46 protein-coding genes and 2 pseudogenes (1 of these 48 running past the window's edge) are annotated in these 57,671 nt (G+C 58.2%); 17 read left to right on the top strand and 31 right to left on the bottom strand.

What is annotated here, in order from left to right; translation table 11 throughout:
- Positions 1 to 747 precede the first annotated feature (747 nt).
- On the bottom strand, positions 748 to 1,647 hold the full coding sequence (locus BLT00_RS27985; protein WP_106215908.1) for a LysR family transcriptional regulator: 900 nt from the start codon (positions 1,645 to 1,647) through the stop codon (positions 748 to 750).
- Between the two features lie 163 nt (positions 1,648 to 1,810).
- On the opposite strand from BLT00_RS27985, the gene BLT00_RS27990 reads away from it, so the two are divergent.
- Positions 1,811 to 2,941, top strand: a complete 1,131-nt coding sequence (locus BLT00_RS27990; RefSeq protein WP_092147909.1) for an epoxide hydrolase family protein — start codon at positions 1,811 to 1,813, stop codon at positions 2,939 to 2,941.
- A gap of 84 nt (positions 2,942 to 3,025) precedes the next feature.
- Here the strand turns inward: BLT00_RS27990 and BLT00_RS32275 are convergent.
- The 8 genes and pseudogenes from BLT00_RS32275 to BLT00_RS28025 form a co-directional block, all read right to left on the bottom strand.
- A pseudogene (locus BLT00_RS32275) lies at positions 3,026 to 3,212 on the bottom strand (DSD1 family PLP-dependent enzyme); the annotation flags it as partial.
- Positions 3,213 to 3,272: 60 nt separating this feature from the next.
- On the bottom strand, positions 3,273 to 4,541 hold the full coding sequence (locus BLT00_RS27995) for a lipase family protein (protein ID WP_092147912.1): 1,269 nt from the start codon (positions 4,539 to 4,541) through the stop codon (positions 3,273 to 3,275).
- Complete coding sequence (locus BLT00_RS28000) at positions 4,538 to 5,518, bottom strand: alpha/beta hydrolase fold domain-containing protein (RefSeq protein ID WP_092147915.1); 981 nt, start codon at positions 5,516 to 5,518, stop codon at positions 4,538 to 4,540. Before BLT00_RS28000 ends, BLT00_RS27995 begins: the two co-directional genes overlap by 4 nt.
- On the bottom strand, positions 5,515 to 5,841 hold the full coding sequence (locus tag BLT00_RS28005) for a DUF4387 family protein (RefSeq protein WP_092147918.1): 327 nt from the start codon (positions 5,839 to 5,841) through the stop codon (positions 5,515 to 5,517). The genes BLT00_RS28000 and BLT00_RS28005 overlap by 4 nt, the downstream gene beginning before the upstream one ends.
- A gap of 1 nt (position 5,842) precedes the next feature.
- On the bottom strand, positions 5,843 to 7,210 hold the full coding sequence (locus tag BLT00_RS28010; RefSeq protein WP_092147921.1) for an acyclic terpene utilization AtuA family protein: 1,368 nt from the start codon (positions 7,208 to 7,210) through the stop codon (positions 5,843 to 5,845).
- Positions 7,207 to 8,235 carry a phosphoglycerate dehydrogenase gene (locus BLT00_RS28015; RefSeq protein WP_092147924.1) on the bottom strand — a complete coding sequence of 343 codons (1,029 nt, stop codon included), beginning with the start codon at positions 8,233 to 8,235 and terminating at the stop codon, positions 7,207 to 7,209. Before BLT00_RS28015 ends, BLT00_RS28010 begins: the two co-directional genes overlap by 4 nt.
- Before the next feature lie 30 nt (positions 8,236 to 8,265).
- Positions 8,266 to 9,663, bottom strand: coding sequence for an OprD family outer membrane porin (locus tag BLT00_RS28020; protein WP_092147927.1), 1,398 nt, complete (start codon positions 9,661 to 9,663; stop codon positions 8,266 to 8,268).
- A gap of 83 nt (positions 9,664 to 9,746) precedes the next feature.
- Positions 9,747 to 11,036 carry a CitMHS family transporter gene (locus BLT00_RS28025; protein WP_092147929.1) on the bottom strand — a complete coding sequence of 430 codons (1,290 nt, stop codon included), beginning with the start codon at positions 11,034 to 11,036 and terminating at the stop codon, positions 9,747 to 9,749.
- Between the two features lie 258 nt (positions 11,037 to 11,294).
- Between BLT00_RS28025 and BLT00_RS28030 the strand changes: the two genes are divergently transcribed.
- A complete protein-coding gene (locus BLT00_RS28030) occupies positions 11,295 to 12,500 on the top strand; it encodes a citrate synthase (protein WP_092147932.1) in 1,206 nt (401 codons plus the stop codon).
- A gap of 51 nt (positions 12,501 to 12,551) precedes the next feature.
- On the opposite strand, the gene BLT00_RS28035 is transcribed toward BLT00_RS28030, so the two are convergent.
- The 3 genes from BLT00_RS28035 to BLT00_RS28045 are packed head-to-tail and all read right to left on the bottom strand — an operon-like array spanning position 12,552 to position 15,725.
- Positions 12,552 to 14,000, bottom strand: a complete 1,449-nt coding sequence (locus BLT00_RS28035; protein WP_170867272.1) for an MmgE/PrpD family protein — start codon at positions 13,998 to 14,000, stop codon at positions 12,552 to 12,554.
- A gap of 4 nt (positions 14,001 to 14,004) precedes the next feature.
- A complete protein-coding gene (locus tag BLT00_RS28040; RefSeq protein ID WP_092147935.1) occupies positions 14,005 to 14,313 on the bottom strand; it encodes a DUF4387 domain-containing protein in 309 nt (102 codons plus the stop codon).
- Complete coding sequence (locus tag BLT00_RS28045) at positions 14,310 to 15,725, bottom strand: acyclic terpene utilization AtuA family protein (RefSeq protein WP_092148176.1); 1,416 nt, start codon at positions 15,723 to 15,725, stop codon at positions 14,310 to 14,312. The genes BLT00_RS28040 and BLT00_RS28045 overlap by 4 nt, the downstream gene beginning before the upstream one ends.
- A gap of 294 nt (positions 15,726 to 16,019) precedes the next feature.
- Here BLT00_RS28045 and BLT00_RS28050 point away from each other — a divergent pair, with 294 nt between their 5' ends.
- Positions 16,020 to 16,946, top strand: a complete 927-nt coding sequence (locus BLT00_RS28050; RefSeq protein WP_092147938.1) for a LysR substrate-binding domain-containing protein — start codon at positions 16,020 to 16,022, stop codon at positions 16,944 to 16,946.
- A gap of 38 nt (positions 16,947 to 16,984) precedes the next feature.
- On the opposite strand, the gene leuD is transcribed toward BLT00_RS28050, so the two are convergent.
- Complete coding sequence (gene leuD / locus BLT00_RS28055) at positions 16,985 to 17,593, bottom strand: 3-isopropylmalate dehydratase small subunit (protein ID WP_092147941.1); 609 nt, start codon at positions 17,591 to 17,593, stop codon at positions 16,985 to 16,987.
- A 3-nt stretch (positions 17,594 to 17,596) separates the two neighbouring features.
- The gene (gene leuC, locus BLT00_RS28060) at positions 17,597 to 19,018 is read right to left on the bottom strand and encodes a 3-isopropylmalate dehydratase large subunit (protein WP_092147944.1); all 1,422 of its coding nucleotides are present in this window, start codon (positions 19,016 to 19,018) and stop codon (positions 17,597 to 17,599) included.
- Positions 19,019 to 19,308: 290 nt separating this feature from the next.
- Between leuC and BLT00_RS28070 the strand changes: the two genes are divergently transcribed.
- Positions 19,309 to 19,701, top strand: coding sequence for an ester cyclase (locus tag BLT00_RS28070; RefSeq protein ID WP_092147950.1), 393 nt, complete (start codon positions 19,309 to 19,311; stop codon positions 19,699 to 19,701).
- Positions 19,702 to 20,076: 375 nt separating this feature from the next.
- Here BLT00_RS28070 and BLT00_RS28075 read toward each other — a convergent pair whose 3' ends face one another.
- The 4 genes from BLT00_RS28075 to BLT00_RS28090 form a co-directional block, all read right to left on the bottom strand.
- A complete protein-coding gene (locus BLT00_RS28075; protein ID WP_092147953.1) occupies positions 20,077 to 21,663 on the bottom strand; it encodes a GMC family oxidoreductase in 1,587 nt (528 codons plus the stop codon).
- A gap of 68 nt (positions 21,664 to 21,731) precedes the next feature.
- Positions 21,732 to 22,616, bottom strand: coding sequence for a sugar phosphate isomerase/epimerase family protein (locus BLT00_RS28080; RefSeq protein WP_092147956.1), 885 nt, complete (start codon positions 22,614 to 22,616; stop codon positions 21,732 to 21,734).
- A gap of 14 nt (positions 22,617 to 22,630) precedes the next feature.
- Positions 22,631 to 23,704: a glycoside hydrolase family 3 N-terminal domain-containing protein gene (locus tag BLT00_RS28085; protein WP_256572799.1), complete on the bottom strand. Its 1,074-nt coding sequence runs from the start codon at positions 23,702 to 23,704 to the stop codon at positions 22,631 to 22,633.
- Positions 23,640 to 24,632, bottom strand: a complete 993-nt coding sequence (locus tag BLT00_RS28090; protein WP_256572633.1) for a glycoside hydrolase family 3 N-terminal domain-containing protein — start codon at positions 24,630 to 24,632, stop codon at positions 23,640 to 23,642. The genes BLT00_RS28085 and BLT00_RS28090 overlap by 65 nt, the downstream gene beginning before the upstream one ends.
- A gap of 716 nt (positions 24,633 to 25,348) precedes the next feature.
- On the opposite strand from BLT00_RS28090, the gene BLT00_RS28095 reads away from it, so the two are divergent.
- Positions 25,349 to 26,215, top strand: coding sequence for a transcriptional regulator (locus tag BLT00_RS28095; protein ID WP_092147965.1), 867 nt, complete (start codon positions 25,349 to 25,351; stop codon positions 26,213 to 26,215).
- Positions 26,216 to 26,243: 28 nt separating this feature from the next.
- On the opposite strand, the gene BLT00_RS28100 is transcribed toward BLT00_RS28095, so the two are convergent.
- Together BLT00_RS28100 and BLT00_RS28105 are read right to left on the bottom strand one after the other, a co-directional pair.
- A complete protein-coding gene (locus tag BLT00_RS28100) occupies positions 26,244 to 26,465 on the bottom strand; it encodes a twin-arginine translocase TatA/TatE family subunit (protein WP_092148180.1) in 222 nt (73 codons plus the stop codon).
- A gap of 49 nt (positions 26,466 to 26,514) precedes the next feature.
- Complete coding sequence (locus BLT00_RS28105; protein WP_092147968.1) at positions 26,515 to 27,720, bottom strand: thiamine pyrophosphate-dependent enzyme; 1,206 nt, start codon at positions 27,718 to 27,720, stop codon at positions 26,515 to 26,517.
- A gap of 543 nt (positions 27,721 to 28,263) precedes the next feature.
- Here BLT00_RS28105 and BLT00_RS28110 point away from each other — a divergent pair.
- The 4 genes from BLT00_RS28110 to BLT00_RS28125 all read left to right on the top strand — a co-directional run bounded on the left by BLT00_RS28110 (position 28,264) and on the right by BLT00_RS28125 (position 32,524).
- On the top strand, positions 28,264 to 29,475 hold the full coding sequence (locus tag BLT00_RS28110; protein WP_256572632.1) for an ABC transporter substrate-binding protein: 1,212 nt from the start codon (positions 28,264 to 28,266) through the stop codon (positions 29,473 to 29,475).
- A gap of 205 nt (positions 29,476 to 29,680) precedes the next feature.
- A complete protein-coding gene (locus BLT00_RS28115) occupies positions 29,681 to 30,616 on the top strand; it encodes an ABC transporter permease (protein WP_092147974.1) in 936 nt (311 codons plus the stop codon).
- A gap of 31 nt (positions 30,617 to 30,647) precedes the next feature.
- A complete protein-coding gene (locus BLT00_RS28120) occupies positions 30,648 to 31,439 on the top strand; it encodes an ABC transporter permease (protein ID WP_092147976.1) in 792 nt (263 codons plus the stop codon).
- 5 nt (positions 31,440 to 31,444) lie between these two features.
- The gene (locus BLT00_RS28125; protein WP_092147979.1) at positions 31,445 to 32,524 is read left to right on the top strand and encodes an ABC transporter ATP-binding protein; all 1,080 of its coding nucleotides are present in this window, start codon (positions 31,445 to 31,447) and stop codon (positions 32,522 to 32,524) included.
- 141 nt (positions 32,525 to 32,665) lie between these two features.
- Here the strand turns inward: BLT00_RS28125 and BLT00_RS32660 are convergent, their stop codons facing one another.
- The 3 genes and pseudogenes from BLT00_RS32660 to hisD all read right to left on the bottom strand — a co-directional run bounded on the left by BLT00_RS32660 (position 32,666) and on the right by hisD (position 36,241).
- Positions 32,666 to 33,421, bottom strand: a complete 756-nt coding sequence (locus BLT00_RS32660; protein ID WP_371856970.1) for a methyl-accepting chemotaxis protein — start codon at positions 33,419 to 33,421, stop codon at positions 32,666 to 32,668.
- 102 nt (positions 33,422 to 33,523) lie between these two features.
- Positions 33,524 to 34,780 (bottom strand): annotated as a pseudogene (locus BLT00_RS32665) (HAMP domain-containing protein); the annotation flags it as partial.
- Between the two features lie 177 nt (positions 34,781 to 34,957).
- On the bottom strand, positions 34,958 to 36,241 hold the full coding sequence (hisD, locus tag BLT00_RS28135) for a histidinol dehydrogenase (RefSeq protein WP_092147986.1): 1,284 nt from the start codon (positions 36,239 to 36,241) through the stop codon (positions 34,958 to 34,960).
- A gap of 396 nt (positions 36,242 to 36,637) precedes the next feature.
- Here hisD and BLT00_RS28140 point away from each other — a divergent pair, with 396 nt between their 5' ends.
- From BLT00_RS28140 to BLT00_RS28150, 3 genes are read left to right on the top strand one after another with little or no spacing between them, the layout of a single operon-like run.
- Positions 36,638 to 37,363: a ThuA domain-containing protein gene (locus tag BLT00_RS28140; RefSeq protein WP_092147988.1), complete on the top strand. Its 726-nt coding sequence runs from the start codon at positions 36,638 to 36,640 to the stop codon at positions 37,361 to 37,363.
- On the top strand, positions 37,360 to 39,147 hold the full coding sequence (locus BLT00_RS28145) for a thiamine pyrophosphate-binding protein (RefSeq protein ID WP_092147990.1): 1,788 nt from the start codon (positions 37,360 to 37,362) through the stop codon (positions 39,145 to 39,147). Before BLT00_RS28140 ends, BLT00_RS28145 begins: the two co-directional genes overlap by 4 nt.
- 17 nt (positions 39,148 to 39,164) lie before the next feature.
- Positions 39,165 to 40,775 carry a GMC oxidoreductase gene (locus BLT00_RS28150; RefSeq protein ID WP_092147993.1) on the top strand — a complete coding sequence of 537 codons (1,611 nt, stop codon included), beginning with the start codon at positions 39,165 to 39,167 and terminating at the stop codon, positions 40,773 to 40,775.
- Between the two features lie 62 nt (positions 40,776 to 40,837).
- On the opposite strand, the gene BLT00_RS28155 is transcribed toward BLT00_RS28150, so the two are convergent.
- Together BLT00_RS28155 and BLT00_RS28160 are read right to left on the bottom strand one after the other, a co-directional pair.
- Positions 40,838 to 41,938 (bottom strand): LacI family DNA-binding transcriptional regulator, encoded by a 1,101-nt coding sequence (locus BLT00_RS28155; protein WP_092147996.1) that lies wholly within the window; start codon positions 41,936 to 41,938, stop codon positions 40,838 to 40,840.
- Between the two features lie 54 nt (positions 41,939 to 41,992).
- Positions 41,993 to 43,120, bottom strand: coding sequence for an MFS transporter (locus tag BLT00_RS28160; RefSeq protein ID WP_256572656.1), 1,128 nt, complete (start codon positions 43,118 to 43,120; stop codon positions 41,993 to 41,995).
- A gap of 303 nt (positions 43,121 to 43,423) precedes the next feature.
- Here BLT00_RS28160 and BLT00_RS28165 point away from each other — a divergent pair, with 303 nt between their 5' ends.
- Entirely contained in the window at positions 43,424 to 44,722 is a 1,299-nt protein-coding gene (locus BLT00_RS28165) for an MFS transporter (RefSeq protein WP_092148003.1), read from the top strand.
- 47 nt (positions 44,723 to 44,769) lie between these two features.
- Here BLT00_RS28165 and treS read toward each other — a convergent pair whose 3' ends face one another.
- The gene (treS, locus tag BLT00_RS28170; protein WP_092148183.1) at positions 44,770 to 46,836 is read right to left on the bottom strand and encodes a maltose alpha-D-glucosyltransferase; all 2,067 of its coding nucleotides are present in this window, start codon (positions 46,834 to 46,836) and stop codon (positions 44,770 to 44,772) included.
- Between the two features lie 447 nt (positions 46,837 to 47,283).
- Between treS and BLT00_RS28175 the strand changes: the two genes are divergently transcribed.
- Both BLT00_RS28175 and BLT00_RS28180 read left to right on the top strand, forming a co-directional pair.
- Positions 47,284 to 48,582 (top strand): MFS transporter, encoded by a 1,299-nt coding sequence (locus tag BLT00_RS28175; protein WP_092148006.1) that lies wholly within the window; start codon positions 47,284 to 47,286, stop codon positions 48,580 to 48,582.
- 30 nt (positions 48,583 to 48,612) lie between these two features.
- Positions 48,613 to 50,268: a N,N-dimethylformamidase beta subunit family domain-containing protein gene (locus BLT00_RS28180; RefSeq protein WP_092148009.1), complete on the top strand. Its 1,656-nt coding sequence runs from the start codon at positions 48,613 to 48,615 to the stop codon at positions 50,266 to 50,268.
- A gap of 57 nt (positions 50,269 to 50,325) precedes the next feature.
- Here the strand turns inward: BLT00_RS28180 and BLT00_RS28185 are convergent, their stop codons facing one another.
- Positions 50,326 to 51,339: an AraC family transcriptional regulator gene (locus BLT00_RS28185; protein WP_256572655.1), complete on the bottom strand. Its 1,014-nt coding sequence runs from the start codon at positions 51,337 to 51,339 to the stop codon at positions 50,326 to 50,328.
- A 64-nt stretch (positions 51,340 to 51,403) separates the two neighbouring features.
- Between BLT00_RS28185 and BLT00_RS28190 the strand changes: the two genes are divergently transcribed.
- The gene (locus tag BLT00_RS28190; RefSeq protein ID WP_092148015.1) at positions 51,404 to 52,651 is read left to right on the top strand and encodes an MFS transporter; all 1,248 of its coding nucleotides are present in this window, start codon (positions 51,404 to 51,406) and stop codon (positions 52,649 to 52,651) included.
- A gap of 307 nt (positions 52,652 to 52,958) precedes the next feature.
- On the opposite strand, the gene BLT00_RS28195 is transcribed toward BLT00_RS28190, so the two are convergent.
- From BLT00_RS28195 to BLT00_RS28205, 3 genes are all read right to left on the bottom strand, one after another.
- On the bottom strand, positions 52,959 to 54,215 hold the full coding sequence (locus BLT00_RS28195) for a hypothetical protein (protein ID WP_092148018.1): 1,257 nt from the start codon (positions 54,213 to 54,215) through the stop codon (positions 52,959 to 52,961).
- Between the two features lie 6 nt (positions 54,216 to 54,221).
- Entirely contained in the window at positions 54,222 to 54,668 is a 447-nt protein-coding gene (locus BLT00_RS28200) for a hypothetical protein (protein ID WP_092148021.1), read from the bottom strand.
- A 146-nt stretch (positions 54,669 to 54,814) separates the two neighbouring features.
- Positions 54,815 to 55,288, bottom strand: coding sequence for a hypothetical protein (locus BLT00_RS28205; protein WP_092148024.1), 474 nt, complete (start codon positions 55,286 to 55,288; stop codon positions 54,815 to 54,817).
- Between BLT00_RS28205 and BLT00_RS28210 the strand changes: the two genes are divergently transcribed.
- Positions 55,287 to 55,679 carry an ester cyclase gene (locus BLT00_RS28210; RefSeq protein ID WP_092148027.1) on the top strand — a complete coding sequence of 131 codons (393 nt, stop codon included), beginning with the start codon at positions 55,287 to 55,289 and terminating at the stop codon, positions 55,677 to 55,679. The two genes, BLT00_RS28205 and BLT00_RS28210, sit on opposite strands and share 2 nt — an antisense overlap.
- Positions 55,680 to 56,206: 527 nt before the next feature.
- Here BLT00_RS28210 and BLT00_RS28215 read toward each other — a convergent pair.
- A protein-coding gene (locus BLT00_RS28215; protein WP_256572630.1) for a tetratricopeptide repeat protein crosses the window boundary here: on the bottom strand, positions 56,207 to 57,671 show its 3' portion. Its footprint extends 797 nt past the window's final position; only the last 1,465 of its 2,262 coding nucleotides appear in the window; its start codon lies beyond the right edge, outside the window — the gene reads right to left on this strand; its stop codon occupies positions 56,207 to 56,209.

Below are 57,671 nucleotides of genomic sequence, written 5' to 3' on the forward strand. Positions count from 1 at the left end.
TAGCACACTGGCAAACGGGCAGATCTCCCAGGGTAATTCGCGCGACCTTCCTGCTTATGCCTGTCGGATCTACGTCACAGCGTTCCGTGCAAGTATTGGGCTTTGGCAATTTTGGCTACCTTACCCCGCTGCACCGCCTAATCCGCTTCCTGTTCGTCAGGCCAGCATTTTGCCTCGGGCTTCCTTCAGATTCGCAGTCACCCGCGACACCCTTGCCTCTGGCTAACACTTCCCCTTGCCGGGTGTGTAGAGGACTTTCACCTCCAAGTCACCAGCGTGACCACCACAGCCAAGCTGGTTGCGCTTGCGCGCAACGCGCCATGCCTGGCGCACCAAAAAAAAGCCACTCATCTGAGTGGCTTTTTTTTGAATCTTGGAGCGGGAAACGAGACTCGTATCTGGCGTCCGACTCCTTGAAATCTAAGGGTTTTGTTTTCTTGTCGGAGCAGGAAAAGACTCGGTTATGGACTTGTTACTGGGACGTTTCAACAGTAAAGAGACCGATTGCCAAGGGTGCGGTTTCGCCGACAGCTTGTCTAGGCTTCCGTATACCAGCGAAATACATTTGCCGAACCTAGAACATCAATGTTCATAGCGTCAGAAATGTTTGCCCATGCAGCTTGACTCGAGACGCGCGAGCGAGGGTTTGCCTCTATTAGAAATTAGAAAGCTCCGACTTAATCGGGCTTTTGCGTTGCGGCGAAAGCGAGAAAGGAGACTGCCCGAGTAGGCTTCTTAACTGATTCACTACACCCGCAAAAGCCCTTCGCCAAGGGACTTCACTAGGTAGTCAACGAAGCAGCGCACGCGGGCCGGCAGGTGCGGGCCGCCCATGAACACTACGTGTACCTCCTCGCCATCACCTGGATTGAACGCCTCCAGAAGTGGCACCAATTGCCCCGCCTCAATAGCCTGCTGAACGGTCTCGGCACACACGCGGGCTATGCCCAGGCCCTCAAGCGCCAGTTGGCCCTGAGTATCGCCATTGTTGGTTTCTATGCTGCCTTTGATCTTAAGGGCGTATTCATTGCCATCTTTGATAAAAGGCCAGCCTGGAGCGGCGCGCTTGAAGTTGAAGTCGATGCAATCGTGATCATGCAGGTCTTCAGGTACCTGAGGGGTTCCCCGCGCAGCCAAATAATCGCGTGACGCGACGATCACCTTGCGGGTTTTCCACAGTCTTCGTGCAACCAAGGGAGCATCAGCCAGAGGGCCGAGCCGCAAGGCGACATCGGCCTGGCCTGCGCTGATGTCGACGACAGTGTCCGTCAAATTTATATCGACCAGAATGTCCGGATACCGATGAGTAAACTCCTTTAGCAGCGGCAGCAGGAATGTTTTGCCATACAAGATCGATGCGCTGATCCGCAGGCGCCCACGCGGCGAGCTTCGATCAGCGATCAGTTGTTCGGTCTCTTTAAGGTCAGCAAGAATTCGTCGTGCCGAAGACAGGTAGGTCGCTCCCTCGGCCGTAAGAGTCAGCGCTCGAGTGGTTCGCAGTAGCAGCCGGACATTGAGGCGTGCCTCAAGGCGATCAACGACGCGCGACACAGACGAGGGGGCCAGGTTGAGCGATCGACCAGCGGCCGAAAAGCTGCGTGTGTCGGCTACAAGCGTGAAGACTTCAAGGTCGCCAATGATGTCCATGGACTCTCACTTTTGCGCAGGGCGCATAGGTATTTCGCTGACTGTTGGGCTTATCGGCGGTGCGTGAGAAGTCTAGCATTGCGTATAACAGGGCAATGTGAAATTCACGCGAACGGCCCATCGTTAAAAAGTAGCCACACATGAGGCTCGGGAGGATAGACCCATGGTTGCGCCTTACACGATCCACATTTCACAAGAACGCCTGAATGCCATCAGGACGAAGGTCAGTGCCTATGACTGGAGCCAAATGCCTGATACCGGCGGTTGGAAGTCTGGGGTGGGAATCGATGACCTCAAGCGACTCACTCGTTATTGGGAGCAAGTCTACGACTGGCGCAAGGTAGAGCGACTGCTTAATCAGCTTCCGCATTTCACCACGCATATTGAAGGTGAATGCATTCATTTCCTCCATGTTCGAGGCGACGGTTCCAAGCCCCCTGTCCTGCTACTGCATGGGTGGCCTGGATCGTTTATCGAATTCGAACATCTGCTCCAACCGTTGAGTGCAGATGGGCACGATGTAATCGTGCCCTCGTTACCGGGATTTGCATTTTCGACGCCCATCACCGGGGTCATCGGACCACGCCGAGCGGCTCAACTGATGAAGACCTTGATGGAGCGGTTGTTTGAACAATCGCGTTACATCGTTCAGGGCGCAGACTGGGGTTCGGGTATCGCCGGCTGGCTGGCTCACGATTTTGCTGAGTCGTTGTATGGTATTCACCTCAACATGGCCGACTTGCTCGCCGAAGGCACCCCGGCAAACACACCGGAAGAACTGGAGTTTGTTGCCAAGCGCGACGTGCTCCTGGACTGGGAAACGGGCTACAACCATGAGCAGGAAACCCGTCCCCAGACACTAGGCGTGGCCATGGCCGATAGTCCGGTGGGTGCCGCGGCGTGGATATTGGAGAAATTTGGACGGTGGGCCGACTTGCCGCGCAATGCCGACAGTGATCCCGATATCTGGAGTACGTTTAATGAAGAGCAGTTGCTGACCAACATCATGCTCTATGTGGCGACATCGTCGTTCGTCACGGCGACCTGGATGTACCACGGCAAGCGCTTGGAACGCTCCGGCAAATTTCCCGCAGGAACCCGGATTCAGGTGCCGACCGGCTTCGCAGCCTTTCGCGATCCTGTATTCATACCGCCGCCGCGGTCATTTGCCGAGAAAACCTTCAACATCGTGCATTGGACTGAAATGCCGAGTGGTGGCCACTTTGCTGCCTGGGAGCAGCCGAGTTTGATGCTGGAGGATCTACGACGCTTTATTGCAAAAGTTTTAGCGTGAAAGGATTCCCGGTAACAAGTGGCCGTTGAGGGAGAAACGGGATCGGCCGTCCGCTCATAGAAGGCCCGACAGGGGGCCGTCGTCATAGTGACCGACGCCCCCCGTGGGCAGGAACGTCTCCACCAGGCACAAGTGTCTACCGGCACGCTTTGACCGATTGCATGACCAAATTGATGTTGTGATCGAGCCGGTCGAGGTCAATCAGCGTTACGGGCCGCTTCGGCCCACGGACCTTCAGCTCCTGGCTCAGCGGCGAAAGTAATCATTGCATCGGACTGCCCTGGTCGCCTGGACGCAACAGCCCTGGCGAGCAGGCTCCCACAGGCGCATGTCAGTCGTCGTTGAATGGCGCTCCCGCATCCCGTTCACCCGGCGGACCGGGCGTTGTCAAGGCGGAGCAATTCGAGCCAGAACCCAGTCCGTGGATCTGGTCCGCGGCGAAGGCAAATACATCGTCCAATGAACCATGCATCACCCCGTCATGCCCCAGGCCTTCATAAGCCCGCCAAGTAACTAGATTGCCAGCAGCACACAACGCCGCAGCGACCGCATATTGGCGCACGGGCGTGATCGTTTGATCAGCCAGGCCGGTGGCAATGAATAACGGAAAGGCGATCGATGCCTGGGGCATGTCGGTCGTTGGGATACGTATAGCGTTCAACGCATCGGGGGTGATGGTCAAAAGCTCGGCAAACGAACCGATCTGCAACGCTTTGGATTTGAGCGCAATGTCACGGGTACAGCCCTGCCGGGCAACACTCAGTAGTTCAAGACCTTTGGCTGTCAGGATGTCTTCTATCCGTGGGCCGTCCTCGCGCAAGCCACCGGACGCCAGTGCCAGGAACACCATATTGGACTGGCGCGGCGCCAGCGCCATGGGGCCATGGGGAAACGTGCTGTTCGGAGCCGTGAGCACCGCGCCCTGGATAGTCACCTCCGGCGCGTAGCCACCGGCAAGAATCGCCGCGCCCAACGCAGCCCCTCCACCCTGGGATTGCCCGGCCAGGATCGTGTGATTGCCAATCAGGCCTGGCCTGATCGAACGGGCGGCGCGAATCGAGTCCAGGACAGAGCGCCCCTCGGCCTGCCAGAAGGTATAGGGATGCGGGCCTGGCCCTCCCAAGCCTTGATAATCAGTGGCGACAACAGCAAAGCCACGGGTCAGCCAGCGATTGATGTACGACGCATCACGGTCTCGCAAGCCGGTCCAGGACGGTGCGCAGGCATCGGCAATCCCCAGCGTCCCGTGGGCCCAGGCCAACAGCGGCCAGCCGTGCGGGGGTGGATTTCCAACCGGCAGGTACAACGCCCCGCTGACCGGAACGAGCCCGGAACGCCAGCGCTCGTCGACAGAGCTGTAGAGCAAGCGCAAAGCCTGCCCGGCCGCGGCCATCTGCGGCTGCACCGGAAACGCCTCGCTTCGCAGCAGCACACCGGGCAGCTCGGGCATTGCCTCAGGCCAGCGGTAAAACGCCGACGGCGCCCTGTCTCCAGCCTCAGGCCCAACGGGAAGCGTGCCAGCCGCCAGGGCGTTGGCCGCCATGAGGATGAACGGGCCGACACAGATTCGTGCAAAGCCCATGATACGGAACAGGCTCATGGGCGGTTCGCCTGAGCGCAAAGTGCCTTGCGCAAAGCACCGCCCTGCGCAGCAATGACATCGCGCACAACCGGTGCCACTTCATTGAATCGGACAAATCCGTGGGGCATGTTCGCGAGCACTTGCAGGTGTGTCGCCACGCCCGCGCTTTCCAAGCGTTGAGCCAGCTCACGATTTTCATCCAGCAACGGATCCAGTTCGCCAACCACCAATTGCATCGGTGGCAGCCCGGCCAAATCAGCGATAATCGGCTGCACCCGCCAATCCTCCTCGTCATTGGGCAGGTAGCTGGCCCAGTAGGCGCTCATGGTCTCAATCGACAGATTCTGCCCCCCGTATCCACCCAGCCGTTGCCATGAATCGGAGCTCATGTCGCGCGAGTAGCTGCCGTAGAACAGCAACAACTGCCGCAGCCCATCGAATCCCGCATCGCGTAGCGCAATCGCAGCTCCCAGGGCCAGGTTGGCGCCTGCCGAGTCGCCACCCAAGGCATAACCCCGTACGGGGCAATCCGTGATAGCCCCGAGCTTGATGACCCGGCTTACGATCGACACCACTTCGTTAAACGCCGTCGGAAAGCGATATTCCGGTGACAACGCATAGTCGATGGACAACACCGCCAAGCCACTGTCACGCACCAGCTGGCGCAGCGGCGCGTCCCAGCCAGCGAGCGAACCGTGGCGAAACCCTCCGCCATGACAGTAGAACATCAAGCAAGGTGTCTCATCGCCCTCCGGCCAATAGAGCTTGCAGGGCACCGTTCGGCCATCGACGGCAAACCCCAAGGTGCGCTCATAAGACAGCGGCACGCTACACTGTGCTGCCCAGGCATTGATCTGTTCCAGTTGCGCCCGGACACTTCGCAGGTCTCCGTGAACAACCGGCAGTAACCCTTGTTCACCCAGCGTCGTGGCTACGGCCACCAGCTCAGGGTGAACTGCAGGTGAGTCCGCCGACAAGCTTTCAACGCGACTCATGGCCGATCGTCCTCATCGGCTTCAAGCGCGTCCAAGAGGATGAACGCCCATTGAGCCCCGTGCATGTCCCGATCTTGCAAAGCGCCCTGCACCACCGGTCGCGGCAAGCTTATCTTGATCACGTTCAACGCCTCGATGGGGAAAACGCTGATCGACTCCGTGGGCCTGCGGAAAAGCTCTGCGATAGCCGGTTCTTGCAGCTTTGGCTCCACGGCCAGTTGCGCGAAGGTGACCGAGTCTTTGCAGAACACATCGATAGTCAGGGAGAACGGCCCGGCGTTCTTGGAACGGATTTCATAACCCAATGCTTGCAGAGTATTCATCTCACGCGCCCTCGACTGTTTTGAACGCAAACCGGAAAGGTGCCAACGGGTCCGCCACGACCATCACGTGACTGAGCACGAAATCATGCACCACGCCCCGATCCATCGAGGCCGGTGAGAAAGGGAACGCATGGGTGGGCAGGTCTTTGTCGCCGGGCAACGGAAAGTGCAGCAGGTAAGGGTTGAGCAACGCGACCATATCTTGGGTGCGCTCAGCGGTCGCCGACGTGGCGATCGCCATGACGCCGATCTCCACAGGTGTCCCCGTCCGTGACTCAAGCGCTCCCAAGGCTGAGTTCTTGCCGATGGCGCGGAACTGCAAGTCATAGTCATCGGCGCCGATGCCCAGGTGTTTTTCAATTCGCTGACGCATGACCGAATCCAGGTAGGCAAGCCACTCATCAAAGCGCTCGACGTATTCCGGATCACGGACAATGCTCATGACCACCGATTGGAAGCCGCACGGTGCTGCCCCTTCCAACTTGACGGTGTAGTCTTCGCTGGGCTTCCAGACCGAGCCCTCGACTCGCACGGTCTGTTCGTCCAACGCGGTGTAGACCGCCCCTTCCACGTGCAGTACGCCACCGGGCTCGACGAGTACATAAGGGTTGCTGTTTTCATACAGCATGTGGGCCATGACCGATCGTGGCGTGAGCCGTGCGCCCTCGCCGATGGCCTTGATGGTGAATCCTGTGTCGTCGATCGTTGCCATCACCACTGCGTTGGCGGGCGTCGTCGTGCATGATGCGCCGCACTCCAGAATCTTTCCGGCATGCCACGCCGCGCCCTGATGGGCCCCGCGCAGGATGGGCAGCGAAGCCATCACCGCCGTGTCCGTGGAGCGTCCTGCCAAGACGATATCCGCACCGGCTTCAAGCGCACGAATGAAGGGCTCCACGCCCATCAGCGCGACAATACGCGAGCAGCGCTCGACCAGTGCATCGTCGATATGATCCAGTTGCAAGGGCCTGATGCGCCCCTGCACCAGCGCTTGTTTCACGACGCTTGCCGGTTGCTCGCTGTAGAGGCTCGCGATGCGTACGACCTGACCGAGTTCGGCGGCGATTTCCTCGCACAGGCCCCGCATCAGATCGACCCCTGCGTCGGAACCACAGGTGCCGCAGCTGCCGATGATCAGCGGGATGCCCAGCGCTGCCCGCGCCTGCATGAACACGCGCAACTCGGCCCGCAGTATCGTGGCCGAAGCTTTGGTCGTGCCGGTGCCCAGGTAATGCGGACCGGAGTCGGTGGACCCCGCGTCCATTGCAATCACGTCCGGTCGTTCCAGCAACGCCTGATCAAACGCCGCCCGTGGAAAACCGGTGCCAATGGCGCCCGTGGGCGTCAGTACTTTGATCGAAATATTCATGGATTCTCCTTCAAGCCTGTAGAACGACGTCCGTCAGCGATGACGCAATGGCTCGGCGGATTACCCCCCTCCAGGACGGCCACCGCACATTGCGCGGCAATCAGATTCGTACGATTGAGCCCCTCGACCGTGGAAGCGCCAACATGAGGCGTCACGATCACGTTGGGGAGCTGGATGAGTTGTTCGGTCACGGCCGAAAGCAGCGGATCCGACTCGCTTTCGAAGACGTCGAGCCCTGCCCCGGCCAACCGGTTTTCCCGCAGAGCCCATAGCAGGTCCGCATCACGTACCAGCCCACCCCTCGCGGTATTGATCAGCATCGCGGACGGTTTCATCCGTTTCAGCGCACGGCTATCGATCAGGCCGTGGGTATGCGGGTTGAGCGGCGCATGCAGGGAGATAAAATCGCTTTCCTCGAGCAGCGTTTCCAGGTCGACAAAGCAACGTCGGGGGATTCCGTCGGCCTGTGCGCCGTCCGAATGAGGGGTGTGGATCAGCGGCGTGACTTCAAACCCGGACAAGCGCTGCAGCACGCCTCGACCAATACGGCCCAAGCCGACGATGCCGACGGTCTTGCGGTACAAATCGCCCCCAAGGGGAATCGACCAGTCACTGGCAGACAACCCCGACTGGCATCGCTTGAGCTGACGACACACGGCGAGCATCAACGCGACGGTGTGGTCAGCGACGCTGGCGTCGTTGCCGCCGACGGCGATGGTCGCCACCTTCCCCGCCGCCTCTACCGCGGCTGTATCGACCCGCTCGTAGCCCACGCCACGACGGGCAATGACTTGCAGGCGCGGGAGCGCTCCCAACAGGCTCGATGTGACGTTCGCGTGCCCAACGATCCAGCCATCGGCGTCTTCCAGGAGATCGATCAACTGGCGTTCGCTCAGGTCACCATCCCCTTGCCCCTGAGCCAGTTGCGCGACAACAACATCACAGCCATGGCTCTGCAGGAAGTGCACGGTTTCTGAATCGAAGAAGCGCTGTGTAACCACTATGGTATGGCGAGGTTTAGACATCACTGGCCTCCCGATAACTGTGCCCGGCAATCAAAATGCGTAGTCCACATACACCCGAGCTTCCGAACCGCTCACCACGTTGTCGGGTTGAGCGGACACAAGGGCAACAAAGTCCTGGTCGATTCGGTAATCGATATAAATCAAACCCACTGAAAGTCCGGCGTAATCCTTTTCGTCGAAGCGATAATAGAGACGATATTCATTCTGTCGTTCGTGTACGTCAGTACGCCGGCCGTTGAAAGGATCGGTGGCGTCGAATTTGCCTTGTTTGTAAATGGTCATGACTTTAAAGCCATCCAGCGAAGTCCCTAACAACGTATGCCCGCTCAAGTCATATTCAGCGCCTATTTGCCAGGTACGTTCACCGTGATTATTGAAGTCGTTACCGGAACGTGTCCAGGCGTCCATCTTGCCGTCGACATTGTCAGCGTGATCAAAATAGGCATAGCCGAGTTGCCCATTGCTCAGCTCGGCTTTTGTCTCGGAATATGAAAGGCCCAGGCGAAGTTTATCGAGCAACAAACCCAAGTTCATATTCAGCCACGTCGCGTCATCATCATAAGCGGCCTCGCCGGCCTGCCAATCTCGCTCCCAGATGCGCCCGGCTTTTTGAAACTCATAGTATTGAGTATCGAATACAATGCCGGCTTTATCGCCAAGAGGTGCTTTCAGCGTCAGTCCATAACGGGTGTTTTCATTGAAGTCCCGCGACACACCATGGTCGTACTCCAGCTCGATGGCCTTCAAATCGTATTTGACGCCATAGGTGTACAGGTCTTTTATTTCCTCGCCCGACTGGCTCAACAGGTGTTCGAAGTGCTCCCGGTCGCGAGGAGACGTGCGGTTGATGTAGGCGGTTTCAAACCCCAACGTACCGGGCAGCGGACCAATGCCCATCTCGGTAAAATTCAGGTGGGCGCGGCCTCCTTGATAAGAGCCTGGAACGATCCGAGTGTCGAGCGTGACCAGCGTCCCTGCATCGAACCGACCCCGGCCTATTTGCGAATCGGTATTCCAGCCGTCGCCCTCGTAACGCAACTTTAAATAGCTCTGGCCAACTTTGGCGAAGCCACCGTTAGTGCCATCGGTATCATCAAACAAATCCCGTCCATTATCTTTCGAATCAATCATCGCCACGCCATACAAAGAGGCATCAAACCCTGCAACGCCGGCCCAATAGCTGGAGTTATAGTCCAGGATCGCGCCAACCCCTGTCCCGCCCAATTCGGCACCATCCGGAAAACCACCAAACCGATCCTCGATCAAGTCGTTGGATATTCGTGTATTGATATACATGGATCGAAGATAGGCGTTCAACTTCCCTTCATGCTGGAACCTGTCCGGATTACTGATCGTTGCCGAAAGACAAACTTCAGACACAAACAATGTCGACAGCAACGTCATAGCGACGGCGTTAATCGATTTCATCGACCACCTCATCTATTATTTTTATTTTGACGTGAGCAGACGCGACTGGGCGTCATTCAAACTCGGCGCAGCGAACTAATGGATCAGATAATTGCCCGTGTAATAACAGCTGTCACAATCAGCACAAGACTGCTGCCGATGGCCCAGAGCAGGCAGTAGCGTTGCATGTCCCCCATGTCGCGCTTGATGATCCCGCTGATGAGATAAACCGCGGCTACCAACGGACTGAGTGCATGGACAGGTTGCCCCAGTACCGCCGCGCGGCCTATGTGCATCGGGTCGATACCGTACTCGGCACCTGCCGCTCCCAGTACTGGCAAGATCCCGAAGAAAAACGCGTCGTTGGACAACAGGAAATTCAGCGGCAAGGCGACCAGTGCGGTAATGATGCCGAAGTACTGTCCGCCGCCGTCGGGAATCAGTTGGACGATTTTCGCCGACATGCCATCGATCATTCCGGTGCCTGACAAGATCCCGGTAAACGCACCTGAAGCGAAGATCAGGGCGATGACCATCAGGACACTTTCAGAATGGGCCGCGACCCGCGCCTTCTGTTCCGACAAACGCGGGTAGTTGATCAGCAAGGCCAGGGAAAACCCCACCATCATCAACATCGGCAGAGGTGCCAACCCAGTCGCCATGGCGTACATGAGCCCTGCGGTGAGCGCCAGATTTACCCAGAAAAGCTTCGGCCGCTGTGTGTCGGATTGCACGGTCGGCAAGGCGACCTCCCGCGGGGCAACGTCCTGGGTGCCGGGCGTCCAACCCAAGCGGCGCCGCTCCTTGTGGCCGATCCAGAACGCCACGGCGAATGCGTAGGCAAGACCCGCGAACATGGCCGGTACCAATCCCAGGAACATTGGCGCCACATCAAGGTGAAGGGCACTGGCGGCGCGGGCGACTGGCCCCCCCCAGGGAATCAGGTTCACCACGGTATTGGTCAAAAGGAGCATCAACGCCAGGATGAGCGGATTCATCCCCAGACGCAGGTACAGCGGCAGGAAAGCGGTGGTGACAATCAAGACCGTCGTCGCGCCGTCCCCATCGAACGAAATAACGGCAGCCAACAAGGCCGTGCCCAGCACAACTCGAAGCGGATCATTGCCGACATACCGCAAAATCCGCCGCACGGCGGGCTCAAAGAGTCCAGCGTCGAACATGATCGCGAAATACAGGATTGCAAACATCAACATCAGTGCCGTGGGCGCCACTTGCTTGACGCCGCTCATCACCATCCCACCCAGCTCCGGCCCCACCCCACTGGCCAGCCCGAAAGCAACCGGAATGAGGATGAGTGCCGTCACTGCAGAAAGTCGCTTGCTTATGATCAATGCCATAAACGTGGCGACCATTGCGAAACCTAACCAAGCCATGCGTTTCACCTTCTCGTTTTTATTGTTATCGAGTCATCGAAAATCAATGTGAACAACTTCTGCTCACCCGAAATCTATATAGGGGGTGAAAGCCTGTAAATCTTGATTTTTTTCGTCAATATCCGCCGTCAATCGTACTATTTTGGAGAAACGACGCAGGACAGGGTTGAACGAAAACCGCCCTCTTGCAGACATTGACGAAATGACGCTATATCTAATAAACATGTACGTCTTTCAATCAACCTGACCGGACCCACCATGCCAGAACAAGAAGACCTCTATCTTTCGGCAGAAGAGGCGGCAGCCATGCTCGGGATCAGCCTGCCGACGCTGTATGCCTACGTCAGCCGCAAAAATATCCGTTCCCTCAAGATCCCGGGTTCGCCCAAGCGCCGCTATTGGGCCGAAGACATCCAGCGCCTGGTCAAGCGCCCGGCGGGAGAGAAGCAGGTGTCCAGGCGCTCGTCACCGTCGGATAGCGCGATTACGCTGATCACCGATGATGGCCTATTTTATCGGGGCCATGACGTCGTCGAGCTTGCTGACCGCGCAACGGTTGAAGAAGTCGCCGAATTGATCTGGCAAGTGCCGTCGGCGTTCGGCGCGTCGCTGCCCCGTGTACCGAGAGACAGCATCAAGCTGCTGAAGATCTACGAACACATGTCCGCTCCGGAAAAAGCCATCGCGCTTTTCCCACTGGTGCAAAGAGAAAATCCCAAGGCCTTCGACCTTTCCACGGACAGCTACGCGCGCACGGGCGCAGATGTCGTGAGATGGTTTGCCGCCTTGGTGGTGGGAGCGACCGAGCCGAGTGCGCAACCCTTGCACGAGTTCATCGCCCAGGCCTGCGGCGCTCCACCGGAGTACGCCGACCTGATCCGGCGCCTGCTGATCCTCAGTATCGACCACGAGTTGGATCACACCACCCACAGCGTCCGTGTCGCCGCCACGACCGGGGCCACCCCCTACTACGCGGTCATTGCCGGACTTGCCGCAGCCCGGGGTCACAAAATCGCCTATGGCAGAAATGAAGCCGCCAGCCGGATGATCGAGGAAATCTGCTCGGCCGCTGACCCTGCGCGACCTATCTTGCAGCGCTACAGCCAAGACGGACACATTGTCGGCTTCGGCCCCCACGTCCATGCCATCAACGACCCGCGAGCCAGCAATCTCATGGCGGCGTTGACGGCGACGTTCGAGGGCGACAGCGACTTCGCAAAACTGCAGAAAGCATTTTCGGTGGCCTCGGAACTCGTAGCATACCCACCGGAATTCATCCTTCTGGTGAGCTTCATCGGCCAAAAGTTGGGGCTGCATGGACAGGAAATCTCATTGGCGGGCGTCGGTCGCATGATCGGTTGGATAGCCCATGCCAGCGAGCAATACAACCAGCACCATGATTCCCGCGCTCGCGCCCATTATGTAGGGACTTTGCCTAGGGCCACCGAGACTGCCCGCCGTTAAGCCCCCGCTCGGTCGCGCCTTTGGCGGGTACGCTTTGAAGCGACAGACCGGCTACGAGACAGCCATCGCCGAAAACAGCGGCTGGAACTCGGTTTGCCTTTCAAGGCCAGCCACGAACTCCAACACTTCGGCCTGTGCCGATGCGTCGATATGCGGCATCGCCATGCGCCGGAATTTACGTTCGAAATCGTGATCGGTCATCGGCGTTTCGACTGACCCGGGCCCGGTGATCCTCTCGCTCACGATGCGCTCGCCGGAAACCAAGGTCACGCTGACACGATTGGCCAGGTGCCGTGGGAACAGAGCGGTCAACGCCGGGTCCTCGACGACACTGACCTTGTTCATCAAGGCAATCGCCGCAGGGTCGGCAATCTTCTCAGGGCGATAGGAGCCCACCGTGATATCGCCATCGAGCAAAGCCCGGACCACGTTATAAGGCAGGCTGTGATCTGCTGTTTCCCTGGTGCTCGGCAACCATTTCTCGGGGCTATCGGCCAGCACCCGACGGTTGAATTCGGACGTTTCGATCGTAATGGCGGCGATATCCTGTACCCCCTCGATCCGCTTGCGGATGTCCAGCGCCGCCCAGACAGCAGTGTGCAACTCGCCATTGGTGGGGAACGTCTTGGTCAGGGAGCGTCGTATGGCGTAATCACCTGTGGCGGGTGTACCAAAATGATTCGTATCCAGTTCGAACGGTCCCGAAACCAGCTTGAAGAAGCCCATCTCACCTTCAAAGACCGGCGATGGCCCTGTCATGCCATGGCGCGCCAACTGGGCGGCGAAGATGGCATTACGCGCCGCGTTGGCGGCAGAGCAGCCCTTCCAGTCGGACAACGCCCCACTGCGCACCTGACGCATGGCCAAGTGACCACTCACGGCGATGTTGATCGCTTGCTCCGTCTGCGCCACGTTCAGTTTCATCAGGTTGGAGGCCGCAGCTGCCATCGCGACGTTGATGTAATTGACGTGGTCCCAGCCACGCTTGTTCAAGCTTGCCGCATCCTGCAGACGCATCTGGATTTCATAGGCCAGGACGATGGCCGAAATCAGTTCGACGCCGGTTGCGTTTTCGGCTTGCGCCACGGCGAGGCAAGCTGGAATGTTGTCACTGGGATGACCCGGCTCCAGGCCCATATAGCCGTCGTTATAGTCCAGGAAACGAACCATCAGGCCATTGGTGAAGGCCGCGATTTCCGGCGTTGTTTGCAGGTTGGTACCAAATACGCTGGATGATTTCGCGGTATTGGCGGCGGCATAACGCACGGCGGCCTTTACCGGATCAGCCTCATAGGCACCCAGCACGCACGCCAGGCTGTCGATGAAGCGCTGGCGTACGAGGTGGATGATCGCTTCAGGCAAGTGCTGTTTTCTGAATGCGTGGGCATAGCGTGCAAGCCGCATCGCAACGGTCGAGTCCGTCATAACTACCTCGGGTTGAACAGGTGGGTCAGTCCTCGTCCATGAGGCGAACAGGTCAAGGCGCGACGTGGCGCCCACCGTCTCAGTCGATGACTACATCAAGCAAGCGGACGTATTGCTGGCCGGCGTGCATGTCACGCTCGACCATGCCGCCTTGTGGCGTCGCACGGGGATAGGAAATCTTGACCATTTCCAGGTTCGGCACCGTAATGCACTTGACCCGTTCGGGGTCGGTGCCGTAGAGCCTGGCAAATTGCGCCGGGGACAATGCCGCACAATCACAATAACGCTCGAAATTCTCGCGCCCGTTGAAAAACACATCGAACGTAATCCAGAACGGCCCCGCTTGTTTGGATCGAACATGCCGGCAAACATCACGCAACTTAGTCATTGTGCAAGCTCCTTCATCGCTATCGACCTGTCCGACAGCTCAATCCATTCAAGACGGACCAACTCCATGGGATTCTCAAGTTGCACCACGTGATTCAATTTGAACTCATAAATCTGTCCTCTGGGTATATCCGCAGGTGTAAATGCGAATCCGTACGAAGGTAATTCCTTGCCCATGACACTGGGATAATGAAAGAAGTAGGGATTACAGGCGTGAGCAATTGTATTGGCCATGTCCTGAGTGGCGGCAGTCGCTACAAACAACATACCTATTTCAGGCGGCGGTAATGTTCCAGCAGGCGGCGTTACACCGGTGACGCCATTCCACCCATACATACGCAGGGAAATATGAAACTCGCCCAACTCTTCGGCAGGAATAGACTGGCGGGTTCTTGCGTAAAGCGCTTCCAGCAAACGATCGTGAAACCCATCGATATCATTGAGTACATCCGGGTCCTGAATGCCCACCAACATGATCGTTTGATATAAACCGGCGGAGGCCCCTTCCAACTTCATCGTGTAGGGCATTGTTTCCCAGCGCGAACCCTCTACCCGCACGGCTCGTCCATTCAAGTCGGCATATCGCGCCTGGGCAACATCCAGGATGCCGCCGGGCTCTACCAACCGGAATGGATCACTGTTTTCGTAGAGCATATGGGCCGAGACGCTATGGGGCGTGCACTGGTTGTCCTGGCTCAACGGCTCGACTTCGAAGCCGTTCGCATCAACACTCAGCAAGATTCCCGATCCTAGCGTGGGATTTACGGCGCATTGCACGCCGCATTCGCCCGTCTTGCCGGCATGCCAGGACGGGCCCCACGGTGCGCCTTTCCAGATGGGATAACAGGCAATGACGGCGGTATCGGTCGCCCGGCCGGCCAATATGATATCAGCACCGCCGTCCAGGGCGGCGATAAAGGGTTCCACTCCCAGAGCCGCGACAATGTGTTCACAACTGTCCACCGTCGCGTCTTCCAGCTTGCCATGAGGCGGGAGCGGCGTGATACGACCTTCTGCGTTCAGCTTCTTGATGGTGCCCTTGTCTTGCTCGCAATAGATGAGTGCAATCTTCGGTGTCACCCCTAATTCTTTTGCGATTTCCAAGGCAATATCGCGCGTCCACTCCAGATTGAGATTACCGCCCGCCTGTCCTGCGGTACCCACAATGATCGGCACACCGGATCGTGACTGCGCTTTCATCAATATCGTCAGGTCACGTTTTACCGCGCCTCGGTTGTTCTTGGATTTGCCCAGTGCAAGATAGGCCGCGCCGCTGTCCGTTGAACCTGCATCCGTGGCGATTACTTGCGCACCCGCCGCCAACCCATAAGCGATTTCGTCTTCTCGAACACCCGCCCCTAATGAACCACAGGGCACGATCACTTTTACGCAACCTTCAAATAACTGCGCCATGACAACCTCTTCTAGAGTACTCAGTGCGCCAATCATAAAGACTCAAATTACGCTGACAAGTGGACAGAATTTATCCATATATCTTTAACCAATGACACTACAAATCGGCCATTCCAGGCCATATCCAATCAATATCGTGCCAAGGCTCCGGCGTTAATTTTCATTTCCAGGCGGGCGTGCTAAAAGCTTGTCTCCGGAATATGCTCGATAAGCATTTACAGGCAACGGGTTGCATGAACTTTTAGCGCATCATTGCAAACTGACTCCGATAACATGATTGGAATAATCCAGGCCATGAGACGCAAACCTACCCATCGAGAACAATCCTTGCTGCCTGAGGACCTGCGCGTGTTCCTCACCGTCATCCGCAAAAACGGCTTTGGTAATGCCGCCGAGGCGCTGGGATTTTCGCCAGCGTATGTCAGCAAGCGAATCTCCGTCCTTGAGGCCGCGTTGGGCGCGAAGCTGTTGCACCGCACAACCCGACGTGTCGCATTGACCGACGACGGCGAACGTGTCCGCGTCTTCGCGACTCGACTGCTGGGGGATATGGATGACTTCATCAGCGAGCTGACCGACGCCCGCCAGCAATTGCAGGGAAGCCTGCATATTTGCAGCTCTTTCGGTTTTGGCCGCAACCATGTCGCGCCCGCGGTCGCCGCGCTTTCGCAGCGGTACCCTCGACTGGAGATTCGCCTGGACGTGTTTGATCGCATGGTCGATATCGTCAATGAAGGCTTCGATCTCGAAATCAGGGTGGGCTACGACCTCCCCCAACACCTTTTGGGAAAGAAACTCGTGAGTAACCGCAGGGTGCTCTGTGCAACCCCTGGGTACCTGGAAAAGCATGGCGTCCCGACGTCCCTGGATGATCTGGCCCGGCATGATTGCCTGGTGCTCAAGGAGCGTAACAACGCGTTTGGCATCTGGAATCTGACGAAAGACGGCATTGAAGAGTCGATCCGCGTCAGTGGTCCGCTTTCATCGAACAACGGCGAGATTGTGTTGCGTTGGGCGCTGAGTGGCGTAGGCATCATCCTGCGCTCCTTGTGGGACGTGAAGCCCCTGCTTGAAAGCGGACATCTGGTCCACGTGCTGCCTGACTATGCCCAGAGCGCCGATGTCTGGGCCATCTACCCGACGCGGGTCAGCCAGTCAGCCAAGCTAAGGGCCTGCATCGAGTTCTTCGAGGCGCATTTCAAAATGCTCTCCCTCGCTTGAGCGCTCGATGGCCGCGGTCGGCAAGCGCTTCTGTGGACTCAGTTCAACCACGGGGTTTCTGAGTAGTGTCGCGCTTCAAAATCACGAATCTGCGCGGCTCGCTGCAAGGTGGCGCCGATAGCGTCCAGCCCCGATAACAACGATTGCTTGCGCAGCGCGTCGAGGGTGAACTCGATGATCGAACCCTCACTTAGCCAAATCCGCTGATTCGGCAGATCGACGCTAATCGTCGCGGTGGCCCCATTGTTCACGACGCGAACCAACCTCTGTAGCTGCGCTTCGCAAAGCTGTATGACGAGCACGCCGTTGCGCTGACAGTTGTCGTAGAAAATGCCGGCAAAGCTGGTTCCGATCAGTGCACGAATCCCCCATTGCTTGAGTCCCCATACCGCGTGCTCACGGCTGGAACCACAACCAAAGTTCGACCCTGTCACCAGGAAACTGGCCCCGCTCCATGCCGGTTGATTGAGGATGAAGTCGGGATTTGGCTCGCCAGACTCAAGGAAACGCAGGTCGAAGAACACCCCTCTATCCAGACCGCTCCGATCGATCCCCTTAAGAAACTGCTTGGGCATGATGAGGTCGGTATCGATGTTAGGCGCGAGCAATGGCGCGGCTTTCCCAGTCACGATCTCAAAAGGTTCCATGGTTCAAGCCTCCTCGGCCAACAGGCGTACGTCCGTCAGGCGGCCACGGATGGCCGCAGCGGCAACCATCGCCGGGCTCATGAGGTGGGTCCGTGCGCCCGCCCCCTGACGACCTTCAAAATTTCGATTGGTGCTGGATGCGCAACGATCACCCGGGGCGAGTACGTCATCGTTCATGGCCAGGCACATTGAGCATCCGGATTGGCGCCATTCAAAACCGGCATCGAGGAAGATCCTGGCCAGGCCTTCCTCCTCCGCCTGGGCACGCACCAACGTTGATCCGGGGACGATCATCGCCCGCACCGTCGAGGCGACTTTCCTGCCTTTCACCACCCGTGCGACATCACGCAAATCTTCGATGCGCGCGTTGGTGCAGGAACCAATGAAGGCATGGCTGATCTGCACGTCGCTCAACGCCATGCCGGCTTCCAGCCCCATGTAGGTCAAGGCGCGCTGCATGCTTTGGCGCAAGATCGGATCGTCGACGGACGTCGGATCTGGAACACTGCCACCAACAAACGATGCCTGGTCCGGGCTGGTTCCCCAGGTCACCATAGGTTCCAGAGCATCCACATCCAACAGGATTTCGCGGTCGAACACCGCGCCTTCGTCGGTGAACAGCTCGCGCCACTTTCTTTCAGCAACTTTCCAATATTCGCCTTGGGGGGCTCGGGGTTTGGATTTGACGTAGGCAAACACTTTTTCATCGGGCGCCATGAATGCACCCCGTGCGCCGGCCTCCACAGCCATGTTGCAGATGGTCATCCGCGCCTCAACGCTCAACGCGTTGATGACAGGACCGGCGAATTCAATGGCGTAGCCGGTCGCTCCCGACGCGCCGATCTTTTCGATCAAGGCCATGATGATGTCCTTTGCGGTAACACCCATGCCCAGTTTGCCAGTGACCGTGACACGCATGGTTTTCAGACGCTTGTAGACCAGCGTCTGGGTCGCCAGGAGATGCTCGATTTCGGAGGTACCAATACCAAAACCAAGCGCCCCCAGGGCCCCGTAGGTCGTGGTGTGACTGTCGCCCGCGGCCACCACCATACCCGGCAGGATGAAACCCTGCTCCGGCGCGACCACATGTTCGATCCCCTGACGCTTGTCCAGCAAATCCAAAAGCTCGATACCGAAGTCCCGGCAGTTCTCTTCGAAGTACGAGACCTGCAAGGCCCCATCGGCATCGGGCATGGCCGCAATACGGTTCGCACTGGTCGGGTTGACATGGTCGACGACCGCCAGCGTCGCGCGAGGACGCCAGACACCCCGCTTCGCTTCGCGAAGCCCGCTGAAAGCTTGGGGACTGGTGTATTCGTTGGCCACCTGGCGGTCGATGTAGAGCAATACATGCCCCTGATCGTCCAGAGTAGCGACGGTGTGACTATCGATGTGTTTCTGGTAGAGAGTACGAGGGCTGTTCATTACGATGCGCTCTGTTGTGCCGGGTCACGGATGCACGAAGGATATTCTCAATGAAAAGCCCATCAATAGCCTTCAGGCGATGGCATGGAACACGATTGGTGAACAATCAGTGCGCCTTGGGGCTCCTCCAGTGCGCAAGCCAACTCGACCGGCGCCTCTTCAGCGACGTGATGACCATTGTCAATGCCTGCGCCGGTGACTTTCTGTTCTGCTCACTGCCTTGATGAGACATGACAACAGGACCTAGGATCGCAAAAGCAAGAACAGACATGATGAGGAGAATCAGCCCCATGAGCCCGAACCTTGCCGATTTTTATAGCGACTACATCGCCTGCCTGAATGCACAGGACTGGGAAAACCTGGGCCATCTTGTGCACCCGGATGTGGTTCACAACGCGAAACCATTAGGGTTGCACGGCTATCGAAGCATGCTGGAAGCGGATTATCGGGCCATTCCCGACTTGCGCTTCGCCATTGAATTTCTGGTGATCGACCCACCTAAATTGGCGGCTCGCCTGGCGTTCAATTGCACGCCGATTGGGGAATTCCTGGGCCTGGCGGTGAATGGGACACGCATCTCCTTCGCCGAAAACGTCTTCTACGCGTTCGAGGACGGCAGGATCCGCGAGGTCTGGTCGGTCATCGATAAGACTGCGATCGAAGCTCAGCTCCGATCAGCGTAGCGGATGTCCCCACTCCGACGAGCCCGCTCCAACGATGGCATGCAGATTGCTCCCATCCCAAAAGAGGCACTGGTCCGCCTCCACTTGAGCAGAAACGACTCACAAGGGGTACATGCCATGCACAGCGTGTTTTATGCGACAGGCCAGCTAACGAGACTCCGCTTGAAGCCTTTTGATCCCAGGGCCAAGCCCATTGAAACGAAGCCTTCACTTGGACTCAAAGCAAAAATGCTCAGCGGAATTTTGCTATTGGCGTTAAGTACTTGTTGCACGTTGTGGTTGATCGGCAACTACGCATGAACCAAAAAGGCACGGCCATGACAGTATGCACTTATCACGGCCGCGCCTCGATGAAGTGTCCTATTGAGTATCGACCTATTGGCCGTTCCTGATCATGTCGGCCGCTCTTTCGCCAATCATGATGCACACCGAATTAGGGTTCCCTGAGATCAATGTGGGCATGATTGACGCATCCGCTACCCGCAGCCCTTCAATGCCATGCACCTTGAGATCTGGAGCGACAACGGATTGTTCATCCACCCCCATGCGGCAGGTCCCGGAAGGATGCAGCGCTGCATGGGCCTCTTCCTGGCAGAATTTCTTCATCGCTTCTCGAGACTTCACAGCCTCGTCCGGAACATGACGCCTTGCAAGGTAGGGCTTGAAAGCGGCTTGGGACATGATCTCTTCACCCACCAGGCAACCATCAACCAGGCTGTCAATGTCATAGGGGTCAGAAAAATAGTTGGGCACGATGCGTGGGGGCGCCAGTGGATCCGCTGAAAACAGTTCGACGTACCCTCTGGACCTGGGACGGATCTGGCCCAGGTTCAAGGTACAACCATTGCCCCCTGGAACAGAATCCACCCCCTCTTCGATGCCCGCGCCGACGACCATGAAGTATTGGATGTCTGGGTTGATTGCCGCTTTGTCTGCCCACCAGAAAGCGCCGCCTTCAATCAAGTTGGAGGCCGCTGGGCCTTGCCTGAACAGGGCGTACTGCAAGCCCGCCATCATTTTCCAATGCCACTTTTTGTACTTGTCGTAGCTGTGGGGTCCTGTCAGTTCATAGACGAGCGACACTTCGATATGGTCCTGAAGGTTCTGACCCACGCCGGGCAAATCTTTGACGACCTTGATGCCATGTTTGCCAAGCTGCGCGGCAGGACCGATACCTGACAACATCAATAATCGGGGCGAGTTGATGGCGCCAGCCGATAACACGATCTCTTTTTCGGCGTGCAGGGTGTGGCTCACGTCATTCTCGATGTATTCAACGCCAATGGCTTTGTTGCCCTCGGTCAGAATCCGGATGACGCGACAACCGGTCTTCACCTGCAGGTTTTTGCGTGACTTGGCAGGGGCCAGATAGGCCACTGCCGCACTGCTTCGAAAACCGTTTTTGGCGGTGATTTGATAAAGTCCACAGCCCTCTGGTTTGCCGGAGTTGAAATCCTCGTTGTACGGCAGCCCGTATTGCTGGCAAGCGCGCAGCCACACTTTGGTCAGCGGGTGGATGTTGATGGGGTCGGAAACACCCAGTGGTCCGCCGACACCATGGACGTCGTTACAAAAGCGTTCGTTATCCTCGGCTTTTTTGAAGTACGGCAATACGTCTTCATAAGACCATCCTGCGGCCCCCTGCTCGACCCAGCCGTCGTAATCGGCGGGGACGCCGCGTATGTAAATCATCGCATTGACCGAACTCCCGCCTCCCAACACGCTGGCTTGGACCATGGTCGGTGTTTCGACACGGCGTTGCTCTTCGGTGGGCTCCCACGCGTACCGCTTGAGCAGCGGACCTTGCGCGGTTTTGTAGTAGGCCCCGGGAATATGAATGTAGGGGTTGCGGTCGCGTGGCCCTTCTTCGAAAAGAACCACTGACGCACAGGCATCTTCACTGAGTCGCGATGCCACTGTGCAGCCTGTCGAACCACCTCCGATTACGATGAAATCCACCATGACGACTTAAGACCTTTAAGAGGGTGCACATTGAAAAAGAGGAGTTTTGGATTCGAATGAGCAGCGCATTACAGCCCAACGAGTCGGGTCAGAAGCGTCTTCAAATCTTTCGCGACCTCATAACTGTTTTGCTGCTGCTGTTTTTTGCAGAACAGCTCACAGCTCCACCATCCTTCGTAACCGGTAGCCCTCACTGCGGACGTCCACTCAAGCAGATTCAATATGCCGCTGCCCGTCGGCACATCCCGCAGTACTTCTTCGTTGGGGATCCTCCCTTCGAACGGCAGCGAGTCGCATACGTGCACGCCATAAATGAGGTCTTTGTTCAAACGCGCGATGTCTTGCGGCTTAACGTCGGACGTAAAGCAATGCCAGTAATCGATCACCATTTTGACGTTGTCGCGTTCGGTGAGATCAATCAGCCGCAGTTGATGGTCCAGCGTATTCAGTGGCGTCCAGGACAACGCTTCGAGATAAAGAAGCACGCCATACTGCTTGGCCAGATCAGCCAGTACTGCAAGATTTCTGGCGGTCAACGCACACTGTTCGGCCTCGTCCAAACCCAATAGGCCGGTGTAGTGAGTGCTCCTGCCATGCTGCTGGTAATCGATCACCGCCTGGACATTGATAGGCCCGGTGAGCACTTGAACGCCTTTGGCTCCGACCCAGTTGGCCAACTGGAAAAGCCGTTCCGCTTCCTTCAGCAGATCATCGCGCTCGGCGCCCTGGCGTTCGATGTCCCTCAGGTAACCGATCCCTGTGACAGGCATACCCTTGAGCAACGCTTTGAGTTCCAGCTCGGAATAACCAGCCGCTAAATACGCTTCCAGTTTGCCGCCATAGATCTCCAATGCATCGAAACCCACCGTTGTCGCAATGTCGATGTCCATCGCCAACGTCGAGTGTTTTGCGACTGTGGAGTGCAAGGCCAAGATGTTTTTTTGAGTATTCATGGGAGCTCCAGGCGTTACGAACCAAAACTTGCCAGGCGATTGGCCAATGCTGAGACGGCCAGCGCAGCGGCATCCAGGCGTTCCTGCGCCAAGGTGCCCGCAGCTACAGCAGCTACAATCGCGCCAACGATCTGCGGAATCTCGGGCACCGCCTTCGCGGAAAGCAACAACAGATCCGCCCCGGCATTCAGCGCCGCCACCGTGACCTCGCCCAGGGATGAGTTGCCGATCGTGGAGCGATGGTCCAGATCGATGGTCATGACCAACCCGTTGAACCCCAACTCATGTCGCAGCAGGCCGATCAACCCAGGCGAAACGGAGGCCGCAGCGGGTGGTTCGCAGGCCGTGAAAATGGCCGGCCCCATCATCACCGCGTCCGCGCCTGCGTTCACCCCGGCTTGAAACGCAGGCCAATAGCCGCGCAGCTGGTCCAGCGACTCGGTCACCACCGCCTCCTCGATCGACGGTTGGCACAGCAACACGGGATGTCCGGGGAAGTGCTTCAGTGTGCTGGCCATCCCGGCACGCCGCACACCACGCACATAGGCGCCCACCATGGCCGCGGCCCGGCCTACGTCATCGGAGAGCGTTCGCCCCTGTAGCCACACATTGGTGCCAGCCAGCACGTCGGCGGTCGGCGACAGCAGCAAATTCACACCGGCCTTTCGGACTGCCGTTGCAACGTGGAAACAGGCCTCTTCAAGCTCAGCCACATCCATGGCCCTGGCCCGTTCGGGTTCGGGAAGCGCAGGCGCGATGCCCTGTAGACGGTGGACGGCAGAAATATCAGCATCTGCCGCCAACAGTAGCGGCCCACCCAACTCGATTGCCGCATCGGTAAACCCTTGCCATTTTTCCAGCGTCTCCGAGGCCAGGCGGCTCGCGCTCATTTTTCCGCTGACATATTCCTGCGCGGTCTCGCCAAACAGCAGGCTGCGCCCGCCGCTGCCCAGGAATTTGCGCACGTCGTCGTTCATTTCCAGATCGAGCAGGACCGGAAACAGGACGCTGTAGGCCTTGCTTTCAATCGAGCTCATGGTCAACCCCGCGTTGAGTTGTAGGGGTGTTATGGGCCGCAGCCAGCTCACGAACCTTCGAGGCCGCGTCGAGCAGAACCTGGCGGTCGAGCACTCCGTCGTGGACAGCCGCCACAATGGCTTCAGCAATAGCATCGAGGCCCGACTCACTGGACACGAGTAACAGGTGCGCGCCGGCCGCCAGCGAAGCCACAGCGGTGTCCGTGATCGAGTTGCTCCTGAGGATGGACACCGCATCCAGGTCATCTGAAATGATCAAGCCATCGAATCCGAGGGTGTCACGCAAAACTCCGATGACCTTGGATGAGGTCGATGCGCAATGATCAGGGTCTATCGCCGGAAAAACGGCAGGCCCTGGCATCACCGCTAGCACGCCGGTGGCGATGACATCCTTGAATACATCAAGGTTGTCGTGAAGCAATTCCAGTGGCCCGGGCACAGTGGCTTCAGCGATGGCCGGATCAGCCTCGGTGACGTAGTGACCGGGAAAGTGTTTGGCGGTAGCGATGACGCCCGCGCGCTGCACCCCGCGGATAAAGGCGCAGGACACCCGGCTCACTTCAACGGGGTCGGCGCCCAGATGTCGGTTGTGCAGCCATGGGTTGGCGCCGGTGACGACATCGACGATCGGTGCCAGGAACAGATTAACGCCCAGGCCGCGCGCCACGCAGGCCATCTCGAAGCAGCGCTGTTCGATGTCCTGTGTACCCAGATCCTTGAGCTGTTCCCTGGATGCGACTGTCGGGACCAATTGGTGGAGACGTTCGATACCGCCGAGCTCCTGATCCACTGCGATCAGCACCGGTGCACCGGCCAATGTCGTCGCTTCTCGAGCGATATTGACAAAATCAGCCTGGGACTCGGTGCTCTTTCGTGCCGGGCTCATGTCTCGACCGACATACTCATCCCGGGTTTCCCCCAGCAAAATAGACACACCACCTCGGCTCAGATGACGCCGAACATTGTCGTCCAGGCTCAAATCACCGAACGCTGGAAGCAGTACTGAATATGCAGCTCTATGCAGTTCGCTAGACATTGCTTTTCCTCAACACCGTTATTCTGAGCACCAAAGCCCAACTTCATTGACGCGTGGCGGAGTGCCACGCATGAGACCGATCAAAGTCGAGCACGCTCGATACAGCTCGAAGACTTCAATGGATGGTACTCATCGGGCATTGCCGGGTATCAGCAATGGCAAATGCACCGAGGCGAGTATCGATGGCGAGGGTTTGTTTCTCCATTTCGCACTACAACAAAACCTGACGCAGACCGAAGCAACTCACCGGAAAAGTGTCAATTTGGCGAAGATCATTAGCGTCTCGCGCAAACTTTCGCCCCCGGTGTTACTCCGCAGAAATCAATGTGTTACTGCCTGGGGCCGAGAGTAACTTGGACGTTTCCCGGCCAGTTAGCCAAGGTCTGCAGAAGCGACGTGTTTTCAAGAGCGACGATGACTGTCGAACAAGCCCTGGTACCGCTTACAATCTGACGCAACAGCAATGCTTGATACTTGTAACTGAATGCCCACGTAACGGCATGAAACATGCTTGAGCCTTTCAAAAGATATTCAAGTGATTGAGTTTAAGCAGGTTATTGCAGGGTTAACCCATAACCACTGATAACCGCTATAACCACCACCTTATTCGAACTGACCAGATCGAGACCACGATGCCCAGCCGAGGAGACACGCCCCCCATGTCTTTAACTGCCGCCACCTCGCACCCCGAGCGCCAGCAGGTTCGTAGCGACTTACAGGCAAACGTGCAAAAAAATCTCAGCACATTGGTGGAGTCCTGCCGGTCGGTCGCGGACATGTGTCGCAAGGTCGATGTCAATCGCCAGCAGTTCAACAAGTACCTGGTGGGCCAGCACGTCCCTTCCCAAAAGATTCTTCAGAAGATCGGCCGTTACTTCATGATGGAAGCCGAAGATCTTTTCCGGCCACCTGCGGAGTTCAAGAAACTTTACGAGGGGTATGAAAACGAACTGCCGACGGCCTTGCGTGCCTCGGCGCAATTCAATCATTTCCTGCCATTGGCAAAACAATCCGCCGACTTGCTTGAAGACTATCTGGGCGTCTATTACCGCTACCACAACTCTTCGATCTACAAGGGAAGAATCCTGCGTTCAGTCACGTGCCTGTATCGCGCCGACTCCATGGTCCAGTACGTCACGGTAGAACGCTTCCCCTTGCTCGATGGCAGCGGAAAGATCGGCTACTCGTTCACCTATCATGGTTTTTGCCTGCTTCTCGGCGACCGCCTGTTCCTGGTGGACTTCGAAGGCAAGCAGCGTAACGAGATGACGTTTTCCATTCTGACGCCGCAGCATCGCCGACCGATCCGGTTCCTCTTCGGCCTGGTCACCGGGGTGGCGTCATCCTCATTCCGCCAACCCTTCTCCACTCGCATGGCACTGGGGCTCGTGGACAAGGGCAAGATCCGCAAGCACCACTTGCGCAATGCAACCGTCGTGTTGCCCAGCGATCAGTCACTGCCGCTGGAAGTGCGCGAATACATGACCGGTGACAACGCGACTATCGTGTGGGGCGGCCAGGACTGAGGCGGCGGGACAACCGCCTCGTCAATAGTCAGACCTGACGAGGCTGCCCGTCGAGGGTCCTGGGTGCTTCCGCAGCATCAGCTTGATGCAAGGGCGCCGGCGTGGGCTCTTCATCGTCATTCATGGCTTTGCGAAACCCCTTGATCGACTCGCCAACATCGGCCCCCAGGTTTTTCAGTTTTTTAGTGCCGAAGACCAGCACAACCACCACCAAAATGACGATCCAGTGCTTCCAGTCCAAAATACCCATCGCGTGATCCCTCTTCAGAAGTTTTGATGTGAGGCCGTCCTGCAACAGGTCAGCCATGGTTCCCGCAGACGTCGTTATTCGCAGGAGAATCCCGTGCAATCATCACCTCCACCAACGACGGCCCCTTGCTATTGAGCGCCCTGGTAAACGTCGAATCGAGTTGCGAGGCGTGCTCCACCCGCCAGGCATCAAGGCCAAAATTCCTGGCAATACCGGCGAAGTCGGGCGAATAAGGTTTGCCATCCGGCAGGTTGAACTCACCGGTACGGTGCTGCTCCAGCGCAGGGGTTTGCATGTCGCCCACTGTCACCCCGCCACTGTTGTTGAACACCAGGAATACCACGGGAATGCTGTGCATCACGCACACGGCCATTTCCTGCATCGACTGCAAGAAATCGCCACCGCCCACGGCGCACACCACCTGGCGCGCCGGCATGGCGAGCTTCGCGCCAATCGCCGCGGGCACCGCCCAACCCTGCGCGCCGACATTGGCGGCGCACAGGCGGGTGCCCGAATGGTAGAGGGGAAACACCTGGCGGGCGATGGCCTGAAGGGGCCCGACGCCCACCACCAGGATGGCTTCCTTCTCCAGGATCGAGCGCAACGCAGCCAAAGGCCTGTGGACCGTCAAGGGCGAGACGTCACTGGCGCTGTCGTCGAGCCCGCCCGCCGCCGCCCCCTGAGGCAAAGCGACTATGTTCAGCCGTGAACCTACCCGCGGTACTTCGCTGTTGGCGCGCAAGGTGGCGGGTGCCAGGCTGACGTCAATCGAAACGTCCTGGACGGCCGCCGGAATATTCAGACTAGCCGGACCTACGCGTCCACTGAACATCGTATCGAAGGACTTACGCAGGGCCTGCGGCAACTGTTCGATCTGCGAGACCCGCCGGTGTTCTTTCGTGACGCCGCCGGAGGCGGTTACCAGCCTGTCATCATCGCACTTAGCGTCATCTGCGCTGATGACCAGCATGGCTGATGATTGCGCCGACGCATCGGCGATTGCACCCAGCGCCGTCGAAATACCCAGCGGGCCCGCCAGCAAAACAGCCATCGGCCGACCGCAGGCGCGAAAATATCCGTCGGCAAGATGAACACCGCTTGGCTCCAGCATGACTTGAATGAAAGGGACATCCGTGCCGGCTGTCAGCAGCGCTTCTACCAGGGACCATGAGCCGTCACCCGGTATGCCGGCCACATAGTCGACACCATTCGCTTTCAGCGCTTTCGCAACAATCTGCCCACCCGTGAGTTTCACAAGACACTCCAATCAATCAAGCGCAGGCGTGAAGGGCGAATGCACCTCCGCCCTTTTCAGGATCGCCACGGGAGTATTCGCCCACACCTGGCACCGCTCAATTTCGCACCGAGGGCAAAAGAGACGCACGTTGACGCAGATGCCCCGCATCCCTCGCCTGCTCAAGAAGCACACGTGTCATGGCGCGTCAGCTGCGCCGATTAGGTCACTTCGATGCGTCATAGTGCGTCGCTTTTATAGGCGCTGCGAAATTGAGTGCCCTGCCTGCCAGGCCAATACTCGATCCATGAAAACAACAAGCCGAGCCTATCAAGCGCTGGGCGCGCCGCTTCAAGCCTTTACCTGCAACTTTCAGTAAAGCGGCGCCGCCCAGCCAAGGAAGAGTCAATCGGACCAGTGGAGACCCAGTGCGCGATGTTCTCAACGGGCATGTCAGCACCGCCAACCTCCCCAGCTCATGGAAACAATGCTGGCCATAACACTGCCGATCTACAGGACTGCATACAAAAGGATCTGCCCGGGGAACCAGCCGGGCCAGAGCCATTGCAAGTCGCCCAATCGTTTTCACAAAAACCACCCAGGCAGGAACTCGAAATGAAAAAAGACACAAACACGGGTTATGGACTCACCGGCATTGATCTGGATTCGATCAGCTTGAAGCGCCGCACACTTTTGCTAGGGGCTGCCGCCTCCGCCGCCGGGTTGTACATGGGCTCGTTCATGCCCAGCGCATTTGCTGCCGCGGGTGGGCACCTGGAAATCCTTGGCTGGGAAGGTGAAACCGGTGACGCCGAACTGGCCGAATGGCGCAAGCAGCGTGGCATTACCGTCCGTTCCAGCTATGCCAGCAACCAGGACGACATTACGGCCCGCTTGGCCGGCTCCGATCCCGTGCAGCTTGACTTGACCATGTACGCGTTGGGCTACGAGACCATCTATCAGGAAATGGGGTTGCTCAAGGAGATCGACACCTCGAGGATCCCCAACTACTCAGCGGAAAATATCCTCCCGCTGTTCTACAAAGGCAGCCGCTGGTACTGGGATGGCAAGCAATGGGGCGTGCCCCTGCTGTGGGGCATGAACACCATCATCTACAACCCGAAAGCGGTCAAGAAACCTGCTGAATACAAAGATCTGCTCGACCCGAAATTGAAGGGCAAGCTGACCTTCGTCGATGACGGGACATCGAATTGGTCGCTCATCGCGATCATTGCCGGCTATGGCGACAAATTTCCCAACCTGACGCGCGCCGAGTTCGACGACGCGTTCGAGAAACTCAAGCCGTACCGTGATCAATGCCGGGTTTTTGCCGCTTCTTCGGGGGACGCGGTTTCTCTGCTGGTGTCAGGCGAAGTGGATGCGGTGTTCTCAGCGTCAGCCAACACGCCGAGCGAGACCAAAAAGCGTGGCGTGGAAACCGCTTTGTCGGTCCCCAAAGAAGGCGCGGCCCTTTGGTGCGATGCGCTGTTCATCCCGAAAACGGCCAAGGATATACCGCTGGCACTGGAGTTCATCGACAAGACGCTCGAAGCGCAAACCCAGGCCAAAATGGCGACCACCATGTTCTCCGGCGTGGTCAACACGAAAGCCGTGCCACTGCTTCCGACAGACCTTCGAAACACCTTTGACTACGCGAATCTGGACAGTTTTTTCGAGAAGTCGAAACTCTACGGCCAGCCACCTCTGAGCTCCGATAAGTATGTGACGTATGCCGAATGGATCGATCAGTGGGCGAATTTCAAAGGCTCGTTCTAGGGCTGGGATCAATTCGTCCGACTCGTAGACCTGCTTGAACGGACGCTTACCCGAAGTGCGTGTTTGCGAACACGCTCTTCTCTGTTCGATGGCGCTTCGTGGCCTGTCGACGCCGTTCGCAAGGTTCAGAAGAGCACTCGTCTAGCGTGTATGCGCTCGCCAGGACGCTCTCGTTATCGAAACAAAAAGCAAAGGCACAATCATCATGAACGTAGTCAACAACAGCGAGCCCATCCTTCTCGATGCCAGGGATTCGAAGGCGGGTAAGCCGGTGAAAATCGACAAGAAAATCCTGGGTGGGTACTTGCTCGCATCACCCCCGATGTTCTTCCTGGTGGTGTTCTTCCTGATTCCTTCGGCGCTGCTGCTCGTCGCGAGTTTCTGGACCGCCAGACCCTTCAGCATGGAGCCTGCCGCAACGCTGGCCAACTATGCAAAAGCCCTCAGTGCCAATGGGTTCTACGATTCGTTGTGGATCGCCCTGCAAAACGGTTTCTGGACCGCGGTGCTGTCAACGGTCATCAGCGCCCCGGTCGCCTATTACATTGTTTATCGGACGCGCTCCAACGCCGTGCTGTACCTGGCCCTGATCTCGTGGTTCTCCAGCTATCTGGTGCGGGTCTACGCATGGCGCTCGATCCTGGGCACCAACGGCGTGATCAATTCCACGCTGCTGCACCTCGGGCTGGTCGATACGCCCCTGGACTGGCTGGTGTTCAGCAAGTTTTCGGTGGTCTTGACCCTGGTCCACATCATGCTGCCCTTCACCCTTCTGCTGCTGGTATCGGGCTTGCGCGATATCAAGAAGGATTACCTGGAAGCCGCCGCGGACCTGGGCGCCAGCGGTAACACCATTCTGTGGCGAGTGATCATGCCGATGGCGCACAAGAGCATCGTCAGCTCGTTCATGTTCACCTTCGTCCTCGCTGCCAGTGATTACGTCACCCCCCAGATGCTGGGCGGCAGGGACGCCATGACCACCGGCCTGGTGATCGCCAACCAGTTCCGTTCGGTCGGCAACTGGCCGCTGGGAGCGGCGATGGCGTACCTGCTGCTGGTGGTCTTCATGTTGGTGTATGGGCTGCTGCTGGGCGTGTTGCGAGCCGCCAACCTGGCGCCGGGCAAACGCTACCACGACTGAACACCGCCAATAAAAATGCAAGGTGACCGCCATGATCAGACTATTCACTTACGTTTACATGCTTTTCCTCTACGCGCCCATCGCGATCATCGCGTTGTTCAGCTTTCATTCGTCAGCCTCGCTGTCGTTCCCGTTCGAAGGCTTCTCCACCCAATGGTATGAGGCGCTGTTCAGCAGTTCGGACTTCATGACCGCCTTGACCAATAGCGCGATCGTCGCCGCGGGTTCGGCCATGCTCACCACGCTGCTGGGCACGTTCTCAGCACTGGCGTTGATGCGCATGAAAGGTCGGGTCAAGTCTGCCTTTGCCTTCATGAACTTCGCCCCAATCGCCCTCCCCGGTCTGTTCCTGGGGATCGCGCTGGTGATTTTCTTCTCGTTGATCGGCTTGCCCCGCTCGCTGCTGACCGTCGTGATCGGCCATACGCTGTTCACTTTCCCGTTCTTCGTCGAGTCCGTGCGTTCACGCCTGGAGTACTTCGATCTGTCGTTCGAGGAAGCGGCGCGAGACCTGGGCGCCAGCCCACTCAAGGCGTTCTGGCTGGTGACGCTGCCCATCATCGGGCCGACCATTGCGGGCGCCGCGATCCTCGCGGTCGCGCTTTCGATGGACGAATTCCTGATCACCGTTTTCGTCACCGGCAGCGATACCACGCTGCCACTCATGATTCTTTCGATGATGCGTCGCGCCGTCAGCCCCACTATCAATGCCGCCTCGGTATTCATGCTGGTCGTGACCATCGCCATCATCGTCACCGCCGGCCTGGTCATGACCCTGCGCCGTCGTCGTCTCGAACTTGAACGTGCTGAAACTGCAGAGTAATCGCCATGACCAATAGCATTGAACTGACCGGAATCTCCAAGAGCTACGGCAACCTGACCGCCCTCGGCAAAGTCGACCTGACCGTAAAACGCAACGAAATCCTCACTTTGTTGGGCCCAAGCGGCTGCGGCAAGACCACACTGATGCGCATTATCGCGGGCTTCGAAGAACCCACCACCGGCAAAGTCGTGATCGATGGCAAGGACTCCACGTCCCTGGCGCCTGAACACCGCCCCGTCAACATGGTGTTCCAGAAGTACGCGCTGTTTCCTCACCTTGATGTTTTCGACAACGTGGCTTTCGGGCTGCGCCTGAAGAAAAAACCCAAGGATGAAATCAAGCGTGAAGTGACCAAGGCACTCGAACTGGTTCAACTGGAAGGTTTCAAGAATCGCTGGATCTCCGAGCTCAGTGGCGGCCAGGCACAACGTGTCGCGCTGGCCCGGGCATTGGTGAACCGTCCCGCCGTGTTGCTGCTCGACGAGCCGTTGGCGGCACTGGACTTGAAGATTCGCCACCACATGCTTAACGAGATCAAGCGAATCCACGAGGAGACATCGACCACCTTCGTGTATGTGACCCACGACCAGGACGAGGCGATGATCCTGTCCGACCGCGTCGTGCTGCTGAACAAGGGCGGCATCGAGCAGATCGGTGGGCCACAAGAGATGTATTGGTCGCCGCGCACGTTGTTCGCCGCGAAGTTTTTCGGTGACACCAACATCGTCGCCGGCACCTACGGGTTGGGCGACACCCGCAGCGGCTATGTCGATCTACCCTTCGGTCGCTACGCTCACGCGGCCGGCAACAGCCTGGGGGCCGGGCCGGTCAATGTGTCGATCCGTCCCGAAACCATCGGCCTTGAAGCCGCTCAAGGCACGCCGTTGGCCGACGGGGCATTCGCCGGAAAAGTCAAAGACACATCGTTCATCGGTAACCGCGTCATTTACCGCGTGGCGGTGGCCGGCGGCACCCTGGACCTCAAGTGCCAACAACTGCCTACCCCGGGCAGCCATGCCCTGCCACCCGGAGCCGAGGTCGCGCTCACCTGCAAACCAGACAGCTTCGTGGTGATTCCAGCCTGATGGGCGATGGAGCGGGAACAACCACCGCTGCCAACTCAGCACCGGGTTCAACCGTAACGTCGACGCCGGATCATGCGCTTTTGAACAAGCCCATGATCCGGCGTTTTTTTTGATCAGCAATCGCAGCGCCTTTCAGTTTCCCTAGACCTTGAAGTTATTCATCAGCCTCTGTTGCTGGTTCGCAAGATCGTTCAAGGAGTGGCTGATCCGGGCCGATCGATCAGCCTGCCCCACCAACTCACCCGTTACATCCCTGATGGCCGAAACGTTACGGTTCACCTCTTCGGACACTGCGCTCTGCTCTTCGGCCGCACTGGCAATTTGCAGGTTCATGCCCGTCATGATCTCGATGCTTTGGCTGACATTGGCCAACGCGTCGACAGCCTCCAGGGCTTGCTCGGCACTGGCATTGGCCTGGCGATGCTGGCTCTGCATGGCATTCACCACCTCGCGTGTGCCGCCCTGTAGGCTCTCGATGACACCCTGGATTTCACTCACAGAGTCCTGGGTGCGCTGGGCCAAGTGTCGAACCTCGTCGGCCACTACGGCAAAGCCCCGCCCGGTCTCTCCAGCCCTTGCCGCCTCGATCGCGGCATTCAGCGCCAACAGATTGGTCTGCTGGGCAATGGTGCGGATCACATCGAGCACACTGCCAATTTCCTCACTGCTGTCGGCGAGTTGGCGCACCCCGTTCATGGCGCCGCTCATGTGCGCCGCCAGCGACTGGATGGAATGCGCAGCGGTCTCGATGGTGCTTTTGCAAGAGCGCACAGCGGCATTGCCATTTCGCGCGGCGGTCGCCGCCATGGACGCACTTCGCGCCACCTCTTGGGAGGTCGCGCTCATTTCATGGGCGGCCGTCGCGACTTGTTCGACTTCCAGCAGTTGCTGCTGCATGCCGCTGCTGGTCTGGGTGGCGATCGAAGACGCCTGGTCGGCGGTGGAGCGCGTGTCCAGGACGCTCTGGCTGACTTGGGCGATGATGGGCTGCAGCTTATCGAGGAAGCGATTGAACCCACCCACCAGCACGCCCATTTCATCGCGGCGCTCGGCGCTCAGTCGCTGGGTCAGATCACCCTCGCCGTTGGCGATGTTTTCCAGCATCGCGGACACCCGGCGGATGGGCCGGGTGACACTCACCGCCAACCACCCCATCAGCAATATCCCCGCCACGGTGACGCCAATCCCGGTGGCCACCTGCACCATCACCGACGTCCGATTCGATTGCTCCAGGACTTGCTGCAACGCCGCAACCGAGGCCATCAACGTGGCGCGCGGCACTTCGATGACGGTCATCCAATGGCTCGAATTGGGGATGGGTGAAAATGGCACGACAAGCATGACGCGAGTGTCACCGGCCCTATCGATTGCCAGGACTTTGCCCGACTTCGCCCCCTCGAACATATCCGCCGCCTGTTGCGGGAAAATATCCTTGATGGTTTTCCCCAACGAGGCGGGATCGCCGCTCCGGCCCATGACAGCACCGCCAGCGCTGACAAAGGTCAATTGTCCTTGCCCCTCGAAGAACGATGCACTGGCTTTTTGCGCAATGTTTTGCAAGCTGCTCAACGGCAGATCGATACTGACCACGCCGATGAATTTTCCGCCGTCCATCAACGGTATCGCGATGCTGGAGGTCAAGGTGGGTACATCGTTCAGCAGGAAGGAATACGGCTCGATCAGGCAAGGCTTGCGGGTTTTCTTCGGACAGTTCCACCATTCTTTTGCAGGATCCCCGTCATCCTGCATTTCCTTCTCTTCGAGGATGAAGTTTTGCATCGAAGACACGTACACCCCGAAGCGGCCGACGGCATTGCCGGAGAAGTCGGCGCCGTTGATAGCGCTCGCGTCGGCACCGTCCAGTGCATTGGGCTCGAATGAGACGCCGACCCCGAGTATCTCCGGCGTAATCGCGACCTGGGCGCGAAGCAGCCGGTACAGATCGCCACGCAGCTGCATCGGTGCCAAGCCATTTTGACGGGCCTGACGGCGCATCATGACAATCTGGGTCGCAAGGGAACGGGTGAACATCATGCTGCTACGAAATCGCTGCTCGATGCCACTGGCCTGCAGAGACCCCGTCGCCTCCAGGTACCGCATGGACGCCAGAGACAACGATTCCGTGCTGGACTGACTGACCATGGCCGATGTATCGCGCATCTGATGGATCGAAAAACCCACCAGACAGAGCACCATCGCAAACAGACACCCCCCGGCGGCCAGCGTAATTCTCGTTTTGATCGATAAGCTACCCATCGCACCGCTCCTCTGATTCAAGCCTGGAATAAGCGTTTTTTCCACGGCTCAAAAAAAAAGCTCCCCGAATGGGGAGCCTGAAAACACTTGGAAAGACGGTAAGCGTGACCAGCTACACCGAGAAACGACCCCTTCCTCGCTGTCCGCTCGCCAAGTGCAATAACTGATTGGCCGCCCTCAGGCGGATTGCTTGTAACGACGAATGCGGATATCGGCCTGTTCCTTGTGCCCGGCGAAACCTTCCATACCGCACAAACGCGAGCAGTATTCACCGACCAGCACCGAGGCCTCATCCGTCAGGACGCGTTGGTAGGTGCAGGTCTTGATGAACTTGCCCACCCACAGCCCGCCGGTGTAGCGCGCGGTGCCGGTGGTAGGCAGCGTGTGGTTGGTGCCGATCACCTTGTCGCCATAGGAGACGTTGGTCCGCTCTCCGAGAAACAACGCGCCGTAGTTGGTCATGTGCTCAAGGAAATAGAGCGGGTCGCGGGTCATGACTTGCACGTGTTCGGAAGCAATCCGGTCGGCCTCCTGGACCATCTCGTCCACGGTGTCGCAAAGAATGATTTCGCCATAGTCACGCCAGGCGACCGAGGCGACGGGGGCGGTGGACAAAATGGTCAATTGACGCTCGATTTCCGCCGGCAGGGTTTCTGCCAATTCCGGGCTGTTGGTCAAGAATACGGCTGGGGAGTTGACGCCATGTTCAGCCTGGCCGAGCAAGTCGGCGGCAATGATTTCCACATCGCTGCTGTCATCGGCAATCACCAGGGTTTCGGTCGGGCCGGCGATCAAGTCGATGCCGATCTTACCGAACAGTTGACGCTTGGCTTCCGCAACAAACGCATTGCCTGGCCCGACGATCATGTCGACCGGCTTGAAGGTGTCGGTCCCCAGTGCAAACGCGGAGATCGCTTGTACACCGCCAACGCAATAAATCTCATCCGCACCCGCCAGGTACATGGCCGTCACGATGGCCGGATGCGGCTTGCCGTCGAACGGCGGCGCCGCGGCGACCACGCGTTTCACCCCCGCCACCTTGGCGGTCAGCACACTCATGTGCGCCGACGCCAGCAGCGGGTATTTTCCACCGGGGATGTAGCAGGCCACGGAGTTCACCGGAATATTGCGATGGCCCAGGATCACGCCCGGCAGGGTTTCGACTTCCACATCATGCATCGAGGCTTTTTGCACTTCGGCAAAGCGGCGGACTTGCGCCTGGGCAAAGGTGATGTCACCGATTTCCTGCTCCGACAGGCTTGCCACACACGCGGCGATCTCTTCATCGCTCAGACGGAAAGAGACCGGGTCCCACTTATCGAACTGCTTCGAGTATTCCCGAACGGCGACGTCTCCGTTCTTGGCGACATTGGCGATGATCTGCTCGACCGTATCGCGGACTTGGGCAGCGATCTCGGCTTGAGCTTCGACAGGCTTACTTTTTTTCAGATAACGAATCATCAATTTGCTCCAGGTAGTTCTTGATGCACGCGGCATGCACTCGCACTGACATCCATCTTTTCCTACCCCCCTGCCCCGGGCAATTTCGCAGCCTACCTATTGATGACGCGATCTGACGCAGGACAGACGCAATGCTGAAGCACTCGTGCAAGCGCTGACCGCTCTAGCACGGCCACGCTGTTATTCGTATAACCTCTTATCATGAAAAATCTCCCGAGCGAATTCGCCCGGAAGCCTTGCTGAATCGTCGATTCACGTCTTAACCACGAGCAATCATTAGGCTTTCACATTAAAAAAGCGATCAAGGGATTGACACCTCGGTTTTGAGTGATAGCTTAAATAAACGGTTATACGTATAACTTAATAATCACACCCAACCTAAAGAGGTGATCAACCGTGAGTCGAGTCTTGTATCTGTACGGTGGCTGGCCCGGCCATTTCCCCTACGAAATCGCGGCATGGGCACGGACCGTTTTCCAGGAGCTGGATTTCGACGTTGAAGAGTCGACCGACATCTTCACATTGGACAGGGACTTGACCGGTTACGACCTGATCGTGATCGGCTGGAACAATGCGGTCACCACGGAAACGCTGACCGCTTCACAGGAGAACCGCCTGCTCGAAGCGATCGAAAGCGGCACCGGGCTGGTGGGTTGGCACGGCGCCGGCGCGGCATTTCGCGCCAGCCTCAAGTACCACTGGGTACTGGGCGGCTCGTTTCTTGAGCACCCGATGGGCGAAGGGTTTCCCCATCCTTACCAGGTCAACATCATTGATCGCACCCATGAGGTCACGCAGGGCGTCGAGGATTTCGAGGTTCGGTCCGAGCAGTACTACATGCAGGTTGACCCGAACATTCATGTGCTGGCCGAAACCACGTTCGACGGCAACCCATTCCCCTGGATCAAGGGCAATCGCAGCCCGGTCGCCTGGGTTCGTCAGTGGGGCGAAGGCCGAGTGTTCTATCACTCGATCGGACACGACACCAGCAACCTGGCCGACCCGAACATCCGCCGCCTGACTAAACAGGGCCTGAACTGGGCAACCCGTGGGCGCACGGCAAACACCGGTAAATCCACCGTATCCACCACACTTTCATCAACCCAAGGAGTCCTGTCATGACTAAATTGACCGGCAGCCAGATCGTGGCCCAAACCCTGAAAAATTACGGCGTCGAATACGTCGCTGGCATCCCGGGCCACGGGATCTGGACCCTCACCGACGCCTTCCTCGAAGAAGACTCGAAACTCAAATTCATCCAGGTCTTCCACGAACAGAGTGCGGTTCATCTCGCGGATGGTTACTACCGGGTGTCTGGCAAGCCGATGGCCGCCGTCACTTCCATCGGTGCCGGCGCCGCCAACACCGTGATCGGCATGGCCACGGCCTTCACCGACTCCACTAGCCTGATGCTGATCACCGGCGGGCCACCCACGCACATGCGCGGCCATGGCTTGTTGCAAGAGCTGGAACGCTACACCGACAACGACTTCCCCAAAATCGCTGAGGCTGTCACCAAGCGCCACTGGGTCGCCACCCGCGTCGAAGATCTGCCCTTCATGATGCACCGTGCCTGGAGCGCGATGGTCACTGGTCGCCCGGGTCCGGTTCATCTTGAAATACCGATGGACGTTCAGGCCGAAGCGGCTGACGTGACCCTGCACACCCTGGAAGAACGCACCCCCATCGGCAAGTGTTTCCCGGACCCGGCGGCTACGGCCCGCGCGGTTGAGGAATTGAAAGCGTGCAAACGCCCGGTGCTGGTGATCGGCGGCGGCGTCATCACGGGGGAGGCAAGCGCCGAAGTGCTTGCCCTGGCCGAAGCCTGGAAAATACCCGTGGTCACGACCTGGAACGGTAAAAGCGGCTTCCCGGAGGATCATCCGCTGTTCGCCGGCAGCGTCGGTCAAACCGGCACGATGTGCGGCAACAAAGTGGCCTCCACCGCCGATGTCATTATCGCTGTGGGTTGCCGCTTTACCGACTGGTCGTCCTCCAGCTATGCCAAGGGTGTGACCTTTGCAATTCCGCCATCGAAGTTGATCCACATCGACATCGACCCGCACGAGATCGGCAAGAATTACCCGGTGACCGTGGGCATTTGTGCCGACGCCAAGTACGCGCTGGCCCATATCGTGGAAGGCTTGAAAGGCCAGACGGTGGATCGCCAGGCGTACATGAGCGACCTGCGCGGCTATCAAGAGGAATGGGAAACCAAACTGGCCGGCCGCCGTGACTCCGACCGTTTCCCGTTTACCTCTCAACGTCCGTTGGGCGCGCTGCGCAAGGTTTTCCCCCGTGACACCATCGTGGTGGTCGGGTCCGGCAACACTCAAGGGGCAGTCAAACAGACCTTTCCTGTCTATACCCCGCGCACCCACCTGACCTCTGGCGGATTCTCTTCCATGGGTTGGGCCGTCCCGGCGGCTATCGGGGCCAAGCTGGCGGCGCCGAACCAACCGGTTGTATGCATCCTGGGCGACGGCGATTTCCTGATGACCTCCCAGGAAATTGCGATCTGCGTGACCAACAACATCCCTGTTGTGTTCATGATCCAGAACAACGCCGGGTACATGTCGATCCGTGGTGGCCAGCGCAAGCAAACCAGCCGCCATATCGGCACCGAGTTCAACCATCCGGACGGCACGCCCTACAGCCCGGATTTCAAAGCCGTCGGCGAAGCCTTCGGCCTGAAATCCTATCGTGTGGAGCGCCCTGAGGATCTCGAGCCGACCCTTCAGGAAGCCCTGGACCTGAACGTGCCGGTGCTGATCGAAATCCCGACCGATCGCGACGCCGCAGGCCCTTGGGTCCCAGGCTGGTGGGACTTCCCGATTCCTGAGTACATCACCGACGAACGTCAGGACGAGTACTGGCAAATCCGGAACTCCGAACAACACCTGTAAAACCTGGAGCGGCTTAAATGAGTGATGCATTGATTTCGCATCATGCAAAGCTGAATCCACAACCGGGGGCGCCGCGCCATCAGCGCGCCCTCGACGTGGTGACACCTGATGCAGATGGCAATATCAACTGTGACGTAGTGATCATTGGCTCGGGCATGGGCGGTTCGACCTTTGCCCATGCCCTGCGCGATAGCGGGCTGGACATCGTTATCGTCGAACGGGGAGATTTCCTGCCCCGTGAAATACAGAACTGGAGCGCCGAATCGGTGTTCGCCGAAGGCCGCTATCGCAATGCCGAGCAGTGGCTGGATAAATCCAACCAACCCTTTTCCCCCGGGGTCTTTTATTACGTCGGTGGCAACACCAAATTCTATGGCGCCATGCTGCCCCGGTTCCGTGAAGAGGATTTTGCCGAAATTCAGCATGCCGAAGGCGTGTCCCCGGCATGGCCCATCCGTTACGCCGACCTGGAACCCTGGTACGCCGAAGCCGAAAAACTCTATCGGGTTCACGGCTCGGCGGGCTCGGATCCCAGCGACCCCTGGCGCTCGGGCCCTTTTCCCCAGCCTGCGCTCAAACATGACCCGGCGCTGGTGCCACTGGAGCAGAGCATGCGCCGTTCAGGGCTCAAGCCGTTCGTGATGCCTGCGGCCGTGGATTATGGCGACGGCGGTGATTGTGTATTGTGTTCGACCTGCGATGGATATCCTTGCCTCGTGGACGCCAAGGCCGATGCTGAAGTCAGCGCCTTGAGGCCGGCCCTGCGCAGCCCGAACATCAAGTTGTTGACCCGTACCCTGATCAAACAACTGAGAACAGGCGCGGACGGTCGGACGGTGACAGAGGCCCATGGGCTCAGCGCTGGCCGCGACGTGACACTTCGTGCGAAACGATTCGTCCTGGCGTGCGGAGCGGTGAACACCGCCGCCCTGTTGCTCAAATCAGCGAACGAGCATCACCCTGAGGGCTTGGGCAATAGCTCGGGGCAAGTGGGTCGCAACTACATGGTGCATAACAGCACGTTCATGCTCGCAGTAGACCCGCGGCGCAAAAACAAGGTGACCTTTCAAAAGACCCTTGCCCTCAACGACTGGTACCGCGCCAGTCCGCAAAATCCGTATCCGCTTGGCAATGTGCAGATGCTGGGGAAGATCCGCGAGCCGATGATCAGCGCCATGCGCCCATGGCTTCCAAAATTCGCCTCGCGCTACATTACGGACCATAGCGTCGACTTGTACCTGACCTCGGAAGATCTACCGACACAGGACAACCGGGTCATTTACGACAGGCAACGGGATGCAATCAAAGTGCTCTGGACGCCGAACAACCTCAAAGCCCATGAAGGCCTGGTAAGCAAAACCAGTAAAGTCATGCGTCAGGCAGGTTATCCCTTGATTCTCAGGGCACGGATGGGCATCGCCACCAACTCGCACCAATGCGGTACCGCCGTCATGGGCAAGGATCCCGCTTCAAGCGTACTGGATGTGAACTGCAAGCTGCATGACCTGGACAACGTCTGGGTGGTCGACAGCTCATTCTTCCCCTCTTCGGCTGCGGTCAATCCGGCGCTGACCATCGCTGCCAATGCCCTGCGGGTTGCAGCCAGTTTCAAGTGCCTGCCGGGTTGACCGGCAAACCCACCTGAAAACAGCCGCAGGGTATTTCCACACTGCGGCCTTGGCGCAACCTCTCAAGCATCGGTCGGCTGTACCTGCTGCGTCGAAGTCCGCACGATGAGTTTCGTGGAAAAGATCTTCCGTTCCGGTTCGAGTCGCGAGCCTGCCGGAGCATTCAGCTGCTCTGTCAACATCCGTGCGGCATACAGCCCCTTCTCCACCATCGGCTGGCCAATGGTGGTCAAGCCAAGCTGAACAGCCTCGGGAATATCATCAAAGCCGATCACGGAAAGCGCTTGCGGGACTTTACGGTTGAGCGCATGTGCGGTTTTCATGCAAGCGATGGCCATGACATCCGAGCAAGCCACGACCGCCGTGACATCGTTGGAGGTCAACAGCGTAAACGCTGCCGCTTGCCCGGACGTGGAATCCAGCCCACCGGCTTCGATGATGCTCAGGTCCTCAAATGCCAGGCCGGCCCTGCCCGCCGCTTCCACATACCCGGTCAGACGCTCCCTGACGATGCGCTCACTGGCACTCTTGAAGCGTTGCTGGCCAATCGGCCCGCGATAACCGTCAGGATTGAGCCGGTCGATGATGATGCCGATCTTGCGATGCCCCAGGTCCAGCAGATGTTGCATCTGAGTCTGGGCGGCGCCTCGATCGTCGATCCCGACGAAGAAAGAATCTTCCACCAGCGGCGAATCGATCACCACGAACGGAATGTTCTGTTTCACCACCGCCAATACCGCCGGGTGATCGTCCGGCAGTGTCGAAATGATCAGACCATCCACCAGGCCGCGCAAGGCAAGGCTGCCGTGACTCTCTGCCTGGGCCCGGCCGACGAGCCGGTTGTTATTCAGGGGAAACAGCGTCAGTGCGACATTTTCCAACTCGCCGACTTCACTGATCCCACGCAACAGGGCAATGGTGCACGGGTCGGCGAACGCCAGGGACAATTTGTCCATCATCATCAACCCGATCGCACCGATCTTGCCCGAGCGCAGGCTTCGTCCCAGCACGTTCGGCCCCGGATAGCCCAGGGACGCCGCGACCTCGAGGATATGCTCGCGCTGCGCTTGCGACAGTTTGGAGGGACGATTGTAGGCGTAGGACACCGCAGGCTGAGACACCCCCGCCGCCAGTGCTACATCTTTCATTGAAACGGATGCCATCGCTTGCTTCCCGATTTTTTTGAAAACCTCATGGGAGGTTATGAAAACATGAGCTCAGTGTAACCGTTGAGCGCAAACCTTCGGTATCAGTCGAGTCGCACTGATCATCACCGCAATCATGGATGAGGCAACAGCGAGCAGTGCGACGGACAGGCTGGTGGAGTGCGCGACAAAACCGATGACCGCAGGGCCCATCAGGATACCGAGGTAGCCAAGGCTGGTTGCCGCGGCGATGGCCAACTCGCCGGGCATGGCCCGTTGCGCGCCGGCCAGTGACAGATAGACCGGGGCAATGTTTGCCAAGCCGGCACCGATGACCGCGAACCCCACCAGGTTCAACCACCAGTTTGTGATCAGTACGACCATCAAAAAGCCCAGGACGACGATCAAACCACCGCCGATGAGCGCTACCCGCGAGCCCAGCTTCAGCACAATCCGGTCACCGTTCAGGCGCCCCAAGGCCATCATCACCGCAAACGTTGCGTACCCCAGACCGGCAATGGAGTGCTCAACCCCGCGTTCCTCGGTGAGAAAGACCGCGCTCCAGTCGAGAATCGCCCCTTCAGCGAGAAAGGCGAGCAGGCAGAGTGTGCCCAGCAGCAAAACCTTGCGGTCAGGCCTGACAAATATCGGACTACCCTCCTCACCGCTTCGTCCCAGCATCTGACGGCCGGCAGTCAGGACAAATGCGACCAGTGCCGCCATCACCGCGCTGCTCGCCAGCAATGGCGTAGCGCCGAGCCATAACAGTGCGGTCATGCCTGCGGCACTGACAATCGTACCCAGGCTGAACAAGCCATGGAAACCGGACATCAACGATCGGCCGGTGGCACGCTCGACCATCACCCCTTGAACGTTCATCGTCACATCCACCGCGCCACACCCAGCGCCGAACACGGTCAAGGCGACCATCAAGCCGGCGAACGAATGAGTCGTCGCCAGCATCGGCAACGTCAGCAATACCAATGCGATGCCGATGTGCATGGTAAAGCGGCAGCCCTTCCTCGCGTTCAGGACACCGGCAAGCGGCATCATCACCAGTGAGCCCAGGCCAAGGCAAAGCAACAGCAAACCCAACGCACCGTCATCGACTCCGGCCCGAGTGCGAGCATAGGGAACCAGCGGCGCCCAGGCGCCCATGCACAGGCCCGACATGAGGAACGTCAGCCGATAAACCGCCATATCCGGGGTGGCGCAAGGCATTTCCCATTCTTGAGACGACACGCAAACCTCTCCGTTCAGGCATGAAAGTTATACGTATAACCTAAAATAATCGGTTAGCCAATGCGCCGACACAAAGCAATGCGGCTTCACCCTGCACAAAGTTGGAGCAGATGCCAAAGATGACTAGCCACGGATCGTAAATTGATTGACAAGCTGTGGGCTGGCGATGTTATTTTTAGACGAGTTATACGTATAACTCATAAACACTCGTTTTCATACAGACGAACACCCTCACAAAAACAAAAGGGACGGCGCAGCCTGATGAACAACCTTCAAAGAACACCCATACCCAGCCATATACGCAAGGCACGCATCGCGACGTTCCTGGGTTTCATGATGATCGGCGCCATGATGTACATCTGGTCGACAGGCGTAAGCGTTTTCAGGGCGCAGCTGGGTTTTACCGGCGAGTCGGGGGATTCGAACTTCGGCTTGATTGCACTCGGGATCGGTGTGGGTTCCGCGGCAGGCGCGTTATGGGTGGGCCGCTTCCTGGATAACTTTGGTGCAAAGCCGGTGATTACGGTGTGCGCACTCGCCTATCCGCTCTCCATCATCCCGCTGGGGTTCGTCAGCGGCTTCTGGTTCGCGCTGTGCTTCGGCGTGGTCCTTGGGCTCCTGCGCGGCGCACTGGACACCGCCCTGAATGCCCATGGCGTTCAAGTCGAACGCTTCTACCAGCGCTCAATCATGTCTGGCTTCCACGCGTTCTATTCGCTGGGCGGCTTTCTGTTGGGGATGGTGTGCAGCTGGTTGACCGGCATCTACACCGACAGCGTGCAAGTGCCCTACACCGTGCTCGGCGTGGCGCTGTTCATCGTGGGCTGTTTTTTCAGTCGATGGTTGCTCGGCAAAAATGACGTCCCGCTGCCGTCAACCAGCGATTGGCAAGCCAGCGCACACCTGCCTGACGAGGCCGGCAAGCGACCATCGACCAAAACGCTGCTGGTGATGATTGGCCTGGGCGTCCTGCTGCTGGGCAGCATGATGGGGGAAAATGCGATTGCCGACTGGGGTCAGGAGTACATTCGTCGTGAGCTCTCGACGAGCACCTCAATGGCCGGCATGGCAGTCTCCATCTTTGTCGGCGCGGCGTTCGTCGGACGGCTGTTCGGTGATCGATTGGCCGCGGCGTTTGGGAATGCACGGGTGGTGTTCGGATGCGGCGCAGTGTGCGTCCTTGGCATGATCATCACCCTCGTTGGCGGCACCGCCTTGACCGGCATCGTCGGTTTCGCATTGTTCGGCCTCGGCCTGTCTTGCATCGCGCCCCTGATGATCTCCGCCGCGGGGCGCAGGGACCCGAAACATGCAGGCCGCAACATCGGCATCGTCAATTGCATCGGCTTCTCCGGAATGCTTATGGGCCCCGCCGTCATCACCGTCATCGTCAGCAACTTCGGCTTGAGCAAGCTGATGTTTTTCCCGCTGATCATGCTCGCTATCCTGGCGACCTTTGGCCCACTGTTGATGCGCGCACCCAAAGTCGTCACGCCCCAACAACAACGTGATGCGCGCAAAACCGGCGCGGCATTGAACAAGAGTGCCTCTAGCGTTTGAAACCCCATGAGGTGGTTGAGCGATCAACCACCTCGACCTCCCGAGCCCTAGATCATCGGTGAGCTGCTCACCACCCGCAGCGCCAACCCCTCGAACGCATCCAGCGTAATGGTGAATTCGCCCTCAGGCGTCAGGTCACCTTCGACCCGCTCATTGATGATGTCGACCACCGGCCCCGGTGCGATATTGGGCAGGTGCAGGGTTTCAGTGATCGGGGTCGAACCGAAGTTCAGCGCGGTGATTTGCGTACCTTTGCCAGCCGGCAATTCGTGAACCATGATCAGCAGCCCCGGATGCTCGACGTCCGGAATCAGTATCTGGCGACTGGCGGCGATGTCATAGGCACGGCGCGCAGCGAGGATCTTGCGCAACTGCGAGACGAACGAATCCGGATCTTTCAACTGGCTTGGCAAGCTGCCGTACAGGGTCTTCGGACGCGGCATCTGGCCGGCCGACAATGCCGCGTCAGGGTTGAGGTCCACCAGATCGTAGGCACCGCGATGAATCCAGCGTGTGTCGCCGTCGCCCATCAGATGCTCGACCTGTTCGGCCGGCAATGGCAACGCGCCGACCAGGTCCCAGCCAGACAATGCGAACACGCCAGGTTGCATGGCGTTGTACATCACCAACAGCAGATGAACCTGGCGAATCTGCTGGATATCCGCCGTCGTAATGGCCTCGAGATCGCGAATCCCCAACGCCGCCGTGATGATGCTCGCGGTGGTGCAGGACACGCCGTTGGTGACGAATTTCAGATTGTAGGGCGCATGCTCTCCAGTGAGGCGCTCGTACATCTGCTCGCGGATGTGCTCGCGCAGGATGCTGCCGGGAAAGGTCTGGCCCTGATAGAGGTAAGTATCGTGGGCGTGCAGGGTCCAGAAGTGCACCAACTCCAGGGTCAACTCATCATGATTCTGCAACGCATGGATCAGCGAGCCCGGATCGATGCCAAGGGTGTGCATCTGCCGCAGCATCAAGCGCAGGAATTCGGCATCGCCCATCAGCAAGGCGTGCTGGTAGGCGGGCCGAGTGATGAAGTCGTAGGAGAGATCCGCCCCGCCGTGGGACATGGCGGCGATATCGTCCACGGTCAGGTTCAGTTCCTGGAAACTGAAGCCGCCGGCCTTGCGAATCGCTCCAGCGAGCAACTGGTTTCCGGTGATCGATAGCGGATGGCTTTCGGACCAGGCGGTACCCTCGAGTTTGCGCTCGACGCCAAGAAATCCGTTGGCGTCCAGACGCAGGATTTTCGCCCCCGAGACATCGATGGCATGCAGCGCGTCCCCAATGACCATCTGCTGAGCGGCAAAGGTCGGGTCCAGCCAGTTCAGCGAAGGTTGCCCTTCCTTGAAGTAATGCAGGTAGACCCAACGACGCGGCTTACCGTCAACGCCCATCACCACCGGTGTCGCACTCCAATCGGTTTCCTTGACCCCTGGTTCGAAGAAGATCACCCGTTGCAACTGTCCGACGATGTAGTGCTTGTCCCGCAGGATGTCGACCTGCTGCGGGGTGAGGTTCTGCGCATCGCGCCCCTCGGCAATGTCGGGCAGCAGCGGCCAATCTTCCTCGCGGATTTCCACCATGTGGTAGAGCCCTGGGTAATCTTCATACGCCATCTCGGCCAAACGAAAATCCGCGCCTTTGCCGGTATGAGACGGGATGACATCTTCGATGACGACCGCATTGTGCGCGGCGGCCATTCGGGTCAATGCTTGCAACTGCGCCTCGGTGCCCAATTGCGGGTCGAGTTCGAAACTGATGCGGTCAAAATTGCCGTCAATCGTAGGTGTGTAGTCAGTGCCCGAAAGGCCACCGGACCTTTTCAAAGGGCCATTGTGGATGCCCTGGATACCGATTCTCGACAGCGCATGCCATAAGGTTTCATCCCCCAGCGCTTCAAGCACAGTGCCATTTTCGCCGATAACGATGGAGGCCGGGTACGCGGTGAACCACACCGAAGCCAATGCCGAGGCATCGCGAGGCCGAGTATGCGCATAGGGCTGCTGCCACATTCGGCCCTGGCCCGAGTAGAGCTTGGCGCGCTTCCTCGCAGTATTGAGCATCGATTGTTCGACCAGCCAGTCGACATGATTTTTCTCGGCTGCCGTCATGGACACAATCACCTCCGTCATGGAAAAAACCGCAGTCGCCCCTCTCCAACCGAAGCGCCGCTCGTTTTCATAGGAGGCCACCACACGACATTCGTTGCATCGAATCAGGAGAAAGCCTGCAAAGAACAATCGGCTGCAAAACCAGCAGCGGGGTTTCGGACAAAACATCGAGACGAAGGATCATAGATAGCCAGGATTCACCCGCATAGACTCCGGTTCGAATTGAACAACAACGCGTCCAAGGGATGCTTGGTCGTGTGCGATTCCACTGCAACCCCTTTTATCCCTGCGCAGCGGATGCGGAGCCACGTCTCCCATGTCGGCGGGATTGATCGCCTCGTCAAGCGTGCGATAGACGTTCCGCTACAGGTCATGGGATTTGACGATGTGCTGCCTCCCTGATGCAGCCCCTCCCCTCTGCGCCGATATCCATCATTGGAGAATGACATGAATAATTCGACGTCCCATCAAGGACGCCTTGGATCTTTGCGCGCGGCCGCCGTGGGAAATGCCCTTGAGTGGTTCGACTGGACGCTCTATGCAACTTTCTCTGTTTACCTGGCCCGCAATCTGTTCGACAAGACCGACCCCCGCTCCGCGATGCTCGCCACTCTTGCAGTGTTCGCGGCTGGATTCATAGCCCGACCTCTGGGCGGTTTTTTCTTTGGACGCCTCAGCGATGTCCTTGGACGCCGGGCCATCATGGTCATCACCATGATGCTGCTGGCGGCCAGTAGCCTGGGTATCGCCCTCATTCCGAACTATCAGGACATTGGCCTCTACGCTTCGTCGGCCCTGCTCGTCTTTAGACTCATACAAGGCCTTGCCCATGGGGGTGAAACGGGCGTTTCCTACACTTATGTCGCGGAGATTGCCCCTGCCAAGCACCGTGGTTTGTGGTCAAGTTCGGTGTACGTAGGCGTCACGTTGGGCGTCATGGGCGCGACGGCAGTCGCCGCCGCCCTGACCTGGCTGCTGGGTGCCCAGGCCATGGGAGACTATGGCTGGCGTATCGGCTTCGCCATCGGCGGCGTACTGGGTGTTTATGCGCTGTTCCTGCGCCGCAGCGCCCAGGAGTCGCATGTATTCGAGCAGCAACGACAGCAGGCCCAGCCACCCCGCAGGTTATCCAAGGGTGAAGTCCTGCGGATGACACGCAACATCGTGATGCTGGCTGCGGCCGCTAACGTGACCTATTACGCCTGGGTGACTTTTGGTGCTGCCTCGGCCATCGCCCAAGGCATGGATGCGACCGGCGCCTACATCGCCAGCCTGCTCGCCCAAGTCATCTGCGTATGCTGGTTGCCGGTTTGCGGAATGCTCTCTGATCGGGTGGGTCGCAAACCCATGGTGATCACCTGGGGGATTGGGGTGGTCGTGCTGACCTACCCCATCTCCATCATCGTCACCACCGAACCTTACACCTTGTTTCTTGCACAAACGCTGGCGCTGCTCGCCTGGGCTTCGATTGCAGCGATCTTTCCCGCCGTGCTTTCGGAACAAGTGCCGACCCAAGCGCGTGCACAAAGTGTCGGGTTTGTCTCATCTGTTTCGGTAGCCATTTTCGGCGGCACCGCTCCCTATCTGCATAGCTATCTCGTTGGCGTCGACCTTGAGTATCTGTACATCGGCTACCTGATAAGCCTGGGCCTGATCACGATCGCGGCAGGATATTTCATCGAAGAAACCGCAGGGATCGATCTCGCTGAAATCCGGGCACCTGGCGCCGGCTCAGCGGCGCTCTAGAAGAACCAACCCCATGCATAAGGGCACTTTATGAACGCCAATGATTCCAAGCGAACGGCCGCTCGCGGCGAACGACCCGGTGCGGATTTAACCGCCGCCGTGACCTCAGGCCCACGCCAGGGCGCGCGGGAGATCTGGGTTGAGGTTCCCAGTGAGAAAGACTCGGCAGCCGCATGGTGCTATTCCGATCGCCGCGCCTACAGCCCAGGCGAAACAGTCAACCTGCACCTGTCCTCGAACAGCCCCTGGGTTACGTTGAAAATCTATCGTGACGGCGCGCTGCCTCATACCGTTCACCAAACCGCCCCCCTCGCGGCAAGCTTCCATCCATTGCCCGAACGCGTCTACGAGGTCGGCTGCCAATGGCCAGTGTTCGCGCTATGGCCAATACCCGTGGACGCCAAGCCAGGTGCCTATGTGGTGGAAATGCGGGACGGTGCCGATGCCGTGCTCGGCCATCACCTGTTCATCGTAAGGGCGATGCGCAAATGCCCCGACGCACTGGTGCTGGTCGCTGCGACCTCCACTTGGGCCGCCTACAACGACTGGGGGGGTGCCAACCATTACTTCGGCATCCATCCCGGCACACCCCGCGGCCGCTCGCCTGTATTGTCAGCGCAACGCCCTTGGGCTCGCGGGCAAGTCTGGCTACCTGAAGACGCACCGCGCTCGATCAATGCTTCGAGGCCCAGCAAACCGGGGCCGGCGCGCTATGAATTCATCGAGTGGGCCTCTCTGTACGGCTTCAGCAAGTACTACGCCCTGGCCGGCTGGGCATCCTATGAACGTCTGTTCGTAGTTTGGGCCGAAGAACAGGGCTATACGGTCGACATCCTGACTCAGGATGATCTGCATCACGACCCCGAGGCGTTGGACGGGTACGCCTGCGCGGTCTTTGTCGGTCACGATGAGTACTGGACGCGTGAAATGCGCGACAACGTCGAGACATTTGTTGAAGCAGGGGGAAATGTTGCGCGCTTCGCCGGTAACTTCATGTGGCAGATTCGCCTGGAGAATCGCGGCGAACGTCAAGTGGCCTACAAATACGACGCCTCTGAGCTGGATCCCGTTGCGGCACGTAATGACATCACGCTCACGAGCGCCTGGGAGGATCCACGAGTGGGTCGGCCTGGGGCCAGCACCTTTGGCGTCAATGCACTGCGCGGGATTTACGGTAGCTTTGGGGGCATGGCCCCGCGCGGCCCGAGGGGCTTTACCGTGTTCAGGCCACAGCATTGGGCATTCGCCGATACCGGGCTGGGTTACGCTGATCTTTTCGGCGATGCGGCCAACATTTTCGGGTACGAGGTAGATGGCTTGGACTACACCTTCATCGACGGCCTTCCAGAACCTCTCGGCACGGACGGCGCACCGCCAGGGTTGCAGATCCTTGCCATGGGCTGGGCAACCATCGCCGAGCACGGCCGGCCGCAGGATGCGTACTCATTCATGCTGGGCGATGCAGATGCCAGGTTTCGGGCGTCACTGCTGGCTCCGGACATGAGTGATGCCAGCGTAAGCCAGCACAGCCGAGGGACTGGCATGCTCGTACATTTTCAAAAAGGCCAAGGTGTTGTGTTGACTGCTGCGTCCTGCGAGTGGGTAAATGGACTCAAGCTTGACGAGTACTCCACCGTGACCATCACCCGTAATGTGTTGGATCGTTTCTTATCAGCAAAGGCGTGATCTTGGCGGGCTCATCGTAGATGCCGTTGCAGTTCGGCCGGACCTGCCTGGCGCCGTTCATTCCACCGGCTCACTGCTTCGGCGGGCCTGTCGATTGACCCCTGGTGGCTGGCCATTGATACGCTTGAATGCACGGCTGAATGCCGCTTGTGAGGTATAGCCCAAGCGTTGTGCGACGGCGTCAATCGACAGGTTGCCCTGCGTCAGCCATTGGCTGGCGATCCGCATGCGCAACTCGGTGGCGTATCGCAATGGAGGCACGCCAATGGTGGCTTGGAATCGCTGTGCGAACACAGAGCGTGATACGTGGGATTCGGCTGCCAGCTCGGCCACTGTCCATTCGCGTCCGGGTTGGCGATGCAGGGCAAGGATAGAGCGTGCCAGGCGGGGATCTCGCAGCGCTGCCATGAGACCTTGCGCGCTTTCAGAGCCACACTCGACCCACCCACGTATGAATAAGGACGCGGCAACTTCCGCAAGCCGCGCCATGATCCCGGCATACCCGATGCGTCCGGCGCAGATCTCACGCTTGATTGAATCGAGTATCGCTCCAAGCCCTGGATAACGTTGACCACCGGTGTCCGCCACCATGACATCCGGCATCAGCTTGCCTAACCCCCGCATGCCTCCAAGATCGAACTCCATGCAGCCGTAGAACAGGATCGCACTGGGCGTGGAGAGCGTGCTCGGACAGGTGTTCACACCGCTGACAGCCTCGCCCAAGGGAGCGGCGTCAAGTTGGTCGATGTTCTGTACCGTGGCATCCAGGGCGGATAGCAGTTGGTGCCCATGCCCTTGCGGCACCAATACCGCGTCGCCTGCCGCTAGGTGACGGATCGCGCCATCGCCTGTACGCAGGATGGCCGTACCCACCGCCAGATAATGAAAGTAGGCATGGGCCGATTTGTGTTCGAAACCCAAGCCAAAGCTCGGCCCCGTTTGAATACGGCGGTACTGAACACCGCGTAGTCGCATCCCCGTGAGCAGTTCGCTAATCAGCTCAGAAGACAGAGCGAATTTTCCTGATTCAATCATGTTAGGTGTTTCGATCAAAAGACTAAGACTTAGCATCATAGATCATCCTGACGCTCAACCCTAGAGTGTGTCTCACAATCACTTTCCAAGGATTCTTGAGATGAGTAGCGATGTTCTTGACGCTGCATCTGGCAGCATTGCTGGAGTAGAGCCGGCCACCCCGGCATGGACGGCGGTTTTCTCCCTGGCCATGGGGGTCTTCGGCCTGCTGACGGCTGAATACCTTCCGGCGAGTTTGCTAACGCCGATGGCTTCGGACTTGAGCGTCTCCGAAGCGATGGCCGGACAAGCCGTGACCGTCACCGCCATGGTTGCGTTGTTTGCTGGGTTATTGGTGCCAGGTCTTACCCGCTCGCTTGACCGGCGCACCGTTTTGCTCGGTTTTTCAGCGCTGATGATTGCCTCCAACTTATTGGTGGCCATGTCATCGAGTCTGGTGGTCCTGTTGTTGATGCGGGTGCTGCTTGGCATTGCGCTGGGTGGGTTCTGGAGCATGGCGGCTGCCGTAGCCATGCGACTGGTACCGGCGAAATGGGTGCCCCGGGCGCTGTCCATCATCTTCAGCGGCATCGCCGTGGGAACAGTGGTTTCCGTTCCGCTGGGTAGCTACCTGGGCGGTCTCTTCGGCTGGCGCAGTGCCTTTTACGCGGCAGCGGCGGTCGGCGTGCTGACGTTGATCTTCCAATGGTTCACCCTACCCCGCATGGCGCCTCGGAAAATGTCACGCACAGCCTCCGTGCTGGAATTGCTCCGTCGTCCAGGCATCGCCATGGGCATGATCGGATGCGTGCTTGCCCACACAGGTCAATACGCATTGTTCACCTACATCCGTCCCGCACTTGAAAGCGTTGTACCCATCGACACCGATGGCCTGGCTTTAATGCTATTGGGTTTCGGTGCCGCCAATTTCGTTGGCACACTCGTCGCGGGTTGGCTGATGGAACGTAGCTTGCGCCTGACATTGATCCTTATGCCTGCCCTGGTAGCCGTGGCCGCGCTTGCCATGATCTCGCTTCCTCTGCAGGCGCCGGGACTGGCACTCGCCGTCGTCCTCTGGGGCCTGGCTTTCGGCGGGGTGCCGGTTTCCTGGTCAAATTGGGTGGCACGCGCGGTTCCGGATCAAGCCGAAACCGCAGGTGGGATGGTCGTCGCTGCGGTGCAGTCGTCAATCGCCGCGGGAGCTGCACTCGGTGGGTTGGTGTTCAGTTTTAGCGGCGTAATGGGCGTCTTCATCATCGCAGGCGCAGTGATGCTGCTGGCGGCTCTGATGATTGCGCTTTGTATTCGAGTGGAGTTGCCGATGCATGCTGGGGGTGAACTGTCAGGACATTCCCGACTAGCGCGTTGAAATCGAATTTCTACGCATGCCGCAATTCGGGGCCAGATGTCGCAAACCAGAGTAAGCGCCGTGGGGTTCTAGCTCCGAACCCCACCCTCGTCACCGTCGTGACAGGCCCGATCGTCGTACAAATGCTGGCCATTTTAATTGCTCACAAGTGCTGCCAAGTTCATCTGAGCTTCTGTAAAGCAAATACCTGTTGCAACGCTTTCCTGAACAGTTGGACGGGGCTGCAAAGTTACTGGGCTGAAGCGTGAAAACACTCGAACGGGACGCAGACTGCGACTGATGTATATCGTGAAGAGAGCTGAAGCTTTCACCGGGTCAGCTTGTCTGCATTAATGAAAGTAGACCCATAGTACGTGTCATCGTAGATGGGAGACATGACAACCCCAGCGTCACGCGTCAGCTTGCAGTACATGCCCAGCAACCGGAGAATAGTCTTTCTCATCATCGAGTGATTGCGGTACAGCGTGTCGGAGTTGATTTTGAGACCGTCCTCCGAAAGCTTGTCCTTCACAAATTCGGTGATGGTGTGCTGGTTGTCACACGCATTGAAGATTGCCGGAACCTTCAACTCAGCGATCTCAACGGACTCGGCGCCATGGGGGTACTTTTTCCGAGCAGCATGATCATATTCGCGCCACAGTTGCAGCTCCACCATGCCCGCCCCCAGGATGCCCAGCCAACTGGCCAGCGTCCCCGTGTGCATACGCAACCGCACCTTACGAGTGCCCCACCGCTCGAAGAAATCCTGGACCTGCGCCGTGCTCGCCAAATCCCGCATATTGATTAGTGGGATGCCGCGCAAGCTCGACTTGGTAGTGGCCTCATTGAAGTGCCGTTGTATATCTAGAAGACGATCGACCGTCGCCTCCTTCAAGTTGAACTCCTGCTTTCCAAGAAATACGCAAATAGAGTTGTCCTTGCTTATCATCATGTTCAAGCCATGCACAATCATTTCGTAGTCGGCAAGCAACGTAAGACGTGTTATGAACTTCTCATCAAATTCGCTACCTATCCGATCCGGACTGTTTTTCGTCACCGGCAGCACCCCTGCAACAGTTAGCCAGCAATAGACGCCCACTGACACATCCCTGAACTCGCGGACAAAGCAGCGTTTAAGCAGATCTCGCCGGACCAGCGCCGAGTAGGAAACGAATTCACCCTTCAAGGAGTCAGCAATTTCCAAGGCGTAACTAGCCAAAACGCCCGTGGACTTTTCTGTCATCGCAAGCATGACAGCCATCTGGAAAACATTCGTATGGCGCTCGACAGCTTCTATCGTCTCCTTTGACAAGTCCGGCGGAGGCACCTCCACCGGGATAGCCTGTCTCAACTCCTCAGTGGTGTTGGCCAGGCTTACCTCCAGAAAGTAGTACGCTAGATGCTTGATGATCTCGGACTCACGACCCGAGTGTCGACTTTCAGCCATCTGCGTAACTCGCTGAATAACCATTTCAAGCTGTCGGCGCTCCTCGGCGTCCATGCCTCGGTAAACGACCAGTTCGTTAAAGAAAACCAAATCCAGGAAATCTAGACCAGCCTTCTGTGCCTTGGTGATGCGAGCCATTTACGCCTACCCTTTCCGCTCTGCCTCTGCGGCACCCGCCGCCACACCGACGCCTACCGCTGCACCCGCTGCAGCTCCGGTCGCCGCCACTACCGTAGCACCCGCCGCCATGCCCCCGCCTCCCGCAGCGATAGCACCACCACCCAGCGCCGCCAGCGAGGCGTTGGTCAGCGCAACCCCTGAGAGCGAGCTGATGGCTGTACCGGAAGCCGTTGCGCCCAACAACCCCGTCGAACCAATAACGGCAGCGATGGGGCCCGCAAAGGCCGCGGCGGCACCACCCGTGGCAAGAGTACCGAGGCATACCAGCGCCGTCTTGCCAGGGTTCTCCATCACCGTGTCGACTGCCGAATTGGCCAGGTCACTCACAGTATCGACCGTCGCAACCGCCAGATCGCTTACCGCACCCACTGCACTGTCAACAAAATCAAAAACCGAATCGAAAAAAGACATGTTGAGCTCCAGATTCTGCCCGGAAGACATTTCCGAACGACTGGACGCTATTGTGTTAAGTCGATTTCGCGCGGGCTATTGGTAAAAAAGTCGTACTATTTTCTACACTGGTAAAGCAAATGGAAAGTGAAACCCATCAATAGCCCTCAAGTGATGACATGAAACACGATTCGTGAACAATCGGCATGGTCGGAGAGGTGAGCTTCCGGCAACGTCAAACAGCTTGAGCACTGCATGTTCTGGAATGACACTGGACGCCTCATCAGAATGAAAGGTGCCTCCCACGTGGTGGTAGTTTCCAACCCGAAGGTGGTGGCAAATCTGATCGAAAAAAGCTGCGCAATAAATGCAATTGGCAACACGAGGCCCGCGCATGCAGGTCTTTTGCCGTTGCCCGTGAAATTTAGTTTTTCGTCAGTCTGGTCGCGACGCTCATCGCTTGGAGAAAAAGGCCTGCAGTGCGCAAGCCAACTCGACCGGCGCCTATTCAGCGACGTGATGATCACTGTCAGTGCCTGCGCCGGTGACTTTCTGTTCTGCTCACTGCCTTGATGAGACATGACAACAGGACCTAGGATCGCAAAGGCAAGAACAGACATGATGAGGAGAATCAGCCCCATGAGCCCGAACCTTGCCGATTTTTATAGCGACTACATCGCCTGCCTGAATGCACAGGACTGGGAAAACCTGGGCCATCTTGTGCACCCGGATGTGGTTCACAACGCGAAACCATTAGGGTTGCACGGCTATCGAAGCATGCTGGAAGCGGATTATCGGGCTATCCCCGACTTGCGCTTCGCCATTGAATTTCTGATGATCGACCCACCTAAATTGGCGGCTCGCCTGGCGTTCAATTGCAGGCCGGCTGGGGAATTCCTGGGCCTTGCGGTGAATGGGACACGCATCTGCTTCGCCGAAAATGTCTTCTACACGTTCGAGGACACCAGGATCCGCGAGGTCTGGTCGGTCATCGATAAGGTAGCGATCGAAGCTCAGCTCCGATCAGCGTAGCGGATGCCTCCACTCCGACGGGCCCGTTCCAACGTGGCATGCAGATTGCTCCAACCCCAAAAGAGGCACTGGTCCGCCTCCACTTGAGCAGAAACGACTCACAAGGGGTACATGCCATGCATAGCGTGTTTTATGCGACAGGCCAGCTAACGAGACTCCGCCTGAAGCCTTTTGATTCCAGGGCCAAGCCCATTGAAACGAAGCCTTCACAGTTCCTGGAAACTGAAGCCGCCGGCCTTGCGAATCGCTCCAGCGAGCAACTGGTTTCCGGTGATCGTTAGCGGATGACTTTCGGACCAGGCGGTACCCTCGAGTTTGCGCTCGACGCCAAGAAATCCGTTGGCGTCCAGACGCAGGATTTTCGCCCTTGAGAGGGCAACGTCCTTTCCTCAACGATCTCCGCAGGGCTTGGCCCCCTTGTTCGATGGTTTCTCAGGTAATACGGATGTATCCGGCTTCTCAGCAACGCAGCAGGAAAAGTGTATTGGCTGGACGCTTATCACCACTTTTCGGGACACTGCTCGAAATCACCGCCCATAAGACTCTAAACTCTTTAAGCGGGGATCATCTGGGGCTACGTCTCGCATATGCCTGATGTATTCGACGGCGTGGGTCCTCTCGCCCTGCTTGAGATACAAATAAATCAGCGCGTAGAGCAGATCGGGATCATTCGGCGATCGTTTCAGTCCCTCATGCAACACTCCAATAGCCTCGCCGCGACGATGCATACTTGAAAGCAAGAGCGCTTGGTTGTAACGAATGCGCGGACTCTCGGGCATCGCCGAGGCAGCCTTCTCCATCCAGAGAAGCGCCTCCCTTTCGCTTCCTTTTTCCACGAGCAGCAGGGCAAGCATGTACGCCAAATTGCCATGATCAGTGACTGGCATCTTCTCCAGACTTAAGCCTTCGCGCAGTAATCGCTCAGCCTCATCCTGACGATGATGTGTATTAACGAGGGTTACAAGCTTGATCCGCGCAGGGGAAAAATACGGATCCAACTTCAATGCCTGGCGATATTCATTCATTGCCTCATCAGCATTCCCTTGACGGGATAGGAGTTCTGCCAGATTGAAGCGCCCTCCAGGCAGATCCGCGTTACCACGCAACCGACGCTCATAGTCCGCCAACAGGGACCTGAATCGATCTCTCTGTGCTTCTGGGATTTGCGCCATAGGCAGATCTGATAGCGCACGTACCGCTTCGTCACGCACTGCCAACGCAGAATCGCTGATCAGCGGCAGGAGGGATCTCACACGCTCTGTAGGTGGCATGCCAGCAAAGCCTGAAGCCGCATAAGCTCTGACGAGCGCAGCTTCGTCCTTAAGGGCCTCAGCCATATTCGGGAGCGCCACCGCGCCAATTTCCGCTATCTGCTGCACGGCGGTGGCCCGGACAATGGGGGGATTGCTCTTATCTCGAATGACCTCCCCTAGCATACTCAGGGCGTTGATATTTCCTTCGTGGACGTCACGAAACACTTCCCCATATTGAGCTGGGCGCCGGGGTTCACCGAACCAGTTCTCAACGGCACCGGCCGCCCACTCCGGAGAGCGGCCCTGGTGGCAAGCCGTACAAGCGTCGGGACTGCCTGTCTTGCGGTTTAGATCAGGGCGAGGAATCCGAACAGCATGGTCACGCCGGAGGTCCACAGACATGTAGATAGTCGCTGGCATATGGCAGTTGACACATTGGGCTCCTGGTGAGCCCGACGGGTGGTGATGATGGGATTCGCTGTCGTAGTCCCCTGCTTTGAGCGTTGAAAATCTGCTGGCAGGAGGGCGAGCATTATGGCATTGGAGGCAGAGAGCGTTTCCTTCTAGCCGAACCTTGGTGGTATGTGGGTCATGACAGTCCGTGCACGCCACTCCGGCGGCATACATCTTACTCTGGGTGAAGGAACCGTACTCGTACACTTCGCTCCGAATCTGCCCATCAGCGTGGTACATATCAGCGCCTAAGGTGACTGGCAGGCTCTGATGCAATTGTGGATAG

This window comes from Pseudomonas sp. NFACC51 (assembly GCF_900103575.1).
Taxonomy (GTDB): Bacteria; Pseudomonadota; Gammaproteobacteria; order Pseudomonadales; family Pseudomonadaceae; genus Aquipseudomonas; species Aquipseudomonas fluorescens_Q.

Bases quoted from the DNA above. Each gene is read 5' to 3' on its own strand.
- BLT00_RS27985 (WP_106215908.1), bottom strand. From the start codon at position 1,647: ATGGACATCATTGGCGACCTTGAAGTCTTCACGCTTGTAGCCGACACA.
- BLT00_RS27990 (WP_092147909.1), top strand. From the start codon at position 1,811: ATGGTTGCGCCTTACACGATCCACATTTCACAAGAACGCCTGAATGCC.
- BLT00_RS27995 (WP_092147912.1), bottom strand. From the start codon at position 4,541: ATGAGCCTGTTCCGTATCATGGGCTTTGCACGAATCTGTGTCGGCCCG.
- BLT00_RS28000 (WP_092147915.1), bottom strand. From the start codon at position 5,518: ATGAGTCGCGTTGAAAGCTTGTCGGCGGACTCACCTGCAGTTCACCCT.
- BLT00_RS28005 (WP_092147918.1), bottom strand. From the start codon at position 5,841: ATGAATACTCTGCAAGCATTGGGTTATGAAATCCGTTCCAAGAACGCC.
- BLT00_RS28010 (WP_092147921.1), bottom strand. From the start codon at position 7,210: ATGAATATTTCGATCAAAGTACTGACGCCCACGGGCGCCATTGGCACC.
- BLT00_RS28015 (WP_092147924.1), bottom strand. From the start codon at position 8,235: ATGTCTAAACCTCGCCATACCATAGTGGTTACACAGCGCTTCTTCGAT.
- BLT00_RS28020 (WP_092147927.1), bottom strand. From the start codon at position 9,663: ATGAAATCGATTAACGCCGTCGCTATGACGTTGCTGTCGACATTGTTT.
- BLT00_RS28025 (WP_092147929.1), bottom strand. From the start codon at position 11,036: ATGGCTTGGTTAGGTTTCGCAATGGTCGCCACGTTTATGGCATTGATC.
- BLT00_RS28030 (WP_092147932.1), top strand. From the start codon at position 11,295: ATGCCAGAACAAGAAGACCTCTATCTTTCGGCAGAAGAGGCGGCAGCC.
- BLT00_RS28040 (WP_092147935.1), bottom strand. From the start codon at position 14,313: ATGACTAAGTTGCGTGATGTTTGCCGGCATGTTCGATCCAAACAAGCG.
- BLT00_RS28045 (WP_092148176.1), bottom strand. From the start codon at position 15,725: ATGGCGCAGTTATTTGAAGGTTGCGTAAAAGTGATCGTGCCCTGTGGT.
- BLT00_RS28050 (WP_092147938.1), top strand. From the start codon at position 16,020: ATGAGACGCAAACCTACCCATCGAGAACAATCCTTGCTGCCTGAGGAC.
- leuD (WP_092147941.1), bottom strand. From the start codon at position 17,593: ATGGAACCTTTTGAGATCGTGACTGGGAAAGCCGCGCCATTGCTCGCG.
- leuC (WP_092147944.1), bottom strand. From the start codon at position 19,018: ATGAACAGCCCTCGTACTCTCTACCAGAAACACATCGATAGTCACACC.
- BLT00_RS28070 (WP_092147950.1), top strand. From the start codon at position 19,309: ATGAGCCCGAACCTTGCCGATTTTTATAGCGACTACATCGCCTGCCTG.
- BLT00_RS28075 (WP_092147953.1), bottom strand. From the start codon at position 21,663: ATGGTGGATTTCATCGTAATCGGAGGTGGTTCGACAGGCTGCACAGTG.
- BLT00_RS28080 (WP_092147956.1), bottom strand. From the start codon at position 22,616: ATGAATACTCAAAAAAACATCTTGGCCTTGCACTCCACAGTCGCAAAA.
- BLT00_RS28095 (WP_092147965.1), top strand. From the start codon at position 25,349: ATGTCTTTAACTGCCGCCACCTCGCACCCCGAGCGCCAGCAGGTTCGT.
- BLT00_RS28100 (WP_092148180.1), bottom strand. From the start codon at position 26,465: ATGGGTATTTTGGACTGGAAGCACTGGATCGTCATTTTGGTGGTGGTT.
- BLT00_RS28115 (WP_092147974.1), top strand. From the start codon at position 29,681: ATGAACGTAGTCAACAACAGCGAGCCCATCCTTCTCGATGCCAGGGAT.
- BLT00_RS28120 (WP_092147976.1), top strand. From the start codon at position 30,648: ATGATCAGACTATTCACTTACGTTTACATGCTTTTCCTCTACGCGCCC.
- BLT00_RS28125 (WP_092147979.1), top strand. From the start codon at position 31,445: ATGACCAATAGCATTGAACTGACCGGAATCTCCAAGAGCTACGGCAAC.
- BLT00_RS32660 (WP_371856970.1), bottom strand. From the start codon at position 33,421: ATGCAGCAGCAACTGCTGGAAGTCGAACAAGTCGCGACGGCCGCCCAT.
- hisD (WP_092147986.1), bottom strand. From the start codon at position 36,241: ATGATTCGTTATCTGAAAAAAAGTAAGCCTGTCGAAGCTCAAGCCGAG.
- BLT00_RS28145 (WP_092147990.1), top strand. From the start codon at position 37,360: ATGACTAAATTGACCGGCAGCCAGATCGTGGCCCAAACCCTGAAAAAT.
- BLT00_RS28150 (WP_092147993.1), top strand. From the start codon at position 39,165: ATGAGTGATGCATTGATTTCGCATCATGCAAAGCTGAATCCACAACCG.
- BLT00_RS28155 (WP_092147996.1), bottom strand. From the start codon at position 41,938: ATGGCATCCGTTTCAATGAAAGATGTAGCACTGGCGGCGGGGGTGTCT.
- BLT00_RS28160 (WP_256572656.1), bottom strand. From the start codon at position 43,120: ATGGCGGTTTATCGGCTGACGTTCCTCATGTCGGGCCTGTGCATGGGC.
- BLT00_RS28165 (WP_092148003.1), top strand. From the start codon at position 43,424: ATGAACAACCTTCAAAGAACACCCATACCCAGCCATATACGCAAGGCA.
- treS (WP_092148183.1), bottom strand. From the start codon at position 46,836: ATGACGGCAGCCGAGAAAAATCATGTCGACTGGCTGGTCGAACAATCG.
- BLT00_RS28175 (WP_092148006.1), top strand. From the start codon at position 47,284: ATGAATAATTCGACGTCCCATCAAGGACGCCTTGGATCTTTGCGCGCG.
- BLT00_RS28180 (WP_092148009.1), top strand. From the start codon at position 48,613: ATGAACGCCAATGATTCCAAGCGAACGGCCGCTCGCGGCGAACGACCC.
- BLT00_RS28185 (WP_256572655.1), bottom strand. From the start codon at position 51,339: ATGCTAAGTCTTAGTCTTTTGATCGAAACACCTAACATGATTGAATCA.
- BLT00_RS28190 (WP_092148015.1), top strand. From the start codon at position 51,404: ATGAGTAGCGATGTTCTTGACGCTGCATCTGGCAGCATTGCTGGAGTA.
- BLT00_RS28195 (WP_092148018.1), bottom strand. From the start codon at position 54,215: ATGGCTCGCATCACCAAGGCACAGAAGGCTGGTCTAGATTTCCTGGAT.
- BLT00_RS28200 (WP_092148021.1), bottom strand. From the start codon at position 54,668: ATGTCTTTTTTCGATTCGGTTTTTGATTTTGTTGACAGTGCAGTGGGT.
- BLT00_RS28210 (WP_092148027.1), top strand. From the start codon at position 55,287: ATGAGCCCGAACCTTGCCGATTTTTATAGCGACTACATCGCCTGCCTG.
- BLT00_RS28205 (WP_092148024.1), bottom strand. From the start codon at position 55,288: ATGGGGCTGATTCTCCTCATCATGTCTGTTCTTGCCTTTGCGATCCTA.